Origin of the sequence: Bacillus sp. JNUCC-21 (genome assembly GCF_041222765.1) — a bacterium.
GTDB lineage: Bacteria > Bacillota > Bacilli > Bacillales > Bacillaceae > Bacillus > Bacillus velezensis.
On record NZ_CP166019.1, the window covers coordinates 515675 to 572938 of the forward strand.

Here is a 57264-nt window from a genome sequence, read left to right on the forward strand (position 1 = left end):
CACGGAAGGGTCTGTTTTGGAGAAGTTAGGAATCCGCGGATCTAACCGGAAAAAGCGATCTCCCAGCAGATTCGCGCTGACCATAGATTCATAGTAGCCATTTCCGCCGGAGATCATCTGAAGAAATGGCAGTAATGGTTCATTAGGCGACCTGTCCAAAAGGACTCCCCAATTTGGAGGAAGGTTCTTCAGATTTTCGGGACGTATGTTATCCGCACTCACCATTCCCCATCCCCTCGTATCTCTTCTTAACCGAGTCGGGGCTTCACCTGTACCGATGGATAGTGCCGCAATTTGATCCAGTGGCACGTTGGCTTTACCAACCGCAAACGCGATACTGGCCGTACTGGGGTTCGTTGCCACTACATATCCGTCCACGTAGTTTTGATAGGCGCGCTGCGTCGCGGGAGCACCGCTGCTCCGCAGTATGACATCACTCACTTTCTCATTTAAATAGGGAGAGCCGGGAAAGTTGTGAAATAATACGGGCGTCCAACGATCCAGTGCCGGGGAGTATAATTTGAATGAAGGGACAACAATTCGTTTTCTTAGATCTTTAAGGCGAAGGCCTGGCGGGAAAAAGTTTCGTACCGCTTTAATAAAACCGGAATATGGTAATTGTTGATTGAAAACAGGTCCGCCCGGCCGGGACGTGCTGAATGCGGGCAGGATTTCATCCTTAAAATACTGAAGTGTTTCCCTCGGAGATCTTCCGCTTGCTAATGCAAGGGCAGTAAATGAACCGATTGAATTTCCCGCAAATACGTGGGTTCGACTTATTAATTCTGGATTTTCTTCAGCCAGTCTGTTCAATAGCTGTAAACTTAAAGCACCTAAGGTTCCGCCCCCGTCAAAGGTCATGATCCGATATTTTGCCAAAGCTGATTTCTCCTTTCTGATGAAAACTATCATTCAGTATATGTTCAGCCAGAGTCTATTGTATGGATGAATGAATATCTCTTTATCTTAAAATTGTTCGATTTATCAATCTAGCGAGTTGTTTCTCACCATTTTTAACACCGCGTCTGTCAATGATGTGGATGGGACTATTTATTTAGAGGCGAAAGGAATATATCTTTAATTTTTTGAGGCAGCTCATGAAGGTATTCCTGGAAAGAAGGAGAATAGGTTATAAAAATAAAAGGGGGAAAAATATTTGAATACGATTGACCTTATCGTTTTACATTTTGAAGAGGTGAGACGGCGAAGCATCAAGTTATGGACAGCTATACCTGAGGAAAAAATGGACTGGCGCCCGGATTCCGAAGCCATGTCGTGTAAAGAAATGATAAGACACATATTAGAAGCAGAATTTCTTTATCATCAAATTTTAATGAAAAATATGAGTGAGTTTTCAGAGGAAACTATTAATCCTTATGAATCAAAAATGTTTACCACTGTAAGCGAAGAATTAGAATTTGCAAAACCGTATCGGGCCGAGTTTTTGACATTCATCAAATCGTTAAACGAAACAGATTTAACAAATATAAAGATTGACAGGTCTGATGTTGGATATATTCGCGAACTAGGAGACATGTTATTAAGAATCGCTTACCATGAGTCCGTACATACCGGTCAGCTTTTAGACTATCTCAGAACTGCTGAGGTTGACAGGCCTTTAATTTGGGACTAGTTAAATGATTGAGTTTTACACGGGAAGGGGAAAGAATGGAATATAAACCGATTAATTTTCAAGAGAAATTAGCTGCGTTCCAAGATCAATGGTTTCCAAAAGTAATCGCTGAAATGAATGATTATCAATTTAAACTTGTTAAGGTACAAGGGGATTTTGTTTGGCATAAGCATGACGAAACAGATGAAGTCTTCATTGTCATTAAGGGTAATTTAATCATTGAATTTCGTGATGGAGAAGTAACATTAAATGAAGGTGAAATGTTTGTCATTCCGAAAAATGTTGAACATAAACCTTATGCAGAATCAGAGTGTAACATTTTGCTTGTAGAACCTAAAGGTGTTGTGAATACCGGGCAGGAAATAACTGATCAAACAGCTGAAAATGATGTCTGGGTCTAGCCTGTAACAAAAAAATGATCAAAAATCCGAAAGATCGAAGACGATTAGAGAAAATGATCAGGAAAACCAATTAAGAATGATTTAAGGTAAATTATTGAAAAATTTTGTTAATATTATAATACATTGTTTTGAAATGTAATCATTTTATAAGGAGTTTTCTAATTGCGTTGGAGTAAATGGTTCAATATTTTTTGTATAGCAGCATTGGGGTCAATATATGGCTATAAATTGTTTACTAACCAAGAAGTCAGTACGACTCGTTTAATCATAGCTGCTGCAATTATTTTGTTGAACATTGTCGGACTTTTTAGCAAAGAACCAGTAAAACAAACACAGCAAGCAAACTAAAAGTCAAAAACACAAAAAGTTGGTACAGAAGGATGTTGCAGCGCGCAGCATCCTTTTTTCGTAGTCTCCCTTTTTACGCTGCTTATCATAAACATTTAAGTTTCATCAAGCATCCAGAATCTGTTGTATCGATAAATGAAAATTGCCCTAAAATGTGCCGGTTCATCATAATACCAGTCCAAGCTGCAGTTATTTCTATACATAGTATGTAGAGATTAAAAAATGAGAGAAGGAGTGGCGTAATGTATTATAACGAAGGTGAAGATCAACAGTACGTTCAGAAGAAAAAGCCATACAACGAAGCCTGTGACCTTGGCCATGATTTTGATATGGCGGACGACGCAGCAAGAGCGGAAGCAGCAAGAGAAGCAGAAGCGAGAGCCAGAGCGGAAGAAGCAATAGCAAGGGCGGAAGAAGCAAGAGCCAGAGCAGCAGAAGCAGCAAAAGCAGCAGCAGAAGCAAAGGTAGAAGCGGCAAAATTAGCAGCCAAAGCGAAATGTAAAAAACGTCATAAGAAAGAGAAAAAACATGATTGCAAACGTAAGCACAAGAAGAAAAAATAAGATCTTTTCATCATGTAAAAGATAAGATTCAATGTGTATTGATTTTAACCGTACAGGGGTGCAAAAACGATAAAGAATAAGATTCTTTGTCGGGGGATCAAGCAGAAAGATTGCTCAGCCGGTGTCTCAGCAGAACCACGCATGGCAGGGCAAACATAATTTTCTATGGACTTCCATAGTTAAGTCGGGATATAACGCCAATAAATGTAAGTGCCTATCATGATAAAAAAGGCAGGAGAGACAAGCGTTTCGGCAGCTTGCCGCTCTTGTCTTTTTTTTGTTTTTATATCATCTTCGCGTATATGTATCTATTTTTAAGTTTGCAGAACATCTGTCTAAGAATTTGTCCAATTCCTACATATACTGGTATCGGAATCAAATGCTTATTGGGAGTGAAATAGATGGGATCAGCACAGTTAACAGGACGCGTCATCTTCAAAGGGGACCCTGGCTATACACAGGCGGTTAAGAATTGGAACCCTTATGTTGATGTCTGTCCGCTTGTCTTTGTTTTTGCCCAAAATTCATACGATGTAAGTAATGCTATTAAATGGGCTCGTGAGAAGAATGTGCCTATGCGTGTCAGAAGCGGCCGCCATGCTCTGGATAAAAATCTTTCCACGGTAAGTGATGGGATTGTTATTGATGTGAGTGACATGAATAAAGTTTTCTTAGATGAAAAAAACGCGGTAGCAACTGTTCAAACCGGTATTCACGTCGGCCCGCTTGTAAAAGGTTTAGCTCGGGAAGGTTTTATGGCCCCGTTCGGAGACAGTCCAACCGTCGGAATCGGAGGAATCACAATGGGAGGCGGATTTGGAGTGCTTTCCCGATCGATCGGCCTGATAAGCGATAACCTTCTCGCACTGAAAATGGTAGATGCCAAAGGCAGGATTATTCAAGCAAATCAATCCCGCAATGAAGATTTACTGTGGGCTTCCAGAGGCGGCGGGGGAGGCAATTTCGGATATAACACCCAATATACATTCAAAGTTCACCGTGCCCCTAAAACCGCAACCGTCTTTAATATCATTTGGCCGTGGGAACAGTTAGAAACGGTATTTAAAGCGTGGCAAAAATGGGCGCCGTTTACAGACGAACGATTAGGATGCTATCTTGAGATTTACAGCAAAGTAAATGGCTTGTGCCATGTGGAAGGATTGTTCCTCGGTTCAAAACCAGAGCTGGTTCAATTATTAAAACCTTTATTAAATGCCGGAACACCGGCACAAACAGTAATCAAAACACTATACTACCCGGATTGTATAGATTTCTTAGATCCTGACGAACCGATTCCCGGCCGATCGGATCAGAGTGTTAAATTCTCTTCGGCGTGGGCGCTCAATCTTTGGCCGGAAGAACCTATTGCAGTAATGAGACAATTTTTAGAAAAAGCGACCGGGACAGAAACCAATTTCTTTTTTATCAATTGGGGCGGCGCGATAAGCAGAGTTCCAAGCAGTGAAACAGCCTTCTATTGGCGCCGACCATTGTTTTATACGGAATGGACGGCCAGTTGGAAAAATAAATCACAAGAAGCTTCGAATCTTGCATCAGTTGAAAGAGTGCGTCAGCTGATGAAACCATATGTAACAGGTTCATATGTGAATGTTCCGGATCAAAATATCGAGAACTTCGGAAAAGCATATTATGGCTCAAACTTTGCAAGGCTTCAAAGAATAAAGGCGAAATACGATCCCGAAAATGTATTCCGTTTTCCGCAAAGCATCCCGCCATCGTATAAATAGTTTGATCGTTTTTGGAAACAAATAAAAAACACACCAGAACATTCAGGTGTGTTTTTATTGTTGCTAAATGTGGTTATTCAATTGCATCCCAGTGCGGATTCCAAACGATTTCCCATAAGTGTCCATCGGGGTCTTGGAAGTGACCGGAGTATCCGCCCCAAAAAGTATCATGAGCGGGATCAGTTATCGTTGCTCCTGCCTGTTTTGCCTGTTCCATGACTTTATCGGCTTCAGCTTTACTGCCAACATTATGTCCTAATGTAAATTCTGCAGGGCTTGGCGCAGTTAACGTAACGTTTGTTTCATGTGCGATGTCTTTGCGGTTCCAAATGGCAAGTTTCAGTCCTGTTTGTAAGTCAAAAAAGGCAACTGCACCATGTTCAAATTCTGTACCGGCTATTCCCTCTGTAGGCAGACCCAAGCCATCTCGATAGAAGTGAAGCGATTTTTCTAAATTGTCTGCGCCTAAAGTAATTACTGTAATCCGCGGCTTCATAGCAATCATTGATCAAGAGCAATATAAAGTATTGGACATTTTCATTGAAAAGATTTTGACATTTCAGTAAAGAACCTATATATTCATATATGAGCACATAATCATATACGGTTATTTTTGTGTCCATGTTAGAATGCTTCATAACAGAAAAGAAATAATAAATGCAGTGTATGAGATAAGGAGGAGATTTTTATGGGTCACAATCACAATCACGCTGGCGGATCCAATAAGAAGGTTTTATTGATCTCTTTTATCATGATTACAAGTTATATGATAATAGAAGCGATAGGCGGATTTTTAACCAATAGTTTAGCGCTTTTGTCAGATGCAGGCCATATGCTGAGTGACTCGATCTCATTAATGGTTGCTCTGATTGCTTTTAAATTGGCCGAAAAAAAGGCAAGTCATCATAAGACATTCGGCTACAAACGATTTGAGATTCTCGCAGCTGTGATAAACGGTGTTGCATTAATATTGATTTCCCTTTATATCATTTATGAAGCAATCAAACGTTTCTCTCATCCGCCGGAGGTAGCAACAACCGGCATGCTGACGATTAGTATCATCGGGTTAGCTGTAAATATATTGGTCGCTTGGATTATGCTGAACGGCGGAGATACAAAGAATAACCTGAACATAAGAGGGGCTTACTTACATGTGATAAGTGACATGCTCGGATCTGTAGGTGCCATACTGGCTGCGATCCTTATCATCTTCTTCGGGTGGAGCTGGGCAGATCCAGCGGCCAGTGTCATTGTGGCTATTCTTGTTCTGAGAAGCGGTTACCATGTGACGAAAGACTCCATTCACGTATTAATGGAAGGAACTCCGGAAAATATCGATGTCACTGACATCATTCATACAATTGAAGAGACAGAAGGAATTCAAAGCATTCATGATTTGCACATATGGTCTATCACAAGCGGATTGAATGCTCTTTCCTGCCACGCTGTTGTTAACGATCAACTGACCATTTCAGAAAGCGAAAGTATTTTACGCAAAATTGAACATGAACTTGGAGATAAAGGCATTACACATGTAACCATTCAAATGGAAACAGCAGCGCATAATCACGACAATACGATTCTTTGTCAGGCCCAAACTGAGATTCCGCGTGACCATCATCATCATTAAAGAAGGAAATAGGGGTTCACTTTGTCTTCTGACAATTAAGCTAAAACCGCGGGGGGATTCATATGTACGACACGATAGTAATCGGAGCCGGTCAGGCAGGAATCTCAGTAGGATATTATCTAAAGAAGTCGAAACAAAAGTTTATCATTTTGGATAAAAGTCATGAAGTAGGAGAAAGCTGGAAAAACCGGTATGACTCATTGGTTTTATTTACTTCTCGAATGTACAGCTCTTTGCCTGGAATGCAGCTTGAAGGAGACAAGCATGGACTCCCTTCAAAAAATGAAATTGCTGCTTATCTGAAAAAATATGTTGAAAGATTTGAAATCCCGATCCAATTACGGACAGAAGTAATAAGTGTCCAAAAATTAAAGAACTATTTCTTAATAAAAACAAACCGGGAAGAATATCAAACGAAGAATCTTGTGATGGCCGCAGGTCCTTTTCATACCCCTAACATTCCATCAATATCAAGGGATGTAGCCGATCATATTCATCAATTACATTCTTCACAATATAAACATTCAAAACAACTGGCGCCTGGGAATGTACTGGTAGTCGGCGGCGGGAATAGCGGGGCTCAGATAGCTGTTGAATTATCCAAAGAAAGAGTTACATATTTGGCTTGCAGTAATAAACCGGTTTATTTCCCTTTATGGATTGGAAAAAGAAGCATCTTTTGGTGGTTTGATAAATTAGGAGTTTTACATGCAAGTCATACATCAATATTAGGCAAGTTCATTCAGAAGAAAGGCGACCCCATATTTGGGTATGAATTAAAACATGCAATAAGACAGAAGAAGATCATCTTAAAACAAAGAGTCATAGCCGGAAAGCAAAATGAAATCATTTTTAAAGATTCATCTTCATTAGAAGTAAACAATATCATTTGGGCAACTGGTTTTAAGAATCCGCTTTGTTGGATGAAAATAGAAGGTGTTTTGGATAAGGAAGGCCGAATTATACATCACCGGGGTGTTTCAGCTGTGGAAGGATTGTATTTTATTGGTTTGCCTTGGCAGCATAGGCGAGGTTCAGCGCTGCTTCAAGGTGTAGGAAATGATGCTGAATACATTGTAAAACAAATGAACGGCGGATAGACAGAGGAGAGCAGTAACTTACGTGTTTACTGCTCTTTTTTGTGTTGAATAAGTCCGGTTATGTGACTGTGTAAAGCCGAAAAAATCTTTTGGCTTAATTAATAAGAAGATCCCTGACTCATTGATTGTGCAACATTCTGACGTACCTCCCGAGCTAACTGCGCGGCACGTAAGGAAGCCTGCCAAATAGCCGGACTCACTGCAGATTGACTGATGGATAATGCCTGTTGTGTGGCTGGAACCATTGGTCTTAGGAGATTTTCCGCCTCGTCTACAGATGACTCGTATTGGTGACCGGCTGCTCTTCTCAGGTCTGCTATCGCTGCGGGGAAGTTTGACCATAGACGAAGTATTGAATTCATGCAGCCAACCATAAGAGGAAAATGAGGAGCCCGGCCTTGTCCGGAGGCGAGAAGCTCTGCTGCGCCTAAAGCGGAATAAACGTGATAGCTCAACGGAGTAAGATATTTCGCGTGTACAATATGAAGTTCTCGTAATCCCCAAGTGTCTGGAAGAAATCTGAATTCTGAACTCATACCGCATCCCAGAGCGAGTGCTCTGCTGACAGCCTGCAAGTGTTTCACTACCGCAGCCATTGATTGTTGAAAGGAGGATGAGTGTATTGGAATTTGTTGAATCGCAGATAAATGGCTTCGCATTTTAAGATTTGCCTGACTTAAATCAGGCTGCTGTCTGTAATCATATACATAATACGGATAATAATAATACATGTCTAAACTCCCTTTATGAATGACTTTTAGGAGCAGGATATGCACCCAGATTGTTTTTGATAAGGGCATGTGCCTAAATTATCCATCAGTGCAACGATTTTAGTCCGCGCATATTCAGTTGGTATTTTTTATGCAAACGGATTTTGTGGCCAAAACGTTTCTGCTAACTTAAGTCTTTTAGGCTGAACAAGGGAATTTCTTTGTACGGCACACTCTCATTACCAAAAGCATAGGATAATATCACAAAAATTTAAAATTGCGGGGATGAAAAATGTATTATATACCTTTTTCGCATCAATATTATTATTGTGTGAATGTACCGATGTATAGCGATGGAAGATCTGTTTATTGGACTTTTCCAAATAACTATGATCCTTCATACGAAGATAGAAACCTTCTCTTGAAAGATTATGGACCAAAACCATTCGTTGTGAATATCAATAAAGCCGCAAAACAAAACAATACATTCCGTACGGCTCTATGGACGGGAAAACATTTTCAAATTACTTTAATGAGTATCGGCATTGGAGAAGATATCGGTTTGGAAATCCACCCCCACGTAGATCAATTCTTACGGATTGAGCAAGGCCGGGGGATCGTTAAAATGGGTAAGAGCAAGGAACATTTAACATTCCAAAGAAATGTCTATGATGACTTTGCCATTGTTGTCCCTGCCGGCACTTGGCACAATGTTGTGAATACGGGTAATACGCCGTTAAAACTGTATTCAATTTATGCTCCTCCTAACCATCCGTTTGGTACAGTTCATGTGACAAAGGCCGATGCAGCGGCTGCGGAAGATTAGTATAGGATTCCAGAGGACTTTACTGCTGCAAAGACTATAGAAAAAATCGTATTTGGACAGCATCATTAAATAAAGCGATTGAATGGCTGAAACACAAAATATTAACGTTTCAGCTTGTCATAGTGCAGTTGATGCGATGCTTTATTCCACAACTTTTCAACAGCAAATGTGGTTTTTTGTCTGTACATTTTAATTGATTGGCAGTCAGTGAAAATAGGCAATCCGCAGGAAATTTGTAATAAATTTATCCTTGCTCCTCCTAATAAGCGGCTTTAACTGCCAAGTTTCTGTTTCTCTTCAAACCATTTGCGAAGCTGATGAATATGAGCTTGATGATATCTATTATGGTCTGCCATATGCATATTCCCCATTGAATGGTTGCTTGTTTTTCTGCTTCATAATCTACTGTATGATTCAGCTGATCGTCAGTTAACTCATAACAAACAGACTTAAACATGCTGAATACTTCTTCATAATCAGTGAGAATTTGTTCTAATGAAACACCGGAAATGAAAGGGAGCTTATTGTTCTGATCTAACATTGGTCCATACTTCTCTTCAAGCTGCTTTGGTATCGGTTCACCCTTTATTCTGAATATCCAGTTGAGATCAACATATGCTAAGTGTCTTATTAGCTGAGCTGTACTATTGTATGTTTGATTTGGTCCTTTATAATCAATCTCCTGCTGTGACATGTCTGACACAATGGATATTAAGCGGCTGTAATTTTCATTAACGGCAGAATACAGCATCACCTCATTAGCACAATTTTTATATTCAGTTTGTCTTATTACTCATATTTGTCAAGCCATCCAGGGAATGAATCGCTAGAGGATGAAGCAATGAAGCAGGCTCTCTTTGCCTGCTTTTTTTGTGTGTCGGCCTATACATCTGACATGTTTGTTTATCTGAAACTGTACCTTTTTAAATGTCAGACAGTGTTATATGATACTCTGCAGATATTCAAGAATATGTACTTGGAGGACATTCTCATGCGAAATTTTAATGTTGCTATCCCTACGCCTTTTCATGAAGATGAAAGTTTATATTTAGAAGGATTTGATGCTATTGTCGAACATTTGAAAAACAGCGGTATCCATTCGTTACTCATATGCGGCACGACTGGTGAACAGCATTCACTCAGCATAGATGAGCGTCTTCAGATCATTGAGTATGTTCATCAGCGAAAATTTGAAGATGTTGAACTGATGTTCGGTGTTTCAGCCGTAAGAACCAGTGATGCCGTCAAACTGATGAAACACATCGAGAAAACCAATATTGATTCTGTACTGATTGGTTTTCCTCCTTATATAAGACCGACACAGCAGCAAGCCGTTTATTACGTTGACGAACTTCTCAGTCATACCTCTAAAGAGGCTGTGCTTTATAATAACCCCGGCCGGACCGGTTTTAATCTGAGTGAGAAAGCGCTTAAAGACTTAATAAGCCGGCATTCCGGGATAAAGGGGCTGAAAGAAGGAGGAGACGTTCTGCGTCATAAACAAACAGAGTTCCCTGATCACTTTATTTTGTTTGCGGCAGGAGACGTTGAATTTCCGAAGATGCTGAGTAACGGGTGTAACGGCCTGTCAAGCATGGCTGGAAATGTCTATCCTGAAGAAATCAGAGAAAGCTTCAGCAGCTTATCAGAAAATAAACCGATTAATCTGGACCGAATAAACGATCTGATTGCTGAAGTGACAAATCATCATACTGTCATGAATATAAAAAATCACTATAAGAAGATTGGGATTCAAGCAGGCAGCTGCCGGTCACCCATTATATAAGAAATGTTCCGTCGCGGATAAGTGAAAAATGTGATCAGCGCGCTTTCTGTACTTGGATTAGGCTTAATAAGCAAGTTATATAATACTGTCATTAGCGGGGGCGTAAGCATTTGTTTAGCTTTACATAAGGGAAACCTTATGATATGGTGATTATTGCTAATATTGACAAGAAAGAGGTGAAAGCGATGATAACGATTTATGGAATTTTGTATGGTAAAAATGCAAAAATTGGAAACATCTTGGCGGACAAAGGGAGCAGTCTGTCCTTTTTTAAGCCAAATCACCATACAAAAACAGTTATCGGTGCTTTTTCTCTATGTCAAATAAACGATAATCCAATGACATAATGTCCTTGTTTATTTGTGCATGATGTTATTTAAGCGTAACACCGATAATTGTGTCGGTGTTTTTTTGTGCCTGATTTTAAAAAAAGGTTAGATGATCACTCCCTTCTATTTACTCAAACAAACAAGAGTATTATGGAAGGATGAGAAAACATGCAACAAAAAAACAAGTATATAAGAATTCAAGAGTTCCTGAAGCAAAATAAATTTCCTGATTTTAGAATGAATCAAATCAAAAATGCTGTATTCCAAGGGAGAATAAATCATTTCAATGAAATAACGGTTCTTCCTAAATCCTTGAGAAAATTGTTAATAGAGGAGTTCGGAGAGTCAATTTTAAATATTGCTCCTTTAAAAGTGCAGCATTCTGAGCAAGTTACAAAAGTCTTATTTGAAATTTCAGGAGACGAAAAAATAGAAACGGTTAATATGAAATATAAAGCCGGTTGGGAGTCATTTTGTATATCCTCGCAGTGCGGCTGTCATTTTGGCTGTAAATTTTGTGCAACAGGAGATATTGGTTTAAAACGCAATTTAACGTCAGATGAAATGACTGACCAAATTTTGTACTTTCACTTAAAAGGACATTCAATTGACAGTATTTCTTTTATGGGAATGGGAGAAGCATTAGCGAATGTACAAGTTTTTGATGCTTTACATGTGCTTACAAATCCGAAGTTGTTTGCTTTAAGCCCTCGCAGGTTATCTATTTCGACCATAGGTATTATTCCGGGCATTAAAAAAATCACTCAGGATTATCCGCAGGTCAACCTGACGTTTTCATTACATTCTCCTTTTAATGAACAGCGAAGCAAGTTAATGCCGATTAATGAACGCTACCCGTTATTGGAGGTAATGGACACATTAGATGAGCATATACGTGTGACCTCAAGAAAAGTTTATATTGCTTATATTATGCTGCCGGGAGTCAATGATTCTATTGATCATGCGAATGAAGTAGTAAATCTTTTAAGAAGCAGATATAAGAGAGGGAACTTGTTCCATGTAAACATCATTAGATATAACCCGACTGTTAGTTCACCTATGAGATTTGAAAAAGTAAATGAGAAACAAGTTGTAAATTTCTATAAAAAATTAAAGTCAGCAGGAATTAACGTGACCGTCAGAAGTCAATTTGGCATTGATATAGATGCTGCTTGCGGACAATTATATGGAAATTATCAAAAAAATAAGAACCAATAAATCAGGTGCAGAACTCGGTTTGACTTCATATTATTTCATTTGATAACATAAAATGGTTATTGTGATTAAAAAAAAGATACCCGTTTTTATAAAAAAAGGAGTCATAACGTTGCTGAAAAGGTTTTTTCTTGTTTTTCTTACGCTGATAATGTCTATATTTGCTGTATTCGCGGCTGCTGAAGAGTCTCCCGGCGATCGTGTCATTTCTTTTGACGAGCCTATGATTTTATTGATCTCACTCGGAATCATCTTATGTTTGTTCATTCCGCCATTCGTCATGTCCTTTTTTGGCAGCTTGGTTGTGAGAATCATATCCGGAGTCTATCAATGTTTTATCGTCCTCACGTTTGCGGGGCTCATTCCGATTGGATTTCTGATTCCCAATGGCTTTTTGACAATTCTTGCTGCCGTACTGGGGACTTTGGTCAGTTCAGCGAGTGTTGCCGTGACCTTATTCGTTGGCAGGACAGAGAACACAAGTAAACTTTCATAAGCGGTTTTGACAACAATAACCCGCGTCCCAAAACACCAAGTGTCACAGACCCTTGGTGTTTTTTAATTCCGGCAGAAAAGAAGGTATAATGGGCGGAGAAGAGGTGTCAGCCAATGAAAATAACCAGAGAGACATTAGAAAAACAGCAAATTTGGATATATGGTGTGACTCTTGTAATCGGCGGAATAGCGGGGATCGCCGGGAAAGATTCAGGACTTCGCTGGGGATGGACGATATCACCGCTTATCGCTGTTCTCATGTATGCCATGTTTGCCCAAATCCCGTTCTTGAAGTTGAGGGAAGCCATGTCAAACCTCAAGTTTATGGCGGCTTTATTGATCGGTAATTTCTTAGCTGTACCTGTCGTTGTATGGGTGTTAACCGCCATTTTTCCTCAATCTCCTCCTATATTATTAGGGGTTTGTTTGGTATTGCTTACACCTTGTATTGATTACGTCATCGTCTTTACTCAGCTCGGCAAAGGAAATGAGAGATTAATACTGGCTTCCACGCCGGTTTTGTTCGCCGTTCAGATGGTATTGCTTCCGTTATACTTGTGGCTGTTTATCGGGAAAGAAGTGATAGGGGCTGTTCATGCGGGGCCGTTTCTGGAAGCATTCTTATGTTTAATAGCGGGACCGCTGCTGGCGGCAGTGATGACACAATTGTGGGCTGATAAGAAGCCGGCTGGAGAAAAGATGTTAGAGTGGACGGCCTGGCTGCCTGTTCCTTTGATGGCTCTGGTCTTACTGGCGGTCGTCGCCACACAAATCGGCAAGGTCATCAGTGATGCTGGCATCATTATACGTGTGATTCCGATCTATCTGTTATTCCTGCTCATTATGCCGTTTGTCTCCCGGTTTATCGCATACGCGTTCCGTCTGGATACAGGTGAAGGAAGAGCATTGATCTTCAGCACGGGCACAAGAAATTCTCTCGCAGTCCTTCCGTTAGCGCTGGCTTTGCCGGATGCTTGGGCTTCATTAGCCGCCGCTGTTATCGTCACACAGACGATTGTTGAATTGATAGGCGAATTGGTTTATATAAAAGCGGTGCCCGGATGGCTGCTGAAATAAAAAATAATTTGAACTGAAAAAAACATACCAACAAATGGGACTGACCCCATAAGATGAGACAAATAAAAACACCTTCAAGTTTGAATACGGATGATTGTTATCCGAAATTAGACTTGGAGGTGTTTTTTCTATGGGGACAAGAGTGAGTTATCCGGTTGAAGCGAAACAGAAGGCTGTAGAAATGAGATTGGCAGGCGTACCTATGAAAGAGATTATGCAGGAGTTGAATATTAAGAATAAGACACAGGTTCAGACATGGGTTAGATGGTATAAGGCTGGTGATACACATCGATTCGAACAGCCTGTTGGAAAGCAATACACTTACGGAAAAGGTCCGGAGTATTCTTCCGATTTAGAGAAACTGCAGGCAGAGATTCGTTACCTGAGACAACAGAATGAAGTTTTAAAAAAGTACAACGAATTGGAAAGGAAGTTGATAGCGAAACGTCAGTCGAACTTGTAGAAATATTGCACAGCACAATGACCGTACAGGATATCTGTATTCATTTAGGTATCTCTCGAGCGTCTTATTATCGTTGGAAGAAGAATCTGATGAAGGATCATCCCAAGCGCCATTTGGAAAAACAAATCGGCACGTTGTGCCGAGAGCACAAGTATCGATATGGATATCGAAAAATCACAGCCATACTAAAAAAGAGAATGTGTATTAACCATAAAACGGTTCAACGTATTATGCAGAAAAATCAATGGCAGTGTCGGGTTAAGGTGAAAAAGCGCAAGAAGGATGGGCAGCCATATGCCGTGGTCGATAATATATTGGATCGGAACTTTCAGTCTGATCGTCCTCTTGAAAAACTAGTAACAGACATCACATATTTGCCTTATGGACAGAAACAATTGTACCTTTCCAGTATATTAGATTTATACAATGGAGAAGTGATTGCTTTTACTATTGGGGATAAGCAGGACACAGCCTTTGTCTTACACACACTTGATCAGCTGCCCGCACTGCCAGAGAACTGTGTGTTACATAGTGACCAAGGTTCTGTGTATACATCTTACGAGTATCAAAAAGCTGTTAAAACAAAAGGCATTACCATGAGCATGTCCCGCAAAGGGACGCCCGCTGATAATGCCTCCATCGAATCGTTTCATTCCTCGCTAAAGTCTGAAACGTTCTATCTTAACAGCATTGATCGAACTACGACTGCCATCGTAGAACGCACTGTCATAGAATACATTCATTATTATAACAATATTCGTATTCAAACCAAACTAAACAACCAATCACCGATAAACTATCGGCAATTGGCTGTTTAAAAGGTGTTTTGACCCCTGTCTCAAAAACGGGGGGCAGTCCCAAATATTGGTATGTTTTTTTATGTCGATTATAAAGTTGAAATATCAATGACGAAACGGTAGCGGACATCGCTTTGGAGAACCCGTTCGTACGCTTCATCAACTTGATTGGCCGGTATCACTTCAATTTTAGGAGCAATGCCGTGCTCGGCGGCGAAATCAAGCATCTCCTGAGTCTGCGGAATACCGCCGACGAGTGAACCCGCAATGCTGCGGCGGCCCGTGATTAAGGAGAACACACTGTATGAGTCCGGCTTAGCGGGCGCTCCCACATTTACCAATGTACCGTCAATGCGAAGCAGGGATAAGTAGGCATCTACGTCAAGGTTCGCGGATACTGTATTTAAAATAAGATCAAATCGTCCGGCCAGCTCAGTAAATGTATCCGGATCGCTTGTTGCAAAGTAATGATCGGCTCCAAATTCAAGCGCTTCGTCTTTTTTGTTCATTGAGCGGCTGAGGACGGTGACCTCTGCGCCTAAAGCGTGCGCGAATTGAACGGCTAAATGTCCGAGCCCGCCCATTCCGACAATCGCCACTTTTTTGCCGGGGCCGGCATTCCAGTGTTTCAGCGGAGAGTAGGTGGTAATGCCCGCGCACAATAGCGGGCTGGCAGCATCCAAATCCAGCTGATCCGGAATCCGGACAACGAATCTGTCAGTGACAACTATTTTCTGGCTGTAGCCGCCGTACGTAGGGTTTCCGTCGTAGTCCAGGTTATTATAAGTCTGAACAACGCCTTTTGTGCAATATTGTTCGTCTCCGTTCAGACAGTATTCACATTCCCCGCAGGAGTCTACAAAACAGCCGACACCCACACGGTCGCCGACGGCAAATGTGGTGACTTCTTCACCCACGGCTTCCACAACTCCGGCAATTTCGTGTCCGGGAACCATCGGAAAGATTCCGCCGCCCCATTCATCGAATGCACTGTGGATGTCTGAGTGACAAATCCCGCTGTACTTAATATCAATCAGGATATCGTGCGGCCGTAATGCTCTTCTCTCAATCGTTGTCCGCTCAAATTTAGCTTTTGCATGCGGAGCGCTTAATACACGAGTCGGATGATTATTGCACATGGTTATCTTCCTTTCCAAGATAAAGTGATGAATCCTCTGTTCGATTTTACTTTAAATGTTAAAGCGGACTTTAAGTCAAGGAGTTTGGTTTATTTTTTTATGAAATGATATTCTATAATGGCACGCTTATGAAAGGTATGAAGGACGGGTGGTAAAAATATGAAGATTGCGCAGGCTGCAAAGCAGGTTGAGTTATCAGCCGCAACGCTTAGGTATTATGAAAGTATAGGACTGATTCCTCCGGTAAAACGCGATGAAAGCGGCATTCGCGATTATGATGAAGATGATGTGAATTGGATTCAATTTATAAAATGCATGAGAAGTGCCGGGCTGTCGATTGAGGCGCTGATTGAATATACCGCTTTATTTATTGAAGGAGCCGATCATACGATCGAACCCCGAAAAAACATCCTGATAAATGAAAGGAAAAGGCTGACGGAGAAACAGAGGGAAATTGATGAAACCATAAAACGATTAAACAGGAAGATTGAGGATTATGAAGATATCCTTGAAAATGAAGCGAAACTTAAAAACAGATTGAAAGCTGAATGTATTTCTGAATGAAGAGAAGTTGTCCCGGACGCGGGGCCGCATGAAATGTACCAAGGGAAACGAGCCTTGGTTTTTTTATTTTCTAAAGAGTGGAAACAAAACAGCTTTTTCTATCTTATCAATCATTACTTATCCTTTTTTCAGCTTGACTTTTTTACTGCAGACTTTTAAAGTGTGAAATGTTGCTTAGACTGTGATTAGCGACTTTAATGCTGAAAAGAGGTGGTTTACCCAGATGAACAATAAAAAGAACCCTTGGGCGTTATTGCCTTTAGTCTTATTCGTAGGGCTTTTTGTCGGCTCTGGTCTGGTGACCGGAGATTTTTATAAATTGCCGATCTTGATTGCCGCGATCATTGCGTCAGCTTTTGCGCTGTTATTTAACCGGAAGAAATCGCTCAATCAAAAAATAGAATGGTTCGCTTCCGGTGCGGGACATCCTGATATTATCATTATGGTTATGATTTTTATATTGGCAGGTGCCTTTGCTTCGGCGGCTGAAGCGATGGGAGCGGTGCATTCAACTGTCAATCTTGCTTTGAGCGTTATTCCGCAGCAGTTTTTGCTGCCGGGACTGTTTATCATTGCTTGTTTTATTTCTATATCGATGGGAACATCAATGGGCACGATTGCGGCGGTTGCGCCGATCAGCGCGGGTCTGAGCGGAGAGCTTGGCATCTCCGGGGCGATTACGATGGCGGCTGTGGTCGGCGGAGCTATGTTCGGAGATAATCTTTCTTTTATTTCTGATACGACCATCGCGTCAGTCCGGACGCAAAAAACACAAATGATGGATAAATTCAAAACGAACTTTCTGATTGTTTTGCCTGCTGCCATTGTGACTGTTATTATCTTATTTTTTATTCCGGCAGGCCACGCCGGCCATACGGGTGCTGAATCTTACAACTGGATTAAGGTGCTTCCTTATGTCGCCGTGTTGGTTTTTGCGTTAATCGGTATTAATGTGATGGCTGTCATATTCGGCGGATTGGTTTTGACGGGAATCATCGGATTAGCGGGCGGCAGCCTGACGCTTGACTCTTATTTTAAGGCGATTACGGATGGAATTGCCGGAATGAGCGATCTGATCATCCTGTCCATGCTGATCGGCGGGATGGTCGGCGTGATGAAACAAAACGGCGGGATCGACTTTTTACTGGAGTTCATCACGAAACGAATCCGTTCGAAAAAAGGCGCCGAAGCCGGCATTGCCGGACTGGTCAGCGTGACGAATCTGGCTGCGGCCAATAATACGATCTCGATTATCGCAGCCGGGCCGATTGCAAAGAATATCGCTGATAAATTCAACATCGACAACAGAAAATCGGCAAGTATTCTGGATATCTTTTCGTGCATGATTCAAGGATTGATTCCTTACGGCGCACAGCTGTTATCAGCCGGGAAATTCGGGAATATTTCACCAGTCAGCATCCTGCCATACTCTTTCTATCCCGTTTTAATCGGAATCTGCGGCATCGCCGCCATCATATTTGGACTGCCGAAATTCACAAGAAATACGAAATAAAAAAAGGCGCCGTTCGGCGCCTTTTTTCTTTCATGACAGCCAAGCATTTCTCAAAAGCTGTACGCCCTGTGTGATCTGATCCGTATCGAGATGGGCGAACCCCAGCTTTATGATCGGCGGTTCGGGTTTTTCGGCAACGAAATAAACGGCGGTAGGATATACCTTCACTCCGTACTGAAAAGCGCGTTCGATTAATGTTTCTTCTGTATAGTTCAGGTGAACTCTCACCAATATATACAATCCCGACTGCTCGCCGATGATCGTCACATGATCGCCGAACTGCTGCTTTACATGTGAAATCAAGTGCTGCATTTTTCGCCTGTAAACAATGCGCATGCGCTTAATATGGCGGGTCCATTCACCGGCCTTCATCAATTCAGCCATGGTCAGCTGGTTAAGCGAAGAAGCGGTGCTTTCGAAATGAATAAACCGTTCTTTATACCGGTGCAAAAGGCGCTGCGGCAAAACCATATAGCTTATGCGGATGCCCGGAAGAAAGGATTTTGAGAAATTCCCTAAATAAATCACCCGGTCTGATTGAATGGAAGCAAGAGCGGGAAACGGCTGCTGTGTATAACGGAATTCACTGTCATAATCATCCTCAAGAATATAACCCTCTCTATGATTCACCCAATTGATCAGAGTTTGGCGCTGCTGAATGGACATGCTTACGCCGTAAGGGCTGTGATGGGATGGGGTCACATAGATTAATTTTTCTTTCATTGCATGTAATTGAGAAAAATCAGCTCCGTTTTCATAGACAGGCATCGTTTTCAGAGATAGCCCGTGAAATTGAAAAGCCGCTCTGGCACCGTCAAATCCCGGGTCTTCAACGATCATTCCCGAAAAATCCTCTTTCAGAATCCGGCTGAGATATATCAGCATCTGCTGCGTGCTGCTGCCGATGATAATGGAATCCGCATCTGTTTTCACTCCGCGGGATTCCAAGAGATAAGCGGCAATTTGTTCACGCAGGTCTCTCTCGCCGAACGGTTCACCGTACAGGAAGCTTTTCTCTGATGTCAAAACTTGATTGTATAATTTTCTCCATGTTTTCAGAGGAAAATGCTTTTGATCGACGGCTCCGGCGCGAAAATCAATCAGGACGGGCTGAGTTGATTCGGTTTTCTCAGCGTAAACAACATCGTTTTCTTTTTGAAATATAGAAGGTTCTACTTCATTTACAAAATAACCTTTGCGTGTTTCTCCGCGAATGTATCCCTCCGCTAAAAGAAGATCATAAGCCATCAGCGTTGTATTGCGGCTTACCCGCAGGGAATCTGCCAGCTCCCGAATCGAAGGCAGCCGCTCATCTGCCTGAATATTTCCCTGCTCAATCAATGTTTTAAATTGCTCGTAAATTTGTTTGTATTTCGGGGTATCGCTTTCGAAAGCGAAAATCATATTTTTCATCAGATGTTCTCCTCTGACATGTGTATTTATTCCTAACTGTACCTTTTTAAATGTCAGGTGATATCTTATTATAGCGGAAAGCGCTTTATCAATCCATGTTCGAGAGGAGAGTTTTGTATGTATATTCCGGCTCCATTTCAGCTGAGTGAAGCTCAAGCGTGCGATGTCATCAAAGAGTATGGTTTCGCAGCATTGTTTTCAACGGCGGAAGGCATGCCGTATGCAACCCACCTGCCATTGATGATGAGTAAGAATAACGAATGCTTATACGGTCATTTTGCATTGCCGAACCCCCAATGGAAAGAGATTGATGGCCAAAACGTGTTAGCCGTTTTTCAAGGGCCTCATTGTTATATCTCGCCTAAATGGTATGAGACGAATCAGGCTGTTCCCACATGGAATTATGTGGCGGTTCATGTTTACGGAGAGACGGAGCTTTTGGATGAGGAAGAAACCGTGCAGTCGATGAGTGATCTCGTATTGAAATACGAAATCCCCGACAGCCCGTACAAATTAGAGGATGTCGATGCGAAATTGCTGGCAGGCATGAACAAAGGGGTAAAAGGCTTTAAAATCAAAATCAGCAAAATAGAGGGGAAAGCAAAGCTGAGTCAAAATCATTCAGCTGCAAGACAAGGGCTGGTCGTACAACAGCTCAAACAGATTCCTCATACAAACGAACAGCTCATTTCCGGCTTGATGGAAGAAAACATCAAACAGATCACTGCGAACAACTGACAAGCATGTTAAAAACATACCGGCAGCATGCGGTATGTTTTTTCAGGTTATGAAGCTTTTCTCAGGATGAATAACGACTCAAACAGCACATAAATCAACGGCGCCATTAAAATGAAGAAAGAATGAAAAATAGCATACGGTATGAGTAAGTAAACGATAAGTTTCAATAGAATGGTAGACGGTTTATTGAATGTCCAGCGGTTCTTCAAGATATCAGTCATACAAGCTAAAACAAGGCCGACCGTCAAATATCCGGCTGCTATGTAAAGATAAATAAAAAGGTAAAACGGGTAAGAAGACAACGGCGGTGTGTCCTCTTGTGTCATTTTTAAACCCACATAAAAGACCAATAAAAAGCAAACGGACGAAACGAGAGTTAACAAAAGGTGTTTATATAAATACTTCTTCATGTGTTCACCTGCCTATGGCGCAATTATTTCTTAACATATTATGACATGGTTTTACCGCTGCTGAAAGAATCGGCAGCTGAAAAAGACGGCAAATCCCGCCGTCTTTTTTTATATCTTAAGATTTCTTAAGAACTTTCACCGCTTTTTCTTCAGGTTTTGAATGTAGAGTGTGTTTTATAAATTCAAAACAAATGGAGAGATTAAAGTTGAAACGTCTGTTATTTTTATTTCAATATATTATGAATCCCAGATCTGTCGGCGCCGTTCTGCCCAGCTCGCGTTTTCTTGCGGAGAAGATGATGGGGAAAATTGATTTTCATAAAGCTGAATACATTGTTGAATACGGGCCGGGTACGGGAGTATTTACAAAAAAGCTGCTTGAAAAACGGCAGCCTGGGACGATGATCTTATTGATAGAACAAAATGAGGAATTTTATGCTTTGCTGCAAGAAAAATATAAAGAGGAACAGAACCTATTTATTGTACATGGATCGGCTGAACATATTGAGAGTCATATGAAGGAGCATGGAATCCCTTATGCCGACTATGTCGTCTCAGGACTTCCTTTTGCAAGCCTTCCGAAAAAAGTGTCTGCTGATATTTTGACGAATACGGCTAAAATCTTAAAAGATAACGGAGAATTCATTACGTTCCAATATACTCAATATAAGAAGGCATTGATTGAGCAATTCTTTCCGAAAACAGAAGTAAGGAGAGAATTCAGGAATATTCCGCCGGCTTATGTTTTCAGCTGTTCATTGCCGCAAAAAACGAGGGAGGATTCATATGGGGACAAGCATTCTTATCGTGGATGATGACAAAGATATCCGAAACCTGATCTCTGTCTATTTAGAAAATGAAGGAATAGACACACAGAAGGCGGAAGATGCTGCTGAAGCATTGAAATTATTGGAGCAAAAGGAGTTTGACCTGATTATTTTGGATATTATGATGCCCAATATGGATGGGATTGAGGCATGCATGAAGATCAGAGAAGAACGCAATCTGCCCATCATCATGCTTTCCGCCAAATCGGAGGATATGGATAAAATTCAAGGACTGGCCTCCGGCGCAGATGATTATTTAACGAAACCGTTTAACCCATTGGAATTGATCGCCAGAGTGAAATCGCAGCTGAGAAGGTATAAAAAATACAATACAGATACGATCAGCACGGCGAACGTCATTGAAATCGGTGATTTGACCGTTAATACGGATACAAGGCAGGTGTGGGTGCGGGGGAAAGAAGTCAGGCTCACTCCGAAAGAGTTTGATATTCTGGAGCTGCTTTCGAGAAACAAAGGAATTGTCATGAGTGTTGAAAAAATATATGAGGCGGTATGGAAGGAAGACTTTTTTAAGTCGGACAATACCGTAATGGTTCACATCACAAAGATCAGAGACAAGATAGAAGAGGATTCTAAACATCCGATTTATATCAAAACGGTATGGGGAACGGGATATAAAATATGAGGAAGTTTGGAAATAAGCTGATTGTCAGGCTTCTGATCGCGATCGCAATTAGTTATCTTGTTGCATTTGGTGTGTTGATTCTTGTTATTTTATCTATCTCATATCTGTACAAAATAAATTATTTAACAGATGTGAGCCAAGGAAACGCTAATTTTAGGATACTGATTCAATTTACTGCAGCTATTTTGACCTTTATTGCGGTTTTTTTGTTATTGGTGCGGAAAAAAATATTATATTTGAAACACATTACGGAGAGTGTTCACCATATTGCCAATGGAAATTTAGGCTTGACCATCAGGACTGAAAGCAGGGATGAATTGACACAGCTTGCACAACATATCAATTATATGTCCGAAGAATTAGAGAATAAATTTGAACATGAAAGACAATTAGAACGAGTGAAAAGTGAGCTGATCTCAAGTGTATCTCACGATTTAAGGACCCCGTTAACATCAATTATCGGATATTTGGATCTGCTTAAAAAAGAACAATACAACAGTAAAGCTCAATTTCAGGAGTACCTTGAAACGATTTATTCCAAATCGCAAAGGCTGAAATATTTAATAGATGAACTGTTTGAATATACACATTTATCGAGCCCGGACGTTACTTTGAACCGCAGCAAAACAGACTTGTCAGCCCTATTGGAACAAATCACGGGAGAGTACATTCCCATGTTTGAAAAGGAACGATTAACTGTCCGAAAATCAATTACGGAAGAGCATGTTCCCGTCTGTATTGATATAGAAAAGATGGTTCGCGTTTATGATAATCTTTTTATGAATGCGCTGAAGTACAGCATGAAACCATCTGAATTGTTCATAAACCTTGAAATAAAAGATGAAAAAGCAATTTTGCAAGTGTCAAACAAGGCCGAACATCTCCCTGCTGACGATATCAATCAATTGTTTGAACGGTTTTTCAGAGGGGATAAGGCCAGGACGGGTCATCAAGGCACCGGGCTCGGACTTGCCATTTCAAAGAGAATTGTTGAGCTTCACAGCGGCCGTATTCATGCGGATTACAGCGGCGGATGGCTTCGTTTTTCTGTTGAACACCCGATTGACTAGAGCTTGCGGGACAAACGTTCCGTAAGCTTTTTTCTTAGAATAACTTAAGAATCCTTAAGAATTTTACCGGCTGTTTCTTCATTTTTTTTGCTTATGATGTGATGGAAAGCGAGGAGAGCGGAGAAATTGAAAAATAAAATGATTTTATTATGTATATGGTTTTTAGGCGTTTATTGTTTGAAGGAACTGGACGTGCTGTCATTTGATATGAATGATGTAACGGACTTTATATCAGGGCATGCGGAATACGCGATGCTGCTGTTTTTGGCTTTGTGGGTCGTCAGGCTTCTCTTTTTTATTCCCGGCATGACGCTGATGTTTTTGGGCGGAATCTGCTTTGATCCGATGTTCAGCATTTTATTATCAATGGCCGGCCTGTTTATAAGCGAAACATTGGTTTATCTTTTTTCAAGGAAATTCGCCAGCGAAAAAACGACTCAATTACTGGAAGATAAATATCCTGACTTGAAAGTGTTATTGGAGGCGTACAATTATAAGTTTTTGGCAGTGGGGATGATTTGTCCGGCAGCTCCTACTGATGTGATTTGTTTTTTATCCGCTGCGGTCGGGTTAAGGTATTCTGCATACATGTTAACTGTATTGATTTCAAATATTCCTATGGTGCTATTGTCCAGCTTTGTCGTTATCAATTTCAGTGAGTCAATGACAGGTATTGTGTTAGTAATCGTTTCGTTTCTATTGATTACGATCTTAACGGTGAGAATATGGAATCGTATGAAGCAAAATTACTCATGAAACAGGGGTTTTTTGTTCTGAAGGATGTAAAGAAGAATACATCAAAAAAAGCTGTCAGCTTGGTCCTGACGGCTTATTTTTGGTGAATGGCTTATTTCTCCGTGGTGAAATAAAGCAATGCGATGACCGGAAAAGCGATTCCAATCCATAATGTGATACTCCACCCGCCTGAGGCGTATGCCCATCCTCCGATTGATGATCCTATAGCACCGCCCAGAAAGAAGATGGCCATAAATAATCCGTTTAATCGGCTGCGAAATTCAGGTGCCAACGAAAAAATGGCACGCTGACTGAGTACGAGATTGGCAGATACACCCATATCCAACAGGATAGCTGCGGCCACCAGAACTGCTATGCCGACGTGGGAGCTGCTTTGAATCATGAGCGGGAGTAATAAAGAAACGATGACAGCACCGAGAGCGATTCCGGTGGCAAGCCGGGTCAGGCCGCGATCAGCCAGACGGCCGCCTATCGGTGCAGCCGCTGCACCTGCAATGCCCGCTAATGCATACAGCGCGATTGCCTTTTGAGAAAAATGAAAAGCAGGACCGGACAATAATAAAGGTACAGTCGTCCAGAACAAGCTGAAAGCTCCAAATACAAACGCATGATAAATGGCACGACGGCGTAAGACCGGAGTCGTGCGCAGCAGCTTCCACATTGAACCGAGTAAGACGGTGTAGCTTGTGGTTGCTGTTGGTTTTCTGGCAGGAAGCACTTTTGATAAGACGATTGCCAGGACAACACTTAACGCGGCGGATAAAGCAAATATGGCATTCCACCCCCATATATCAGCGACCAGACTGGATATCGGACGGGAAAGCATAATACCGAGCAGCAGGCCGCTCATCACATTGCCGACAACCCGGCCGCGTGCGGCGTCCGGTGCAAGGTATGATGCGAACGGAACTAGCACTTGGGCTGCAATTGATCCCAGTCCGATGAAAAACGCAGCGGCTAAAAACAGTGTTCCATGCTTCGCAAATGCTGTCAGTGTCAAAGCGGCTGCGCTTAGAAGGAGCGATACAACGACAAGTTTTTTGTTTTCGATAATGTCTCCCAAAGGGACGAGAAACAGTAAGCCGGCAACGTATCCGATTTGAGTCAGTGTGACAATCAATCCTGCGCTGCTTGGAGAAAGCCCGATTGCCGCACTAATGAATCCTGCCAAGGGCTGTGCATAATAAAGATTAGCGACAATGATACCGCATGCCGTTGCGAGAAGAAGGGTTAAACCAGGTGAAATTCCCTGATCTGCTGTTTGTTTGTTTTCTTTAGCCATATGAATGAACTCCTTTTTAAGTGGTTTTTATGATGCTTTGATAAATGATTTGCTGATTCATCTCCTTACGCAGAGGCTTTGGGAGTCTGCATTTCATCAAGACTTCCCTCAAGTTATTTTATAAACTAAACGTTTAGTTTTATTATAAGCAAATAATATACTAAACGTTCAGTTTTGTAAATAGGTTTCTGTTTTCTTTTTTTATACAGGTTAAGTATACTGAACGTATCGTTTATAATTCGGGAAGGAATGATTCATGTGCAGAGTAAACGAGGACGGCCGCGCGATGAAGGAACACATAAGGCGATTCTTTCTGCAGCCTATGATCTATTGTTGGAAAATGGCTTTGACGCGGTGACAGTCGATAAAATTGCTGAGCGTGCCAAAGTAAGTAAGGCAACGATTTATAAATGGTGGTCAAACAAGGCTGCCGTTATCATGGACAGCTTTCTTTCGACCGCTACGGACAGACTGCCTGTGCCAGATACAGGATCAACAGTGCAAGATATATTGACCCACGCCACGAATTTAGCAAGATTTTTGACGAGCCGGGAAGGAACCGTTATTAAGGAATTAATCGGTGCGGGGCAGCTGGATGCAAAATTGGCGGAAGAATATCGCACTCGATTTTTCCAGCCCCGCCGCCTCCAAGCGAAAGGCCTTCTGGAAAAGGGAATTCAAAAAGGTGAATTAAGAGAGAATCTTGATATTGACGTAAGCATCGATCTCATTTACGGACCGATTTTCTATCGTCTGCTTATTACAGGTGATGAGGTGAATGATTCCTATGTGCATGATCTGGTGATGAGTGCGTTTAAGGGAGTTCAGCCTGCCTGAAAAATAGCCGGATCATGTGAAAGAGATACAGACTTCTGCTGCCTACGGGCGGAATATAATGAAAAGGCCGAACAAGTTCATTGTTCGGCCTTTTCTGATTGATTCGCGAACTGCCGGGCGGCCGCCACGCAAGCGATAACGCCGGCATTCACCGCCGCAAGTTCCCATCCTGCTTTTTCATGGAGAATCATGGCGGCCAGTAACAGTCCGAAGAAAGGCTGCAGAAGCTGCAGCTGTCCGACCGCGGCGATGCCTCCCTGGGCGAGTCCGCGATACCAGAATACGAAGCCGATCAGCATGCTGAATATTGAGACATATGCAAGACTGAGCAGTGCGGGCGCGCCGATGTTTGACCATGAGTCCGGCATGAAGCAGAAAGACAGGATGAACATAAGGGGAAGCGATAAAACGAGTGCCCAAGAGATCACCTGCCAGTTGCCAAGCCGCCGGGAGAGGCGGGCGCCTTCGGCATAACCGAGACCGCACACGATAATCGAAGCGATCATGTACGTATCACCGAGCGGAGAGGATTCTCCTCCTTGCAGCAGAGCATATCCGGCTACGAGGATGCTGCCGGCAGCCGAGAAAATCCAAAAGACCGGCCTGGGCCGTTCGCCTCCTCGCAGTACGCCGAAGACCGCCGTCGCAAGCGGGAGAAGCCCGATGTAGACAATGGCATGAGCGGATGTGACATGCTGAAGCGCTAAGGCTGTAAGCAGCGGGAAACCGATCACGACGCCGAGCGCTACTGTTATTAGTGAAATGATGTCGCTTTTGGCAGGGCGTTTCTCCTGAAAAATGAGGAGCAGAGCGCCTGCCAATATACCGGCTATCGCGGCGCGGCATACGGTGAGAAATACCGGGTCAAAGTCCGCTACAGCCAAGCGGGTCGCCGGAAGCGAGCCGCTGAAAATGAGCACGCCGATAAATCCGTTAATCCAGCCGTTTGCGGCTTTATTCATTCCAATCACTCCAATATATATTTCTAAACCCATTTTCAAAGTTTATAATGACTATAAACTGAAATTGGCCTTATACAAATGGCCAGTTTTTATAAAAAGAAGAATGCCAGTTTGGAGGGAGCAAAAATGGATATCACGCCATTTTTAAATAGAGATCTGGATATTCCGCTTTATCAGCAGCTTTATCGGCATTTTAAGGAAAATATGCATCAGGGCCGTCTTCCTAAAGGACTGAAGCTTCCTTCAAAAAGGCTTTTGTCAAGTCAGCTTTCCATCAGTCAGACGACTGTGGAGCGGGCCTATGAACAGCTTGCCGCCGAAGGCTATATTGTCAGTAAGCCGAGAAGCGGATGGTTTGCCGATTATGACTCGGACGCCGTCTATGTGAAAAAGCCGGGCGCTTCGCCTGTTCAAACAAAGGCGAAGGAAGACCGCCAATGGATTGATTTTCACTACGGCACTGTGGATGCCGCTCATTTTCCGTTTTCGGCATGGCGCAAAAGTATGGTTGCAAGCTTAGATCAATACGGGCATGAGCTGTATCGGCCCGGGGATGATTTGGGCGAGCTTGAATTGAGAACGCTCATTTCGGAGTACTTATATCAGTCGCGCGGCGTGAATTGCCGTCCTGAACAAGTGATAGTCGGCGCCGGGAACCCTGCTCTTTTGCAAATGCTGTGCAAAATATTTGAATCAAATCTATCCATCGGATATGAAGATCCGGGTTATCCGAGAGCGAGGGAGATTTTTAAAGCCAATCACATGAAGATCATTCCGATACCCGTCGATGATGAAGGAGTCTGTATCCGGAAGCTGAATGAAGAGCGGCCGCGTCTTGTATATGTCACGCCTTCTCATCAATTTACGTTAGGAACGATTATGCCGGTAAACAGAAGGATTCAGCTGCTGAAATGGGCGAAGGAACATCAATCGTTCATTATAGAAGATGATTATGACGGTGAATTCCGATACACCGGCCAGCCGATCCCATCATTGCAGGGGCTTGATCAGCATCACCGTGTCATTTATATGGGAACGTTTTCCCAATCTCTGCTTCCTTCGCTGCGCATCAGCTATATGATTCTTCCTTTGCCGCTTATTGAAAAAGGCAGGGAAATCGCTTCTTTATATAAACAGACCGTCTCCTGCCACAGTCAGCTGACGCTGGCTCAATTTATCAAAAGCGGAGAGTGGCAGAAACATATTAACAGAATGAGAAAGCTGTACCGGAAAAAAAGAGCGGTATTATTAGAGGCCGTGCGGCGCGAGCTGGGACAATACGTCAGGATTCGCGGAGAAAATTCCGGGCTGCGGATTTTACTTGACGTTCATCTGCCTTTCAGTGAAAAAGAGCTGATTGAAAAGGCGGAGGAACAAGGCGTCAAAATCTATCCCGTGTCTCTTACCTATCAAAAACAGGTCCCTGAAAAAACAGTTTCCCTCGGTTTCGCGGGGGTTTCTGAAACCGATATACAAGAAGGCATAAAAAAACTGAGAGCCGCCTGGGCGCTGTAAAAGGCAGCTCACAGTTTGAAATACTGAAGCTTGAGTCAGGGGTGATGTCTCAGCAGCAAAACGATTTATAGGACGGGCAGGCGGAGCGCCGTATCAATATTTTGTAAATTAAACCGGACTTGTTCATCTGTGTTCCACGGATGATACCAGCCTTTTTCCATCATATAGCGTGAGATTTGCTCGTGCATGTCAAGGGCTTCTTCTAAGTGCCGGGTGAGGATCGCTTTCACTTCAGGCGTTCCGGCTTCCGTCGCCGCCATCGCATAGTTTCTGACACCGCTTTTTGCCGAATTCAATAAATCCATTGCGACAATTTGGTCTGTCAGTGCATTCATTCCCGTCAAGTATTCAATAATCGGATTCATTCGTCATTCATCTCCTCATTCATGCTGTGCATCAGATAAAATTGAGGCAAATTCCTGCAATTGCCTTGTTGATGTATCCGCATCCTGCTGCATGATTTCTTTCAGCTGCGGATCGGATACGAGCGCTTTCATGGTTTTGGATTTCGTCAGACAAAGTGACTTAAAAGAAGCCATCTCCTGAATTTCGAGTAATTCATGTAAGGCGCTGGCCATTTCTGTAGCCTCCGTTCTTTAAGGTTTGAGTACAACTTTAATACAATCATCTGTTTTCGTGTCAAACATCTCATAGCCGTGCTTCGCTTCGCTGAGCGGAATGACATGGCTTACAACATCGCCCGGATCAATTTTGCCGGTAGACACCAGTTCAAACATATACGGCATATAGTGGATGACGGGAGCTTGTCCTGATCGGATATTGACGTTTCGCTGCATGATATCGCCAAGGGGAAACCCGTTGTATCTGCCGCCGTACACGCCCGTAATCTGGATCGTTCCGCCTTTTCGCACCGCTTGGGACGCGATGACCAATGCGCTCATCGCCCCGCCCTGAAGTTTTAATCCGCTGGCGAGGAACTCAAGGTCTGTCATTTTCCCGTCCATGCCGACGGCGTCAATGACAACGTCGGCGCCGCCTTTGGTGATTTCCTTCAGGTAGCTGCCCGTATTTTCGTGGTCTTCGAAGTTCACGATTTCCACTTTATTTGTCCGTTTCGCATGCTGGAGACGGTAGTTGACATAGTCTACGGCTATTACGCGTTTCGCTCCCTTTAACCAGCAGAATTTTTGAGCGAAAAGGCCCACGGGCCCGCAGCCGAGAACGATAACTGTATCGCCTTCTTTTACGCCGGCATTGTCAACGCTCCAAAAGCCGGTTGTCATCGCATCGGAAATAACACTCAGTTTCTCATCCGGTTCTTCGCATGTTTCGGGAACTTTAAAATGAGTAAAGTTCGCAAATGGAACGCGCAAATACTCCGCCTGGCCTCCCGGATAGCCGCCGGCATTTCCTGAATAGCCGAAATAAGCGCCTATATCGCCGTTCTCATTTGATTGATCACATTGGCTTTCCAGGTGATTTTTACAATAAACGCATTCTCCGCAGGCGATATTAAAAGGAATAATGACGCGGTCGCCTTTTTTGACTTTCGTCACGCCGGGACCGGTTTCTTCCACGATGCCCATCGGTTCATGCCCGATGATGTAGTCTTCCTGCAAGTTCGGGATGAGTCCGTGGATTAAATGTAAATCTGATCCGCAAATTGCCGTACTTGTGACTTTTATAATCATGTCATCGTGGTTTTCAATCTTCGGATCAGGCACGTCTTTCACAACGACGTTTTTCACTCCTTGATACGTTACGGCCTTCATGCTGTAATACCTCCAGTGTTAGTGTTCATCAGGTGTGCGGTCAAACATCCCTTTTCTGTTCGTTTCAACGGGAAACAGATTCATATTTCCGACCATGAGGGTATTTTTCGCAGAGAGCTGATCCAATTTATACTGTTCGCTCAGATCATGCGGGTGAAACCACTTTTTGCTGACCATCAAGTCTGTTATCTCCTGATGCATCGCGATTCCCTGCATGAGCTGTTTGCGAAGCAAAGCTCTTACATCAGGTGAAGCGGTTTCTGTTAAAGCAACGGCGGTATTTCTGACGCCTTCTTTGGCGCGTATGAGAAAATCCATTGCGAATGTCATATCCGCAAGTTCAGGGACATGTAATGAATTGATCGGATCTAAATGGTCATGATTCAATGATGCTTACCTTCCTTTCAATTGATGATCGAAGTCGGCCGGTTTTGAGGAACGGGAGCCTGAAACGTTGCCCGTTCATAAACCGCCTGCAGATCAGCCAGGTCTTGAGAGGCTTGCTGAACGTCTTTTTCCATTAACGTTTTCAGATCCTGATCAAACACAAGCCCTTGCATGAGCTTGGATTTCGCTACACAAAGCGTCTTGAAGTTAATGATTTCATGTAAGTCAAGCGACTCGTGAGCCGCTAATTCACGCTTTTCCATAATTATCTTTAAACCTCCTCTTCTCAATTACGTAATTAATTTCCCCTGAGAAAAGAGCTATAGTCTTACAAATTTTGTTTATCAGAAAAAGCGGAGAAAAAGCCTGACGGTTCAAAAAAGAGGAAGCACAATCGCTTCCTCTTGTTCACATGGAATGGCTGTTGGTGTCATGAACGTTTTTCTGATGCGCGGGCGGTTTTGCCGCGCGGGAGACGAGACCGCTGAGCACGATGCCGATCAGTACGATCATCAGCGCTCTGACAAGGCCGAATTCTTCACCGAGCAGTCCGAGAACGGGAGGGCCGACTAAGAAGGCGCAGTAGCCGACGAAGGAGATTGCTCCGACCCGCTTAACTGCTCCTTTTGGGTCATCGCCGGCTGCGGAAAGGCCGACCGGGAAGCCGAGGGAGGCGCCGATTCCCCAAAGAAAGACGCCGATTACGGCTGCTGTGAGGTTTCCGCTGAAAATCACAAGGGAAAGTCCGATGACACTGACGGCGGTGCAGAGACGAAGAACGGGCACGCGTCCGTACCGGTCCAAAAATGCCCCGCCAAAGATGCGGGCGATCAGCATAGCGGTGAGGAAAACGCCGTAAACCGCCGTGCCTTGCGCGTGCGTCACGTGAAAACCATCCGTCATGGTGAGCGGAAGCCAGTCATTGGCCGACCCTTCTGCGAAAGCCATTCCGAGCACGATGAGCCCGATCAGCAGCGTGCGCGGCTCTGTCCAGACGTTTACCGGCTTTTCGCTTGAGACTTCCTGCCGCCTTGAGACGGCATCTTCTTTCCCGGTGTCCTCCGGCAGAAACCGGAAGAAAGTAAAAATCAGGATAAACTCAATTCCGGCAATGAGCAGCAGGTGAACGAGCACGGGAACCTTGAATAAAATAGCGAGAGAGGAGAGTCCCGCGCCTAGCAATGTGCCGGCGCTGAATGATGCGTGCAATGCGGGCATCATGGTTTTCCCTGCGGCGCGTTCAAGGGCGGAACCATCTACATTAAGGGCCACTTCCGCAAGTCCGTAGCCGAGCCCGAAGATGATCAGTCCGGCAAATACGATGCTTTTGAAAGCGGCAAAAACACCTGCGCTGATGACGAATATCCCGATAATGACAATCAGAACGCTGATCAAAGCAACGAATCTGGTGCCTTTCCGCGAGATGATCCGGCTGGCGCTTAACAGGCCGATCAATGAGCCGCATGCAAGCCCGAAAATAATCAACCCCATCATTGACGTCGAGGCTTTCAGCGTTTCTCTGACTTCAGGCGTGCGGGAAATCCAGGATGAGAAAGCAAGTCCGGGCAGCGAAAAAATAATAAAAAGGGAAAGTTTCCATTTTTGAATGCCCTGTTTACTCATGAAATCAGTTCCCTCTCTGCCAAATGAAGCGGAAAACGCAGAGATTTTAAGGTGATGGCAATCAATCCTTTTTGATAATAGGGCTGGATGTCATCTATGAGAATCAGCTCGGGCATGTGTTCTTTCGGGACAAAAGCGGAGCATGCTTCATAAACCTGTTCCATATCCAATCCTTTTGATAATTCTCCGATAAACGCAATGGCCTTCGGATTGATGATTGAAATCATGGCGCTTGTCATCTTAACAGCCAGTTCCGGAAAAGAATCCGGTGAATAGAGCTTTTCAAGCTGCTGCTTGCGTGTCGATTCAAATGGAATATAAGAAATTTCTCCGGCGAATTGTGTATTGCCTTTGACTAAGCGCCCGTCTATAACAAAGCGCGCTCCCGGAGGATTGTCTTTGACAAATGCGGCCATGGCGATGGTTTTCGGGACGGTATATTGCTGATCGCGATAAAATCCGTACAAAGCGTAATGCATCTCGTTTTCTACATTGACTTTGACAGAATGTCTGGCTTCAAGTCTTTCCTGCATCGGGATATCACACAGCTCTTCAGTGTCACAAATGCCGATGACGCCGTGGCTGACCACACCCTGAACCCCTATGCCGATCGCCTTTATATTGGGAAACCGCCTTATCCATTCGTCAGTAAGCCGTTCGATGAGGTCATAATTGATGACATCATAAAAGCGGCTGTCTTTTTCAACATAGTCACCGTGCCAATCTGCCAGCGCGACGTCAATCGAATGGACGCCGCCTTCTGTTTTAACGGATATGCCGAGTACCAAATGACTGTCCGCATTTAACGTAAACTGCCTTGCTTTTCTTCCGCCTGTTGAGGCGCTCGGTTCCATTTCCATGACTTCGCCGCGTTCTTTTAATTCATGTAAAATGTTTCCGCACGTGGCGGCGCTGAGCCCTGTTTGTTGAGAGAGAAAGGAAATGGTGGCCGCATCCGTTTTCAGCAGCGCTTCAATGATGGTTTCTTCATTCGTTTTTTTTACAATGGATGTATTATTAATGGTATTCGCCATGATTCCGCACTCCTTTATTAATCACTTTTTAAAAGATTTATTAAAAGTAGTTTAAAATATACTTCCCGAATCAGTCAAGACGGTTTAAAATTGTTTTCAAACGGAGAATAAATAGAATATCCTTGCGGAGAATGGAGGCTCGACACATGAGTTCTGATAACAAAATCTATTATGAACGCGGAACGGAAGAGCTGAGGAAGAAAAACATCCGGGCGCATAGGCTTGTCCGGGAATTAAACGACGCCGATTCGGAAGCGTTTGAAACAAAAGAAGCGATCATCAGAGAACTGTTCGGGACGGCGGGAGAGAAACCGAGCATTGAGCATAACTTTCATTGTGATATCGGAACCAATATTCATGTCGGCGATCATTTTTATGCCGGCTATAATTGCACCATTTTAGACATGGCTGACGTGCGGATAGGCGATAACTGTATGATAGGGCCGAATGTCGGGATCTATACAGCCGGGCATTCTCTGCAGCCGGAAGGAAGAAATAAAAGCGGTTACGGCATTCCGATTACGATCGGCAGCAATGTATGGATCGGAGGAAGCTGTGTCATTTTAGCAGGCGTCACCATCGGCGAAAACTCCGTCATTGCGGCCGGTACAGTCGTTACGAAAGACGTCCCGCCAAATTCCGTCATGGCCGGAAACCCGGGAAAGGTCATAAAAAAGATATGAACAAAAGCAGCTTGCGAACAATCCCGCAGGCTGTTTTTTCTTTCACCCGTCATGCAGGAAAGAAGGGGAAGGTGAGAAGCAGGCACTTATGGTATGATGACAAATAGAATAAAACCTCGTGAGGCCGGTCGGCTAAAAGGAAGTGGACAGAGATTGTTTGGTACAAAACATCAAGAAGACTATGTCTCCCGTGACAGACGTTCATTGCATATGCTTGCGCTTCGGGTGCCCGGTCTGGCGTTTATTTTAATGGTATATGCCGCATCAGTCTCTTTGCAGTACATTTATGAAAGCTGGACGGTTTTTTTGCTGCTGTTATTCACAATATTGATCGTCATTTTTACCGTGCTGCACTGGCATTCCCATCGCTGGGTGAAGAAAAAAACGTTTCTTTATTTCATCATACAGGGATTTATCATATATACATCGGCTAACTTGATGACTGGCGGCTATATTGCGGTTGTCGTCGGTCTCTATGCCTTTTTAATCGGGCAGATTATCGGAATGGCGGATAAGGGAAAAACGCTGCTCATACTCTATCTGTTCATTTTAATGTCCATAACAGCTTTGCACCAGGAGCATCCGCATCATCTGCTGCGTTTCATCGTTATCGCCGCTCCCATCATGATCGTGATTATCACGTATGCGGCCACATTTTTCGCGCAAGTTGATGAAAAAATAAAAACACAGATGACGCTTGAAAAATTAGAGCTCGCTCACCGGCAAGTGAAACAGCTGACGCTCCAGAACGAAAGGCAGCGGATGGCGAGAGACTTGCACGATACGCTTGCTCAAGGATTGGTCAGCTTGCATATGCAGCTTGAAGCGGTGCATGTTCATCTTTCAAAGGGTAACACTGACAGAGCGAAAGACATCATCAGCCAGTCAATGGACAGAGTGAAGGGCACATTGGCTGATGCGCGCTCGGCCATTGACAACCTTCGCAGCACATCAGAAAAGATCGGGTTCTTAAAAGAAAGCATCACTGAACAAATCAACCATTTTACAGAAGCCTCCGGGCTGTCTTGTTTTTTAGATTACAGCGTGCATCATGTGCTTGACGTTCATACGGCGGAGAATTGCCATTACATGATCGGAGAAGGCCTGACAAACGCCGCCAAGCATGCAGAAGCAAAGAATGTCTGGGTATCCGTTCAGGAAGAAGAGGGACAGATCCGCATAACCGTCAAAGATGACGGGAAAGGCTTTGATGCCGGAACAGAAATGAGAAAAAGCGGACATTACGGGCTGCTTGGGATACAAGAACGCGTCAATATGATGAACGGCACTTTCCGTATAACAAGCGCCAAATCAGCGGGAACTCAGATCGAGATCATCATACCAATTCAAGGAGAGGCGGAACATGTATAAAGTGTTAATAGCAGATGACCATCTTGTCGTCAGAGAAGGTCTGAAGCTTTTGATAGAAACAAATGACCATTACACCATAACGGGAGAGGCGGAAAACGGGAAAACCGCCGTCCGCCTCGCAGAGGAACTAAAGCCCGATGTCATTCTCATGGATCTGTACATGCCGGAAATGAGCGGGCTGGAAGCCATTAAACAGATAAAAGAGCATTCTGATGTGCCGATCATTATTTTGACGACCTATAATGAAGATCATCTGATGATAGAAGGCATTGAATCAGGCGCGAACGGTTATCTGCTGAAGGACACAAGCTCAGAAACCTTATTTCATACGATGGATGCGGCGGTCAGGGGAGAAGTGCTTCTGCAGCCGGACATCTTGCGGCGTTTCCGGGAAATGAAAATGGAACGGGCAAATGCCAATGAAACACAGCTGACGGACAAGGAAATCATAGTTCTAGAAGCCGTTGCGCAAGGACATAAAAGCAAAGCGATCGCCTTCGATTTAGGAATCTCAGAGCGGACGGTAAAAGCGAGATTAACATCGATTTATAACAAATTAGGCGCTGATTCGCGGACGGAAGCCGTCACCATTGCCATGCAAAAAGGCATTCTGAAACTGAATATATAATGAAAAACTGCCCAAACGTACATGCCCCTATGTACGTTTTTTTTATGTGAATGTGAACTACAATTAGGCAGAAAGTAATGATTGGAGAGGAGTATTCGATGTCTGGTTTTTTATATAAATTAGGGGGATGGTCTGCCCGCAATCGATTAAAAATGATCAGTGCGTGGCTCGTGATACTGATCGCTTCGGTTGTGATCGCCATCTCGTTAAAACCTGCTTTTTCTGAGGATATGTCAATTCCCGACACACCTTCTGAAAAGGCGATGGATATCATTCAAAAAGAATTTTCAAAGGGTCCCGATAAAGGAAGCATACGGGTTATTTTCGGAGCTGAAGACGGGAAGAAATTGACGTCAAAACCGGAAAAACAAGCGGGTGAAGAGACATTAAAGAAGATCAAAACCGATCATTCAGTCGCTTCAATTGCAAGTCCTTTTGAGACAGGAACCATTTCTAAAGACGGATCAGTGGCATATGCCGATATTACGTACAAAAAAGCGGCGGATGACATTACGGATGCGTCTGTTTCACATATTAAACACAGTCTGTCCGCCGCCGGAGACAAGGGCCTGCAGACGGAGCTCAGCGGCGATGTGCCGGGGGCCGGTGTTGAAATCGGCGGTGTATCTGAAATTGTCGGCGTTGTGCTGGCATTCGTCGTACTGGCCATTACGTTTGGTTCATTAGTCATCGCGGGGCTGCCGATTGTCACCGCTCTGATCGGGTTAGGTGTAAGCGTCGCGCTGACGTTAATTGGGACACAGTTCTTTACGATAGCCTCGGTCAGTCTCTCATTATCCGGAATGATCGGACTGGCCGTCGGGATTGATTATGCGCTGTTCATCTTTACGAAGCATCGTCAGTTTTTGGGCGAAGGTGTACAAAAAAATGAATCGATCGCGAAAGCCGCGGGAACGGCAGGCAGCGCCGTCGTTTTTGCGGGACTGACCGTGATCGTCGCGCTTTGCGGATTGACCGTTGTCGGCATTCCGTTCATGTCTGCCATGGGATTGACTGCGGCACTCAGTGTGCTGATGGCTGTATTGGCATCAGTAACGCTGGTGCCTGCGGTGTTGTCAATCGCGGGAAAACGGATGATTCCGAAATCAAACAAGAAGAAAGAAAAGAAAAGCGCCGGCACGAATGCCTGGGGGCGCTTCGTTACAAAGAAGCCTATTCTGTTAAGCATTTTCAGCATCATTCTTTTAGCCGTCATCAGTCTGCCGGCCATGCATTTAGAGCTGGGGCTGCCTGATGCGGGAATGAAAGCGAAAGACAGCCCGGATCGCCGCGCCTATGATCTGTTGTCTAAAGGATTCGGAGAAGGCTTTAACGGCAAGCTGACAATTGTTGCCGATGCAAAAGGGGTCAAGGGGAACAAAAGTGAAGCTTTTCAAGACGCCGTGAAAGAAATGAAGGACTTGCACAATGTGGCGAGCGTCACACCTGCCATGCCGAACGAAAAACGGGACTATGCCATCATTACGGCAGTGCCTGAAACCGGGCCGAATGATAAGGCAACGAAAGAGTTAGTGCAGGATATACGGAAACGATCAGACAAAAACGGCATCCGCCTGCTCGTCACCGGGTCAACCGCGGTGAACATTGATATTTCAGACCGGTTAAACGATGCCATTCCGGAATTCGCCATTCTCATTGTCGGGTTTGCGTTTGTATTGCTGACCGTTGTTTTCCGCTCGCTTCTCGTGCCGCTTGCCGCTGTCGTCGGCTTTTTGCTGACGATGACTGCTACACTCGGCTTATCGGTATTCGTCCTGCAGGATGGAAATTTCACCGGCTTGCTCAGCATTCCGGAAAAAGGCCCGATTCTCGCCTTCCTGCCTATTTTAGCGATCGGTATTCTTTTCGGGCTGGCGATGGATTATCAAGTATTCCTTGTCAGCAGAATGAGAGAAGAATATGTCAAAACAAAAAATCCGGTACAAGCCATTCATGCCGGATTGAAACATAGCGGACCTGTCGTAACAGCGGCGGGACTGATCATGATTTTCGTCTTTGCGGGATTCATCTTTGCGGGAGAAGCTACGATCAAATCCATGGGCTTGGCAATGACCTTCGGTGTACTTTTTGATGCGTTCATTGTAAGAATGACCATTATTCCGAGTGTCATGAAGCTGATGGGACATGCGGCCTGGTACTTGCCGAAGTGGCTGGATAAGATCATTCCAAACGTGGATATCGAAGGCCATAAGCTGACACAAGGCAAAACACCGGAGAAACCGGAAGAATAAAATGAAAAAGCAGATCGTTATGATCTGCTTTTTTTATGTGCTGACCGCATCCATGAAAAGAGAAAAAAGCTTTTTCATGTCTTCATGTTTTTTTGTCAGCATTTCGGGATGCCATTGCACGCCGACGACAAATAATTCACCCGTCCGTTCAATTGCTTCAATGGCCCCGTCTTTCGCATAAGCCGAGGCTTTAAACGAAGGCGCCGTCTCTTTTATGATCTGGTGATGGAATGAATTCACCCGCGCTGAATCGCCAAACAAGGTATGGAGACGTGTCCCTTTTTCAAAAGAAACATGATGGGTTTTTAACGGCGGATCTTTTTCTTGATCATGCTTAATGTCAGCAAACGAAGCGTGTGTCAGATCTTGATATAAAGTTCCCCCGTAAGTGACGTTTAACATATGCATCCCCCGGCAGATTGCAAGAATCGGCTTTTCTAAAGCAACCGCCGTGAGAATCAGCTCCTTCTCGTAGGCGTCCCGATCAGGAAAGGTCTTTCTTAAAGCCTGTAAAGGTTCTTCGCCGTAAAACAGCGGGTCTATATCCTGGCCGCCGGACAGAATGATCCCGTCAACATGAGAGACCTGTTCCTTTAAAAGCGCCGTCTCTTGAATTACCGGCAATATAAACGGCACACCGCCGGCCTCAGAAACAGACTGAATATAATCATTATTGACATATGCCCGATTATAACCCGGGAAAGGGCCGGATTGATCAGCCATAATGTTTCCCGTAATTCCGATGCGTCTGGCCATTCTTCGCCCCCCTGAACCATGCTCATAATTAATCTGAACGTAGGTTGTACAAATCAGTTTGAAATTATTCTTCATGATACGTGAGCTTTCCAAAATAAAACCCGTGACAATCACGGGTTTTTACATTCATTTCAATTTCTTGATTTCTTTCGTCAGCTCTTTGAATTTTTGATCAAGCTCACGATATTGTTTATCAGCCGGCGTCATGAAGCTGAGTTTTCCGAGGACTTCCTGCCGTTCGGTTTCAAGCTTCAATCGCAGTTCTTCAGCATCGTCCCTGACGGAGGGAGATTCTTTCCATTGTTTTCGGACGCTGCCGTTTGAGATATCAAGCCGGATGTCCGTCGTCTTTTCGACAAAGTAACGATCATGAGATACGATGATGAGCGTTCCGTCGTATCGGGCCAAAGTGTCTTCAAGCTGCTCGCGTGACGGCAGATCAAGGTGGTTTGTCGGCTCATCCAGAATCAGCACATCTTTCTCCTCCAGAATAAACGCCATCAGTTTGCATTTGACCCGCTCTCCCATGCTCATCTTGCCGATGGGTTCCGTCCATTGCGCCGCGGTAAATCCTAAATGCTTCATGAGGGATTGAACATTTCCCCTTGCTTCGAACGTTTCTTTGTAAAAAAGCTGTTCGGGGGTTTTATCAAGCGGAAGGTCGAATACTTCCTGGGTTAAAAATCCGACGTTTGCAGACGGAGAAATCCATATGCTGCCCTGCGCTTTTTCCTGCCCGAGGATGACCTTCAATAATGTTGTTTTTCCGCTGCCGTTCGGGCCTGTAATCGCAATCTTTTCACCGTGCATCACAGTGAAATTCACATTTTTGAAAAGCGTTCGGCCGTCATATGACTTTGCGGCATCCCTTACTTCTAAAAAACGCTTTCCCGCTTTTTTGCGGTGCTCAATGGAAAAACGGACTTCATACTCCGCTTCAACCGGTTCTGCTTTCGCTTTTTCAAGCTCTTTCTCAAGGCGCTTCTGCTTTGATTTAATCTGGGCGTCCGTGCGTTTTGCTTTTACGCGATGGTATTCTTTAAACCCTTCTATTTTCGTTGATTGGGCGTGGGCTTTTTTTGACCAGGCGCTCAGCTCGTTCATTTGAGCTTCAATCCTTTTGACCATATGCTGCTGATTCTCATATTCGCGCTGCTGTGTCAGTCTTCTCTGTTTGCGGACCTCCATATAGCTTGAATAATTCCCTTTATGTTCAATGAGTTTCTTTCCTTCGATGGCCCAGATTTTTGTCGCGGCTGCATCTATAAAAGCACGATCATGCGAAACAAAAATAATGGTGCCTTTGTAATTCTTGATCTGATTTAGCAGTATTTCCAAACTGTGCTGATCGAGGTGGTTCGTCGGCTCATCTAATAACAAAAGGCTGCTTGAGGAGGAGAAACCTTTGGCAAGACGGGCTTTCAATTTTTCTCCGCCGCTTAATTGCGAAAAGGCGCGTGCGGGTACGTTCCACTTTTCTAACAAGGCGGCCTCCGCAGGCTCCGGATGGCCGGAATCATAAGCTTCCGTTTCTTGTTCCACCATATATATGTTCACATCTTGCATCATCTGGATCTGTCCTTGTGACGGCGCTTTTTGATTGCAGATCAATTGCAGCAATAACGATTTGCCGGCGCCGTTTTTACCGATAACGCCGATGATGTCACCTTGCTGAACGCTCGCGCTGATCTGTTCAAAAAGGGGAACGCTGTTGATTTCATAACTGATGCCGCTTATTTTTAACATTTCTTTCATATGTCAATCCCTCGCTTTAAAGGGAGGACCAAAAAAATCCTCCCAATTGATTTGGAAGGATTAGCCGTACCTGTGCATGATCAAATAAGCTATTTTTACATAGCTTTCGTATCGTATAGAAAATGGGCAGACTAATCCTATTTTTTCTGATTTGAAATATTTGATTTCAAACGGTCAAAATAAGATTAGTTAATCATTGTCCACCCATCATCCCTTCGTATTTGTTACGAACAGTGTAGCACACACTTATCTGTAAAAGCAAAGGGTATAAGCCTTTTTATTCCAGATTGGAGACTTCCCACTCTTCTTCTAAAACGGCATAATAATATTCGTCCCACCATTCATTATCATGGGGGATGCATTTTTTAAAAAAGCCTTCCCGTCTCATCCCGATCTTTTCCATCACCCGGTGCGAAGCCATGTTTTCCGGCTGACATGTCGCAATGATCCGGTGTAATTTCATCTTGTTAAACCCGAATGCCAGCACGGCGCGCGCCGCCTCTGAAGCATATCCTTTGCCCTGGTATTCCGGGTGAAACACCCAGCCGATTTCATACGTATGATCGCCAAAATACTGAAAAAAAGCAATGTGGCCAATGACCGTTTTTTCATCCTTCAATAAAACGGGAAACTTCCCGGCATGTTCACCGCTGTTTTCAGTAACGAATTTCCTGGCATCATCTTCGGTAAAGACACCCTCTGGTATATATTTCATGACATTCGGATTTGAGGTGTACGCATAGACATCCTGCCAATCTTCCGGTTCAAATGTCCGAATTACGAGCCTGTCAGTTTTGATATTCATTTTTTATGTTCCTCCATCAAAAAAGGTTTCATTTACTACTTCGATTGAAAGATGTAAAAACCTTTGAGCGGGGAAGAGCCGAATAAAAAAAGCCTGCAGCTATACACTGCAGGCGGTTATTTTTCATTTCCGGCGGCGGGCAGGTTTGTAAACCCGAATTGCCCTCCGACAGCTTCTTTTACTTCATGAATAACGATAAATGATTTCGGATCAATTTTTTGAACATGTTTTTTGATTTTCAGCAATTCGTTCTTTTTAATGACAACATAGATAATGCGCTTGTCTTTGCTGCCGTAATACCCGTATCCGTAAAAAATCGTCGCCGCGTTGCCGTACTCGGAGGTGATGGCTTTGGCGATTTCTTCGTATTGGTCAGACATAATGGTGAGAGCTTTTTTATTATGGAAACCCTCAATGACAATATCGACGATTTTGGCGCACAGATATACGAATATAAACGTATACAGCATATGATTGATGCCGATCGCTAAAACGGATGCAAAAATGATGACACAATCCATATAAAACATGCTTTTCGAGATGTTAAAGCCCTTTGTGTAATTTAATAAATACGCCAAAAGCGTGGTCCCGCCGGTAGATCCGTCAGCGATAAAGATCAATGCCAGCCCCGCTCCCATCAGCAGAGCGCCGAATACAATCCCGAGCACCATATCGTGCACGCCGAACGGAATAAAGCTGACGATGCTGAGAAAAACAGAAGTCATTCCCGTACCGAGTATCGTGTATAAAATCGTTTTTTTCGTTAAAAATTTATAAGCCAGCCCGATAAAAATCAAATTTACAACCAGAGTCGTAATACTTGCAGGTATATGGAAAAGATAATATAACACGAGAGCGATTCCCACGGTGCTGCCGTCCCCTAAATGATTCGGGATGACGAAAAATTCCACGGACGCCGCAATAAGAAAGGCTCCGGCCATAATCATCAGTATATCCTTGCAAATGTTCTTCATGTGCAAACCTCCTCCGCAGTCAAAAATATATAAAAAACAAAAACGCCTCAAAAATTATCCAGCAGAACTAAATAATTTTTAAGACGAATCATTCACAATCTCGTTTGTTCATTCAGTAAAGAATGATCAGCTTCAATATCGAAGATTATATAGACACCTTCACATCTTGTCAATGCCGTGAAAATTGATTTTTCTGCAGTGTATATGAGGTTTAAATCAATTTAAAACGAGGAATTATATCAGAAGAGTTTTCATTTCTGCTCTATTAATAAGAGAAATGTAATGAGAGACAACGAAGAAGGGATGATGACATTGGAACGAATTTTTATCAGTCCGGCCAAATACGTGCAGGGAAAAAACGCCATTAAAACGATCGGCGGACATCTGGAGGGCGTTGGTGAAAAAGCCGTCGTCATCGCGGACAAAACCGTATGGGATATCGCGGGCCACAAGGTGACGGCTGAATTAAAGAAAAGCAATATCTCTTCTGAAGAGGCGGTTTTCAACGGCGAAGCCTCCCAGGAAGAAATGAAAAGAATTGCCGGCATCGCAGAAAAAGCAGGCGCGACTATTGTCATCGGAGTCGGCGGCGGTAAAACGCTTGATACGGCCAAAGCCGTATCAGATGAAATAAACGGCTATACCGTTATCGTGCCGACGGCCGCTTCAACGGATGCTCCGACAAGCGGGCTGTCTGTCGTGTATTCTGAACAAGGCGCGTTCGAAAACTATCGTTTCTATCATAAGAATCCTGACCTGGTTCTGGTCGATACGAAAATCGTCGCGGAAGCTCCGCCGCGCTTTTTAGCATCAGGGATTGCCGATGCAATGGCGACGTGGATAGAGGCGCGCAGTGTCATCGCCAATGGCGGTAAAACGATGGCAGGCGGAATTCCGACAATCGCCGGAGAGGCTATCGCGGAAAAATGTGAAGCGGTATTATTCAAATACGGCCATCTCGCTTATGAGTCTGTGAAAGCGAAAGCCGTTACGCCCGCATTGGAAGCGGTGGTTGAAGCCAATACACTTCTGAGCGGACTGGGATTTGAAAGCGGCGGCTTAGCTGCGGCGCATGCCATTCATAACGGATTTACCGCGCTTGAAGGTGAAATCCATCACTTGACCCACGGTGAAAAAGTGGCATTCGGCACGCTCGTTCAATTGGCGCTGGAAAAACGTTCGCTTGAGGAAATTGAGCGGTATATCGCGTTTTATATCAGCTTGGGGCTGCCTGTCACACTTGAAGACATCAAATTGAAAGACGCATCTAAAGAGGACATTATGAAAGTGGCAGAAGCCGCGACGATTGAAGAAGAAACGATTCATGCCGCTTTTGACGTGGCGGCTGACGACGTGGCGGATGCCATTATAGCGGCTGATCAATACGCAAAAGCATTTAAAGAAAAACACGCGTAAAAGCTTTTACCGCGTGACCCGGACCCAAGGGCTGTTACAGCCCTTGGTTTTTTTATGCCCTGTGAAAACTTTTAAAAATAAAGAAAAAATTATGATACAATATACAAATGTTTTGAGAGATTGACAAAGGAAAGGTGGGAACGATATGCTGCATAATCCGACCGGTAAGGAGCGGCTTGCGCTGGCTTTTCTTCTCGGAATGCTGGCGATACTGGGGCCGCTCAATATAGATATGTATCTGCCGAGTTTCCCTGAAATCGCTGAAGATTTAAGCGCCCGCGCATCGCTTGTCCAGCTCAGTTTAACCGCATGTCTGATCGGACTGACAATCGGACAGGTTGTTGTCGGCCCGTTAAGTGACGCGAAGGGAAGAAGAAAACCGTTATTACTATGTATTTTTTTATTTGCGTTGTTTTCTCTGTTTTGCGCACTTGCACCGAACATTACTACATTAGTGATTGCCCGTTTTCTTCAAGGATTCACCGCTTCGGCAGGACTCGTTTTATCCCGTGCAATCGTCAGAGATGTGTTTACGGGAAGAGAGCTTTCTAAATTTTTCTCGCTTCTGATGGTCATTACCGCCGTCGCGCCGATGGTGGCGCCGATGACGGGAGGCGCGATTTTACTGCTTCCGTTTGCATCATGGCATACGATTTTTCTCTTTTTAACCTTTATCGGGTTTTTGCTTGTTCTTATCATTGCGCTCAAGCTGACAGAAACCCTGCCGCCGGAAAAGCGGACTCCGAGCTCCATCGGAAATTCCGTGCGGACAATGGGAAGCCTGCTGAAGGATCGGTCATTTATCGGCTATGCGCTGACGGTCGGTTTTATTCACGGCGGGAGCTTTGCGTATGTCTCCGGAACGCCTTTCGTGTATCAGGATATTTACGGAGTATCGCCTCAGGTATTCAGTGTTTTATTCGGCATAAACGGTCTGGCGATCATTACCGGAAGCTTTATCATCGGGCGTTTCGGCGGAATCATTCACGAAAAAAGCCTGTTGAGAATCGGCGTGATTACAGCGATGACGGCGACTGCCGTTCTGCTCGTCATGACGATCATTCACGGACCGCTGGCGGCACTGGTGATTTCAATTTTTATTTATATGATTACGATCGGCATGACGCTGACAAGCACCTTTACATTGGCGATGGAAAAGCAGGGACACCGCGCGGGAAGCGCAAGCGCACTGCTCGGCATGCTTCCGCTTCTTCTCGGTTCCATCGTGTCGCCGCTTGTGGGGATGAATGAAGCGACGGCCGTCCCGATGGGGGCAATTATGTTCACGACATCCGTTATCGGTTCCATCGCTTTTTTCGCCTTAACAACAAAACCGGAGAAAGCAAAAAAGGAGTGAAATGATTCACTCCTTTTTTTGATGCCCGCTATTCATATTTCTTCAGCACGATCGCCGAATTATGCCCGCCAAAGCCGAATGAGTTGGAAAGGCCGATCGTTAACGATTGATGGCGGGGTCCTTCTGACACATAGTCCAAATCACATGCCGAATCAGGGTGCTGCAGATTGATCGTCGGCGGAATGATGCCGTGTCGCAGGCTTTCTGTCAGAGCGATGGCTTCAACGCCGCCTGCCGCGCCAAGCATGTGGCCGAGCATTGATTTGTTGGCCGTAACCGGAATGTCATACGCAAGCTCCCCGAATAATGTCTTGATGGCCAACGTTTCAGAAAGATCTCCGGCTTTTGTGCTTGTCGCATGGGCGCTTACGACATCAATGTCTTCCGCTGAAACGTTCGCCTTTTTCAAAGCGTTTTTCATCGCCAGGTATGCGCCCGTTCCTTCCGGATGGGAGGCCACCATATGATAGGCATCCGAACTTGCGCCGTAGCCGAGCACCTCACAAAGGATCGGGGCGTTTCTGCCGATTGCGCTATCCAATGATTCCAATACTAAGATGCCCGCGCCTTCACTCATGACAAATCCATCGCGATCCGCGTCAAACGGCCGGCTTGCCGCGGCGGGGTCTTCGTTTCTCGCTGACAGCGCGTGGGCATTGCCGAAGCTGGCTAATGACAAATTCGTAATCGCCGCTTCCGCTCCCCCGGCAAACATGATATCTGCGTCATCATTCCGAATGGCGTTGAATGCTTCCCCGATCGACGTATTGCCGATGGAACACGCGGTGACGGGAGAAAGTGAGGGGCCGAGCGCGCCTAATCTGATGCTGATTTGAGCGGCGGCCGCATTTGAGATCATCATGGGGACAAGGCTCGGGCTCACTTTTCGCGCTCCCCGTTCATTTAAAGTATGAACATTATCAATCAAAGTCGTGATGCCGCCGATTCCCGAGCCGACGTACACGCCGAGGCGTTCACGGTCAATCTGATCGAGCTGAATCCCGGAGCTTTCAAGCGCCTGTTCTGCTGCCGCTAAAGCAAACTGGCTGAAACGGTCAAGCCGTCTCGCTTCTTTTCTGCCCCATCTTTCTTCTGCGTCAAAATCACGGACGGTACCGGCTATTTTTGTCTTTGAGCCGGAGACATCAAACGAATCGATGAAAGAGATTCCCGATTTTCCTTCCGTCAGGTGTTTCCAAAATGTATGCACATCATTGCCGAGAGGTGAAATCACTCCCATTCCGGTGATCACAACTCTTTTCATGGTCATTCCTCCTTCGGTATGTATTTATTGTAACTCGCAATTATCCTATTACAAGTTGTTGATTATCCTAGTATAATGAATACCAGGGTAAGAGAGGAGAGATTCGGTATGATACCAGAAGGAAGATTGCAGGCGCTCTCAGAGTTTTTAAAAACGCAGCGGGCCAAAATTTCTCCGCAGATGGCCGGGCTGCCGATGGGCACACGGAGAAGAACGCCCGGACTCCGAAGAGAAGAGGTCGCGCAATTAGCCGGCGTAAGCACCACGTGGTATACGTGGCTGGAGCAGGGCAGAGACATTAAAGTGTCCGCAGCCGTATTGGACGCCGTTTCCGATGCGCTGCAGCTCAACAAAGATGAGAGAAATTATTTATACGCGCTTGCCATTGAGGAGGGCGTGAAGCAGCCGTTTGCTGCGGAGGAAGAAGCGGTTATCAGCCCGTCCCTTTCAAAAATCCTGCAGGAGCTCCGTTATTGTCCCACCATTATCTCGGACAGGCGGTGTCATATCGTAGGGTGGAACCAGGCTGCGGCGCACGTGTTTTTAGATTTTGAACAAATTCCTCCTGAAAAGCGGAATCTCATAGAGCTATTGTTTTCCAGAAAAGAATTAAGAAGTTTAGCCGTGAACTGGGAGCACTTTGTGAAAGGATTCATCGCCATTTTCAGAACGTATTACGGCCAGTATGTAGCTGATACGTGGTATTCTCAGTTTATAGAAGAAATGGAGAAAACGTATTCGGAATTTCATACGCTGTGGAATGAGAGCGAAGTCAGCTCGGCACCCGAAGTATTAATTGAGTTCCGCCACGCGAAGGCGGGAAAAATGGTCTTTAACCTGACTTCATTTCAGGTTCAGGGCAACAGTGATCTGCGTTGCAGTGTGTATACGCCGGTAGATCATACCGAAACGGAAGCAAAGCTGAAAAAGCTCTTCGAAAACAGATGAAGAACAGAAAAAAACGGGAGGCGGCCGCCTCCCGTTTCAGTTTAAAATAAAAGCATGAGACCGGCGATGGCCGGTGTTAAAAAGATGGCTGATTTCAGAATGACTTTCGGCACGAGGTTGGTGAATTTCGCTCCGACATATGCGCCGCACATCGTTCCGATCAGCACTTTGACCAACAGCATATAATCGACAAATCCTTCCGTCACATAACCGAGTCCTCCGCCGACCGCAAGCGGGATAATGACAAGCATGGTGGTGCCGACCGACTGGCGGATGGATAAGCGCAAAAGAATCATTAAGCCGATTTGGATGAAAGGGGCAGAGCCGATCCCGAACGTTCCGGACAAGATTCCTGCGATGACACCGAGTACAACGGCTTTCACCCATATGTTCAGATTGCTTTGCTGTCCGGAATCTTCTTGTGTTTCTTTTACAATAAATAACCGGACTAAAATAAGCAGAGCAGATAAAAACAGCATGCCCGCCGTCAAGTAATGCAGCAAATCTGCGGGGATAAGGGAAGTAAGCCTTGCCCCGAAAAACGAACCGAATGCCGCAAAAACGCCGACGATGAGACCGATTTTCATCTGAATATTGCCTTCACGGTAGTGGCTGAATGCCCCCGATAAACTTGTGAAAGCCATTCCGGCAAGGGAGGTGCCTAAAGCCGTATGAATCGGTACGTGAAACAGTATAGTTAAAAGTGCAATAACAAAACCGGCTCCCCCGGCGCCGATAAACCCGAGAATAATCCCGAGAAGAAACATAACGAGTATAATAAGCACAATCTTCTCCTCCATTTAGATGCCTGAACACCATGTTCCGCTCCGCTGTATCAGGTTTTAATAATCGACCGTAGTCCGTCGACCGTCGTCTAATATCTTTATGTTACCTCAAATTTAAGGTATTGGCAAGAAGACGAATTGCTTTTATACAGAGGGTTTACAGCTCTTTCACCATCACTTTTTCCCCGTTTGAGTCCAGCTCTCCATTGAATAAGAAGCCGAATTTTTGATAAAGCCGCAATGCGTGGACGTTATCTTCAAACAGGCTTAAATAAATCCGTCTGCAATCATATATTCGAACGAGATGGCGGATAAGGGCATCAAGCAACAGCTTGCCCAATCCCCGTCCCTGATAGCGTTCATCAATAAAAAAACGGTCAAGCCACACTCTGCCGTTTTCATTTTCCTCATCATATTCCGGAAACCATCCGTACATGGCAAAGCCGACCAATTCCCCGTTAACATAAAGACCGGCCGGCTGATAATGCCGGCAATCCTCAGCATCTTGTAAGCACTCTTCCGCGGTTTCAATAAATGAAGTCTGGCTTTCACTTACATGAAGCGCCAGTATATCGGCACGGTTTTCTTCCGTGACTGTTCTGATTTCAATCGTCATACTTGATACTCCTCTTCCGCTTTTTTTGAGACGGTAAAGCTTTCATTGCGTAAGCCATTTGTGAATCAGCCTTCTCTCGGATACAATGATCATCATAAAGGATATGGTTACCGTATAGTCAAGGAGGCATTATGAGCGAAGACGTCAGAAAATACTTCACAACGGGTGAATTTGCAAAACTGTGCCACGTAAAAAAACAAACCCTGTTCCATTATGACGAGATCGGCCTGCTTTCTCCGGAAATCAAAAAAGCGAACGGATACAGATACTATTCCTATCATCAATTCGAACTGTTCCAGGTCATCGGTCTGTTTAAGGAGGTCGGCGTGCCCTTGAAGCAGATCAAACCGCTCTTAACAGACAAAACCCCTGAGGGTATCATCACGCTTTTAAAAGAGAAATCTTCAGAAATCGAAAGCAAAATCAAAAAGCTGGAGCACCTGCAAAGGATGATTCGGACAAAGGTGAAGCTGACCGAACAAGCCTTGGAGACAGACTTTTCCTCCGTCTCATTGCAGCGATTAGATGAAGAGACACTTATGATAGGACGGCCCGTACTCCATTTGCCAGAACGGCAATATACTGCCGCCATTTCCGAATTGATCCGCTATATGCGGGTACATGAACTCGATCAGGGGCATCCGGTCGGCGGACTGTTTGCGCGGGAGCAGATTCTGAAAAAAGAATTCTACAACTACACCCATTTTTATATGAAGACAGATGAAGGCATAGAGAATAGAGACCTCCATATCAAGCCGAAAGGGCTTTATGCCGTCGGGTACCAAATAGGGGATGAAGCGGAAGCGGCTTACCGCAGCATCATGCAGTTTATTGAAGAGTATGGGCTGGAAATGGGCGATTATGCATATGAAGAATATATGCTTGATGAGGTTGTGGCGGACGGGTTTGACAATCAGATCACAAGAATCCAGCTGCAAGTCCGCAATCGATAAAGCCGATGCCGCCGTTCATTTACGTCTTTTAACAAACCTTGTATAATGAGAAAAATCAGTTTGCAATTGAGGTGAAAAACGATATGTTTCTAGCGCCCTTATTTGAACATGATGTACCGGCAGCACTTCTCCGCCCTTAATGGAGGAAAGTGACTGCGCTTCTCTCCGTTAGGGCACATGACGTGACCTAATATGATAACGGAGGGTGCATCAAATTGAAAAATACATTGTTCGGTTCGATTTATTTGGCATTGGCCGCCAGTATCTGGGGCGGTATGTATGTCGTTGTAAAAGTTGTGGTAGCGGTCATTCCGCCGCTTGAACTGGTATGGCTGAGATATGCGGTGGCGCTTCTTTCGCTTTTGATTCTCAGTTTATTTACACGCCAATCCTGGAAAGTTCATAAACGTGATTTATTACTGATCGCTGCGATCGGATTGATTGGCAACACGGTTTCGATCGTCACGCAGGAAATCGGCACGAAATTATCAACCGCGCAGATGGGTGCGATTATTACGGCATCCACTCCCGCATTTATGGTTGTATTTGCCCGGCTGATGTTGAAAGAACGGTTAACGCTGAAAAAAGGAATATCGACAGGGCTGGCGACGATCGGAGTATTGCTCATTGTGGGGAACGGAGATCTCAATATGTCGAGCCAGCTCGGCGGTCTCTCGCTTCTGGCTGCGGCGCTGACATGGGCTTTGATGTCCGTGCTGATGAAACGGGTTCCGGGCCATTACTCACCGCTTGTCGTCACAACGTATTCCATTTGCGTCGCATTTGTCATCCTGACCCCGTTTACAGCGGGCCCGCTTCGGGAGATTCCTTTGTCTCAGCTTGCCCGGCCTGAGATATGGGGCGGACTTTTATATCTGGGTGTGATCTCAACCGCCTGCGCGTTCATGCTTTGGAATCGCGGATTGCAATTACTGAATGCGGCAAGCGGCGGTCTGTTTTTCTTCTTTCAGCCGCTTTCCGGGACTTTGCTCGGCTGGCTGCTGCTGGGAGAGACGATCGGAGGAACCTTCTGGATCGGAGCGGCTCTTATTGTTTCAGGCGTCGTTCTCGTCATGAAAGAAAAATAGAAAATGAAAAAAAGCCATTCAGCAAATGAATGGCTTTTTTCTGTTTTTCCGGCAGGATTCGCCCCTCCATAAACAGAAAACAAGGAGCAGAAACGGATCATGGGCACCGGTACTCTCAAGGTGCAATACTCGGACCCTCAGGGTTTCGTCAATTAACATAACGGGCGGTGAAAAAATGGAGCCAAAATGGCTAGATTGGGCAAAACAGCTTCAATCCGCGGCGCAAGCGGGGCTGGCTTATTCCAAAGACATATATGATATTGAGAGATTTGAAGAAATAAGAAAAATAAGCGTGGATATCATGGCGCATCATAGCGGCATCGACAAAAGGGTCATCAAAGACGTATTCGCCGGTGACACGGGCTATCCCACTCCGAAAGTTGATATCAGAGCGGCAGTTTTTAAAGATCAGAGCATATTAATGGTAAGAGAGAAAAGCGACGGCAGATGGGCGCTGCCGGGCGGATGGGCTGATATCGGGATTTCTCCGGGCGAGACCGCTGTCAAAGAAGTAAAAGAGGAGTCAGGAATCGACGTAAAGCCCGTTAAACTGTTAGCTGTAATGGATAAGAAATGCCATTCCCATCCGCCGTCCGCCGCCCACGTTTACAAAGTGTTTATCAAATGCGAGATCATCGGCGGCCGGATCAGGGAGGGAACAGAAACAAGCGCCGCCGGCTTTTTTGCGGAAACGGAACTGCCGCCGCTATCTGAAACCCGCAATACAAAAAGTCAGATTGAAAAGATGTTTGCATATCTCAAACATCCGGACGAACCCGTTTATTTTGATTAAGGCAGCAATCAGAAAGAAAAGGGGGCCCGAGTATAATGGCGGATTCAATTAAACAGCAGGCGCAGCGGCAATTTGCCAAAAATGCCGCGAAATATGTGACTAGTCCAGGACACGCCGCAGGAGAGGATTTGGCGTATCTCGTTTCAGCTTCCGGTGCCGAAAAGCATATGGACGTGCTGGATATCGCGACGGGAGGCGGACATACGGCTAACGCTCTCGCTCCTCTCGTACGCTCTGTTATCGCCTATGACCTCACGGAAGAAATGTTAGCAGCCGCTGAAGCATTTATAACCGGAAACGGATGGACGAACGTGTCATTCGAAAAAGGCGATGCTGAAAAGATGCCGTTTTCCGATGCTGCTTTCGATATCGTCACATGCAGAATCGCGGCGCATCATTTTCCCGATGTCAGAGCCTTTGTTCATGAAGCGTTTCGGGTTGTCAAACCGGGCGGCAGACTGCTTCTCATTGACAATACCGCACCTGAAAAGGATGAATATGACCATTTTTATAATGACATTGAGAAGAGACGGGATCAGAGCCACTTTCGGGCGTGGAAAAAAACAGAATGGCTCTGTTTTCTGGAGACAGCCGGCTTCCGGATTGAATCCGCTGTCTGCTTTTTGAAACCATTTCAATTTACCGTCTGGTGTGAACGGGCAGGCCTGACTGAAGAGAAAGCCGCATTACTGGAAAAACAGATGCTGGATGCTCCTCGTGATATACAGCGGTTTTTTTCTGTAGAAAAGGATCAATCAGGCCGTATTGCGGGCTTCACAGGTGAATCGGCCTGTTTCTGCGCGATCCGTCCCGTCTGAGACGAAAAAAACCGCTGTGCAGTTTTCCTGCCCGCGGTTTTTTTCGTATTATCTGTTCTTGATTTGAGAAATAATAGCGGAAGTGACATCTTCCGTTGAATGTTTTCCGCCGACATCAGGAGTCAGAATGCCGCTGTTTGTGACCGTTTCAATAGATTGTAAGAGGAGATGGCCCAGTTCCTCTTCTCCGAATGAATCGAGCATTAATTTCGCCGTCCATATTTGGCCTATAGGATTGGCAATTCCTTTTCCGACAATATCCGGGGCGGAGCCGTGAACAGGCTCAAACATGGAAGGATATTTGCCGTTTACATTGATGTTGGCTGCGGGAGCGATTCCGATGCTTCCCATAATCGCCGCGCCGATATCTGTCAGCACATCTCCGAACAGATTCGAAGCGACAATGACATCGAAGCGTTCCGGCTGCGTGACAAAGAAGGCCGCCAGTGCATCGATGTGCTGGGAATCCGTCTCAATCCCGGCGTACTCACGGCTGACCTCTTTAAAGATGTCATCCCAGAACGGCATCGAGTGAACAATACCGTTTGATTTCGTCGCGCTTGTGACGTGTTTCCGCCGATTGAAACAAGTTTGTTTGAATGCTGAATGAGTGAGTAAACTCCTTAACCCTCCCTGCAATCCGGATGCCGTTGACTCACGCTAGAAACGCATCATCACACAGGCTCCCTGACATGCAGATCGATTTCCACTTCAGTTTTCCTTTTTCATTTTGCACATTTCTCCTGTAATAAAAAAAAAGCAGGCTATTGCCTGCTCATTATGTATTACTTAGTCTTATCTATATTTATATTTTACTCCAGATACCTTAGTAGATGCATTTGACCACTTATAAACGGTAACCGTGTAAGAAATCTCTAAACCCTTTTTCTTAGAATTAGCAGTTTTAAAAGGCTTAATCATATTATTAGCTCCTACTTGATACATTAAAACACTTAAACCAGTAGAAGGGTGTACCAACCCAATAATATAACCGAGAATAAGCCCTTTATTAGACCCCATGCTGTTATATCTAGAAACAACTTTTTTTACCTGATTTTTTGTGTAATAAACCTTTACCCTTTTTTTAAGAAGAACATCATTATCACACTGAGTCCCAAGATTTGTCCGTCGACAAGCTGCTTCAGAACTTGGAGCGAAAGCAGACAGCACAGTAGCGAGAATACACCCCGCTATAAATAATTTAGTAACCTTCTTTAACACTTTTTTCTCTCATCACCTTTACTCCGTTTCGCAATGCTATAAATCACTAATGCACCAACGAATATAGCAAACAAAACAGTTAATAATACATTACTTAAATCAAATACAGAATTAAGTAATAATACTATAATTATATATAATATCAAAAAAAAGTAAAATGTTTTTTTCATATTTTTACCTCTCTAACTTTATTGTGTAAAGACATATTGTGGATGTAACTTTTAATGTGAAGATGCCATTAGACCGTCATCAATCGTCCTGTCTTGTACGTATATTCACCACATTTAAAGGATTGGTTACCGTTTCCTTGCAGTCCCCTGCTGCGATTTGTCATACAATTTTCTCTCTCTATCTCTTAAAAAAATTGTGTCATTTCTTTGGCAAAACCCCAGCCGAACGCTGCCGGTTCCTAAACAGATCACTCTGTCCGTACCCCGTCGGGAAAAGACCGCGTTTTGTATGGCGATTTCGTCCTCACCCTGATTGATTCTGCCGCCGACAGAGCTGTACTCGCCCTCACTGTTTTCGCGGACGACTATCAGATCAAAATCCTTCGGGTTAACGAGGGGAGAAGTGATTCCCGGCAGGAGTTTTGCCGGCCGCACATTAATCACCTGTTCAAATTCCCGGCGTATCTTGATGAGCAGCCCCCCACAGCGAAACATGATCGGGGACGAGTTTTTGATTCCCCGCCGCTCCCAAAAACAAAGCATCAAAGTGCTGTAACCTTTCTCATCCATCATCCGGTATCATAGTCCCGTGCTCCAAATAATACTCGCAGCTCCGCGGAAAAGAAGTGAACTCAAAGGCAATGCCTCCATGTAATTCGGCGATCGCGTTCAACACCCGCTCCGCTTGCGGAACTGCTTCTTTCCCCACACCGTCCCCCGGTATGCTGGCAATCTTGTATGTTTTCATGTTTCCGTCACCTCCGAATGAATTGTTTTCGGTTTACGGAATACCCTCGACCAACTATACTTCCATATTACGGCACCTCCGATATGCTGACAAGCCCGGGAATGTTGCTTCCATAGATAAACTGTTATATGATCTTGGTAACAATAAGGCCTAAATTGTATGAAGAGGTAGGAAAGATGGATAATTTTAAATTAGATAAGCCAATCCCGTATTATCTGCAATTTTATTCCCAATTGAAAAAAATGATATTTGACGGGATTTTTAAACCGGGTGAACGGCTGAATGAGACTCAGCTGGCCAAGGATTTCGGAGTCAGCCGGTCGCCGGTCAGAGAAGCCATGCGGCTCCTTGAAAAGGACGGGCTTCTGACGGCAGACGATCGAAACGGCTTTGTCATTTATTCTTTGTCCGTTAAGGATGTTGAAGAGATTTATAAAATCAGAATGTCACTTGAATCACTGGCGGTCGAACTGGTTATTGATGAAGCGGCTGAGAGTGAAATTGACCTCATTGAAAAACAGCTGCGGGAGACGGAAGAAGCCATCAATAAAGGCGTCAAAGAGACTGAGATTATTTCCTTAAACGAGTCGTTTCATCGGCTCCTTGTGGATTTCAGCCGCAACAGCCGGCTGGCCATGCTGCTTGAGCATGTCAATGTGCTGATTCATTTTTGCAGAGTTCTTAATTTTAAAGGCGATGAACGTGCGGAGGTTATTCTGCATGAGCACCGGAAAGTCTTTGAAGAAATAAAAAAGGGCGACAAAACAAAAGCCGTGCAATATATGACGGAGCATCTCAAGCATGATGAAGAACATCTGAAAGGCGTGCTGAGAGCGGAAGAAACAGACGAATCATCACGATAGACAAGGCGAAATGCCTTGTCTTTTTTTTGCCGATGTCATCGAACCGTCATAAAGACCTGACGGATGTTCCTTGCATGATTTTTTTCGCGTCATTTATGATGGATATGGAAGAGACGCAAAAAAGGCAAAGGAGATTGAAAAATGGCGAAACATATTCTGATGATCAATTTTCCCGCAGAAGGACACGTAAACCCGACATTGGGTATGACAAAGGCCTTCAGCGAACGGGGCGATCACGTTCATTATATCTCAACGGAAAAATACAAAAGCAGACTGGAAGGAGTAGGGGCGAAAGTTCATCTTCACAGCGATCTGCTCAGAATGACACCTATTGATCCCGGCAGTCCGTCCGGCATACTTGCATTTTTAAAGGTTCATATCAAAACGTCACTGGAGATTTTACATATTGTGCAGCGGCTGGCAGAGGACATTCAATTCGACGCCGTCTATTATGATAAATTCGGTGCGGGAGAGCTGGTGCGGGATTATCTCAACATTCCCGGCATCTCTTCTTCAGCATCCTTCCTGTTCAATGAAGACCGTCTGAAAATACTGCCGCTCCACCCGGAATCGGGCGTGCCGTTTCAGCCGGACAGGGAATGTGAAGAGCTGTTGGCCGAGATGAAAGACAAATACGGTGTCGCCCCTGACAGCATGGTTCAATTTATGAACAACACAGGTGAATTGAACGTCGTCTATACAAGCAGATATTTTCAGCCCGAAAGTGAGACATTCGGAGATGAGTATTTATTTATCGGTCCGAGTTTTCCGAAGAGAAAAGGGCGCGTCGACTTCCCGATTGACTCACTAAAGAATGAAAAAGTCATTTATATCTCAATGGGAACGGTGCTCGGGGACACGGAAGCGTTTTTCAATCTGTGCATAGAAGCGTTCTCAGATTTTGAAGGAAAAGTAGTCATTGCCGCCGGGGAAAAAGCCGATCTGTCGAAAATCAAACAGGCGCCGGAAAACTTTATCATCGCCCCGTACGTGCCGCAGCTTGAAGTGCTGGAGCAGGCCGACGTGTTTGTCACGCATGGCGGAATGAACAGTGTAAATGAAGGCATTCATTATCAAGTGCCGCTGGTCGTCATCCCGCACGATAAAGACCAGCCGATGGTTGCGCGCCGCCTGACTGAATTGGATGCAGGCTATACCGTGCAAAAAGATGAAGTGAGCGCTGAAAAGGTAAAGCTTGCCGCGGAAGAAGTGCTGCATAACGGAAAATACAAACAAGGCATTCAAGCCATTAATGAAAGCTTTAAAGAATGTACGGACATGAAGGATGTTCTCGCCCGGATCGACCGGTTTATTGAACAAAAACATGCTCAATAATACATGGAAAAAGCCTGTTTCCTCTGTCAAGGGAAACAGGCTTTTTATAATGGCTTTTAGATGATGTGATGTTCTGCATTTGCAAGTTTCACAAG

61 protein-coding genes and 2 pseudogenes (2 of these 63 only partly in view) are annotated in these 57264 nt (G+C 44.5%); 36 read left to right on the forward strand and 27 right to left on the reverse strand.

Annotated features, from left to right (window positions below; genetic code table 11):
* Nucleotides 1-879 carry the 5' portion of a sporulation hydrolase CotR gene (cotR, locus tag JNUCC21_RS02710; protein WP_038457049.1) on the reverse strand. It extends 87 nt beyond the left edge of the window, so only the first 879 of its 966 coding nucleotides appear in the window; its start codon is at nt 877-879; its stop codon lies off the left edge, out of view.
* 277 nt (nt 880-1156) lie between these two features.
* Here cotR and JNUCC21_RS02715 point away from each other — a divergent pair, with 277 nt between their 5' ends.
* The 5 genes from JNUCC21_RS02715 (at nt 1157) to JNUCC21_RS02735 (ending at nt 4693) form a co-directional block, all read left to right on the forward strand.
* Nucleotides 1157-1633, forward strand: a complete 477-nt coding sequence (locus JNUCC21_RS02715; RefSeq protein ID WP_038457051.1) for a DinB family protein — start codon at nt 1157-1159, stop codon at nt 1631-1633.
* 35 nt (nt 1634-1668) lie between these two features.
* A complete protein-coding gene (locus JNUCC21_RS02720) occupies nt 1669-2034 on the forward strand; it encodes a cupin domain-containing protein (RefSeq protein WP_216062112.1) in 366 nt (121 codons plus the stop codon).
* Nucleotides 2035-2196: 162 nt separating this feature from the next.
* Complete coding sequence (locus tag JNUCC21_RS02725) at nt 2197-2382, forward strand: hypothetical protein (RefSeq protein WP_216062113.1); 186 nt, start codon at nt 2197-2199, stop codon at nt 2380-2382.
* Between the two features lie 242 nt (nt 2383-2624).
* On the forward strand, nt 2625-2945 hold the full coding sequence (locus JNUCC21_RS02730) for a hypothetical protein (RefSeq protein ID WP_032866846.1): 321 nt from the start codon (nt 2625-2627) through the stop codon (nt 2943-2945).
* Nucleotides 2946-3346: 401 nt separating this feature from the next.
* Complete coding sequence (locus JNUCC21_RS02735) at nt 3347-4693, forward strand: FAD-binding oxidoreductase (RefSeq protein WP_032873047.1); 1347 nt, start codon at nt 3347-3349, stop codon at nt 4691-4693.
* 73 nt (nt 4694-4766) lie between these two features.
* On the opposite strand, the gene JNUCC21_RS02740 is transcribed toward JNUCC21_RS02735, so the two are convergent.
* Nucleotides 4767-5189 carry a VOC family protein gene (locus JNUCC21_RS02740; protein WP_069006901.1) on the reverse strand — a complete coding sequence of 141 codons (423 nt, stop codon included), beginning with the start codon at nt 5187-5189 and terminating at the stop codon, nt 4767-4769.
* Nucleotides 5190-5381: 192 nt separating this feature from the next.
* Here JNUCC21_RS02740 and JNUCC21_RS02745 point away from each other — a divergent pair, with 192 nt between their 5' ends.
* Together JNUCC21_RS02745 and JNUCC21_RS02750 are read left to right on the forward strand one after the other, a co-directional pair.
* Nucleotides 5382-6323, forward strand: a complete 942-nt coding sequence (locus JNUCC21_RS02745; RefSeq protein ID WP_085341764.1) for a cation diffusion facilitator family transporter — start codon at nt 5382-5384, stop codon at nt 6321-6323.
* 62 nt (nt 6324-6385) lie between these two features.
* Complete coding sequence (locus tag JNUCC21_RS02750) at nt 6386-7423, forward strand: NAD(P)/FAD-dependent oxidoreductase (protein ID WP_007609659.1); 1038 nt, start codon at nt 6386-6388, stop codon at nt 7421-7423.
* A 98-nt stretch (nt 7424-7521) separates the two neighbouring features.
* Here the strand turns inward: JNUCC21_RS02750 and JNUCC21_RS02755 are convergent, their stop codons facing one another.
* Nucleotides 7522-8154 carry a hypothetical protein gene (locus JNUCC21_RS02755; protein ID WP_069006874.1) on the reverse strand — a complete coding sequence of 211 codons (633 nt, stop codon included), beginning with the start codon at nt 8152-8154 and terminating at the stop codon, nt 7522-7524.
* Between the two features lie 271 nt (nt 8155-8425).
* Between JNUCC21_RS02755 and JNUCC21_RS02760 the strand changes: the two genes are divergently transcribed.
* Nucleotides 8426-8959 (forward strand): cupin domain-containing protein, encoded by a 534-nt coding sequence (locus tag JNUCC21_RS02760; RefSeq protein WP_015239243.1) that lies wholly within the window; start codon nt 8426-8428, stop codon nt 8957-8959.
* 272 nt (nt 8960-9231) lie between these two features.
* Here JNUCC21_RS02760 and JNUCC21_RS02765 read toward each other — a convergent pair.
* Nucleotides 9232-9710: pseudogene (locus JNUCC21_RS02765) on the reverse strand (DinB family protein).
* A 240-nt stretch (nt 9711-9950) separates the two neighbouring features.
* Between JNUCC21_RS02765 and JNUCC21_RS02770 the strand changes: the two are divergent.
* The 6 genes from JNUCC21_RS02770 (at nt 9951) to JNUCC21_RS02795 (ending at nt 15142) form a co-directional block, all read left to right on the forward strand.
* Nucleotides 9951-10745, forward strand: a complete 795-nt coding sequence (locus JNUCC21_RS02770; protein ID WP_369878540.1) for a dihydrodipicolinate synthase family protein — start codon at nt 9951-9953, stop codon at nt 10743-10745.
* Between the two features lie 143 nt (nt 10746-10888).
* Nucleotides 10889-11092: a hypothetical protein gene (locus tag JNUCC21_RS02775; RefSeq protein ID WP_007409550.1), complete on the forward strand. Its 204-nt coding sequence runs from the start codon at nt 10889-10891 to the stop codon at nt 11090-11092.
* Nucleotides 11093-11242: 150 nt separating this feature from the next.
* A complete protein-coding gene (locus JNUCC21_RS02780) occupies nt 11243-12292 on the forward strand; it encodes a Cfr family 23S rRNA (adenine(2503)-C(8))-methyltransferase (RefSeq protein ID WP_061047199.1) in 1050 nt (349 codons plus the stop codon).
* 109 nt (nt 12293-12401) lie between these two features.
* Entirely contained in the window at nt 12402-12785 is a 384-nt protein-coding gene (locus JNUCC21_RS02785) for a hypothetical protein (protein ID WP_029326203.1), read from the forward strand.
* A gap of 113 nt (nt 12786-12898) precedes the next feature.
* A complete protein-coding gene (locus JNUCC21_RS02790) occupies nt 12899-13861 on the forward strand; it encodes an arsenic resistance protein (RefSeq protein WP_063096254.1) in 963 nt (320 codons plus the stop codon).
* Nucleotides 13862-13991: 130 nt separating this feature from the next.
* Nucleotides 13992-15142 (forward strand): IS3 family transposase gene (locus JNUCC21_RS02795; RefSeq protein WP_150123245.1). Its coding sequence is split into 2 segments (ribosomal slippage): nt 13992-14265 and nt 14265-15142, totalling 1152 coding nucleotides; the frame shifts between segments, so codons are not numbered across the junction.
* A 68-nt stretch (nt 15143-15210) separates the two neighbouring features.
* On the opposite strand, the gene JNUCC21_RS02800 is transcribed toward JNUCC21_RS02795, so the two are convergent.
* Entirely contained in the window at nt 15211-16260 is a 1050-nt protein-coding gene (locus JNUCC21_RS02800) for an NAD(P)-dependent alcohol dehydrogenase (RefSeq protein WP_007609682.1), read from the reverse strand.
* 159 nt (nt 16261-16419) lie between these two features.
* Between JNUCC21_RS02800 and JNUCC21_RS02805 the strand changes: the two genes are divergently transcribed.
* A complete protein-coding gene (locus tag JNUCC21_RS02805; RefSeq protein WP_007409338.1) occupies nt 16420-16824 on the forward strand; it encodes a MerR family transcriptional regulator in 405 nt (134 codons plus the stop codon).
* A gap of 223 nt (nt 16825-17047) precedes the next feature.
* On the forward strand, nt 17048-18337 hold the full coding sequence (locus JNUCC21_RS02810) for a Na+/H+ antiporter NhaC family protein (protein WP_015239249.1): 1290 nt from the start codon (nt 17048-17050) through the stop codon (nt 18335-18337).
* A gap of 30 nt (nt 18338-18367) precedes the next feature.
* On the opposite strand, the gene JNUCC21_RS02815 is transcribed toward JNUCC21_RS02810, so the two are convergent.
* The gene (locus JNUCC21_RS02815) at nt 18368-19750 is read right to left on the reverse strand and encodes a PLP-dependent aminotransferase family protein (protein WP_072588832.1); all 1383 of its coding nucleotides are present in this window, start codon (nt 19748-19750) and stop codon (nt 18368-18370) included.
* Nucleotides 19751-19867: 117 nt separating this feature from the next.
* Between JNUCC21_RS02815 and JNUCC21_RS02820 the strand changes: the two genes are divergently transcribed.
* Nucleotides 19868-20488, forward strand: a complete 621-nt coding sequence (locus JNUCC21_RS02820; protein ID WP_369878541.1) for an FMN-binding negative transcriptional regulator — start codon at nt 19868-19870, stop codon at nt 20486-20488.
* Between the two features lie 47 nt (nt 20489-20535).
* Here JNUCC21_RS02820 and JNUCC21_RS02825 read toward each other — a convergent pair whose 3' ends face one another.
* Entirely contained in the window at nt 20536-20898 is a 363-nt protein-coding gene (locus tag JNUCC21_RS02825; RefSeq protein ID WP_015416912.1) for a hypothetical protein, read from the reverse strand.
* A 206-nt stretch (nt 20899-21104) separates the two neighbouring features.
* Here JNUCC21_RS02825 and JNUCC21_RS02830 point away from each other — a divergent pair, with 206 nt between their 5' ends.
* From JNUCC21_RS02830 to JNUCC21_RS02845, 4 genes are all read left to right on the forward strand, one after another.
* On the forward strand, nt 21105-21713 hold the full coding sequence (locus tag JNUCC21_RS02830) for a class I SAM-dependent methyltransferase (protein WP_060563167.1): 609 nt from the start codon (nt 21105-21107) through the stop codon (nt 21711-21713).
* Nucleotides 21685-22371, forward strand: coding sequence for a response regulator transcription factor (locus JNUCC21_RS02835; protein WP_012116926.1), 687 nt, complete (start codon nt 21685-21687; stop codon nt 22369-22371). Before JNUCC21_RS02830 ends, JNUCC21_RS02835 begins: the two co-directional genes overlap by 29 nt.
* Nucleotides 22368-23441, forward strand: coding sequence for a cell wall metabolism sensor histidine kinase WalK (locus tag JNUCC21_RS02840; RefSeq protein WP_098081066.1), 1074 nt, complete (start codon nt 22368-22370; stop codon nt 23439-23441). Before JNUCC21_RS02835 ends, JNUCC21_RS02840 begins: the two co-directional genes overlap by 4 nt.
* Nucleotides 23442-23567: 126 nt before the next feature.
* Nucleotides 23568-24197 (forward strand): TVP38/TMEM64 family protein, encoded by a 630-nt coding sequence (locus JNUCC21_RS02845; RefSeq protein ID WP_369878542.1) that lies wholly within the window; start codon nt 23568-23570, stop codon nt 24195-24197.
* A 91-nt stretch (nt 24198-24288) separates the two neighbouring features.
* Here the strand turns inward: JNUCC21_RS02845 and JNUCC21_RS02850 are convergent, their stop codons facing one another.
* On the reverse strand, nt 24289-25479 hold the full coding sequence (locus JNUCC21_RS02850; RefSeq protein WP_369878543.1) for an MFS transporter: 1191 nt from the start codon (nt 25477-25479) through the stop codon (nt 24289-24291).
* A 258-nt stretch (nt 25480-25737) separates the two neighbouring features.
* On the opposite strand from JNUCC21_RS02850, the gene JNUCC21_RS02855 reads away from it, so the two are divergent.
* Nucleotides 25738-26316 (forward strand): TetR/AcrR family transcriptional regulator, encoded by a 579-nt coding sequence (locus JNUCC21_RS02855; RefSeq protein WP_021495037.1) that lies wholly within the window; start codon nt 25738-25740, stop codon nt 26314-26316.
* A gap of 77 nt (nt 26317-26393) precedes the next feature.
* On the opposite strand, the gene JNUCC21_RS02860 is transcribed toward JNUCC21_RS02855, so the two are convergent.
* On the reverse strand, nt 26394-27278 hold the full coding sequence (locus JNUCC21_RS02860) for a DMT family transporter (RefSeq protein WP_039062694.1): 885 nt from the start codon (nt 27276-27278) through the stop codon (nt 26394-26396).
* Between the two features lie 126 nt (nt 27279-27404).
* Between JNUCC21_RS02860 and JNUCC21_RS02865 the strand changes: the two genes are divergently transcribed.
* On the forward strand, nt 27405-28793 hold the full coding sequence (locus tag JNUCC21_RS02865; protein ID WP_369878544.1) for a PLP-dependent aminotransferase family protein: 1389 nt from the start codon (nt 27405-27407) through the stop codon (nt 28791-28793).
* Between the two features lie 65 nt (nt 28794-28858).
* On the opposite strand, the gene JNUCC21_RS02870 is transcribed toward JNUCC21_RS02865, so the two are convergent.
* From JNUCC21_RS02870 to JNUCC21_RS02900, 7 genes are all read right to left on the reverse strand, one after another.
* Nucleotides 28859-29158 carry a spore coat protein gene (locus JNUCC21_RS02870; protein WP_063096262.1) on the reverse strand — a complete coding sequence of 100 codons (300 nt, stop codon included), beginning with the start codon at nt 29156-29158 and terminating at the stop codon, nt 28859-28861.
* 15 nt (nt 29159-29173) lie between these two features.
* Nucleotides 29174-29371 carry a hypothetical protein gene (locus JNUCC21_RS02875; protein WP_007409327.1) on the reverse strand — a complete coding sequence of 66 codons (198 nt, stop codon included), beginning with the start codon at nt 29369-29371 and terminating at the stop codon, nt 29174-29176.
* Nucleotides 29372-29389: 18 nt separating this feature from the next.
* Complete coding sequence (locus JNUCC21_RS02880; RefSeq protein WP_069006886.1) at nt 29390-30526, reverse strand: zinc-dependent alcohol dehydrogenase; 1137 nt, start codon at nt 30524-30526, stop codon at nt 29390-29392.
* A gap of 18 nt (nt 30527-30544) precedes the next feature.
* Nucleotides 30545-30913, reverse strand: coding sequence for a spore coat protein (locus tag JNUCC21_RS02885; RefSeq protein WP_003156070.1), 369 nt, complete (start codon nt 30911-30913; stop codon nt 30545-30547).
* A gap of 17 nt (nt 30914-30930) precedes the next feature.
* The gene (locus JNUCC21_RS02890) at nt 30931-31176 is read right to left on the reverse strand and encodes a hypothetical protein (RefSeq protein WP_007409324.1); all 246 of its coding nucleotides are present in this window, start codon (nt 31174-31176) and stop codon (nt 30931-30933) included.
* Between the two features lie 145 nt (nt 31177-31321).
* Nucleotides 31322-32536: an MFS transporter gene (locus tag JNUCC21_RS02895; protein ID WP_369878545.1), complete on the reverse strand. Its 1215-nt coding sequence runs from the start codon at nt 32534-32536 to the stop codon at nt 31322-31324.
* On the reverse strand, nt 32533-33570 hold the full coding sequence (locus tag JNUCC21_RS02900; protein ID WP_369878546.1) for an ROK family protein: 1038 nt from the start codon (nt 33568-33570) through the stop codon (nt 32533-32535). Before JNUCC21_RS02900 ends, JNUCC21_RS02895 begins: the two co-directional genes overlap by 4 nt.
* 146 nt (nt 33571-33716) lie before the next feature.
* Between JNUCC21_RS02900 and JNUCC21_RS02905 the strand changes: the two genes are divergently transcribed.
* From JNUCC21_RS02905 to JNUCC21_RS02920, 4 genes are all read left to right on the forward strand, one after another.
* Complete coding sequence (locus JNUCC21_RS02905) at nt 33717-34253, forward strand: sugar O-acetyltransferase (protein WP_060563176.1); 537 nt, start codon at nt 33717-33719, stop codon at nt 34251-34253.
* Nucleotides 34254-34463: 210 nt separating this feature from the next.
* Nucleotides 34464-35624 (forward strand): sensor histidine kinase, encoded by a 1161-nt coding sequence (locus tag JNUCC21_RS02910; RefSeq protein WP_192453010.1) that lies wholly within the window; start codon nt 34464-34466, stop codon nt 35622-35624.
* Nucleotides 35617-36252, forward strand: a complete 636-nt coding sequence (locus JNUCC21_RS02915; protein WP_012116939.1) for a response regulator transcription factor — start codon at nt 35617-35619, stop codon at nt 36250-36252. Before JNUCC21_RS02910 ends, JNUCC21_RS02915 begins: the two co-directional genes overlap by 8 nt.
* A gap of 98 nt (nt 36253-36350) precedes the next feature.
* Nucleotides 36351-38504 (forward strand): MMPL family transporter, encoded by a 2154-nt coding sequence (locus tag JNUCC21_RS02920; RefSeq protein WP_369878547.1) that lies wholly within the window; start codon nt 36351-36353, stop codon nt 38502-38504.
* A 33-nt stretch (nt 38505-38537) separates the two neighbouring features.
* Here JNUCC21_RS02920 and JNUCC21_RS02925 read toward each other — a convergent pair whose 3' ends face one another.
* From JNUCC21_RS02925 to JNUCC21_RS02940, 4 genes are all read right to left on the reverse strand, one after another.
* Nucleotides 38538-39260, reverse strand: a complete 723-nt coding sequence (locus tag JNUCC21_RS02925; protein ID WP_369878548.1) for a gamma-glutamyl-gamma-aminobutyrate hydrolase family protein — start codon at nt 39258-39260, stop codon at nt 38538-38540.
* Between the two features lie 126 nt (nt 39261-39386).
* Complete coding sequence (gene abc-f, locus JNUCC21_RS02930) at nt 39387-41015, reverse strand: ribosomal protection-like ABC-F family protein (RefSeq protein ID WP_369878549.1); 1629 nt, start codon at nt 41013-41015, stop codon at nt 39387-39389.
* A gap of 277 nt (nt 41016-41292) precedes the next feature.
* Nucleotides 41293-41820: a GNAT family N-acetyltransferase gene (locus tag JNUCC21_RS02935; RefSeq protein WP_072588841.1), complete on the reverse strand. Its 528-nt coding sequence runs from the start codon at nt 41818-41820 to the stop codon at nt 41293-41295.
* A 116-nt stretch (nt 41821-41936) separates the two neighbouring features.
* Nucleotides 41937-42794 (reverse strand): YitT family protein, encoded by an 858-nt coding sequence (locus JNUCC21_RS02940; RefSeq protein WP_032866769.1) that lies wholly within the window; start codon nt 42792-42794, stop codon nt 41937-41939.
* A 282-nt stretch (nt 42795-43076) separates the two neighbouring features.
* On the opposite strand from JNUCC21_RS02940, the gene JNUCC21_RS02945 reads away from it, so the two are divergent.
* Nucleotides 43077-44210 carry a glycerol dehydrogenase gene (locus tag JNUCC21_RS02945; protein WP_369878550.1) on the forward strand — a complete coding sequence of 378 codons (1134 nt, stop codon included), beginning with the start codon at nt 43077-43079 and terminating at the stop codon, nt 44208-44210.
* A gap of 145 nt (nt 44211-44355) precedes the next feature.
* Entirely contained in the window at nt 44356-45567 is a 1212-nt protein-coding gene (locus JNUCC21_RS02950; RefSeq protein ID WP_136396161.1) for a Bcr/CflA family efflux MFS transporter, read from the forward strand.
* Nucleotides 45568-45595: 28 nt separating this feature from the next.
* Here the strand turns inward: JNUCC21_RS02950 and fabF are convergent, their stop codons facing one another.
* Nucleotides 45596-46831, reverse strand: a complete 1236-nt coding sequence (fabF, locus tag JNUCC21_RS02955) for a beta-ketoacyl-ACP synthase II (protein ID WP_085341777.1) — start codon at nt 46829-46831, stop codon at nt 45596-45598.
* Between the two features lie 108 nt (nt 46832-46939).
* Between fabF and JNUCC21_RS02960 the strand changes: the two genes are divergently transcribed.
* Nucleotides 46940-47779, forward strand: coding sequence for a helix-turn-helix transcriptional regulator (locus tag JNUCC21_RS02960; RefSeq protein WP_007409314.1), 840 nt, complete (start codon nt 46940-46942; stop codon nt 47777-47779).
* Nucleotides 47780-47820: 41 nt separating this feature from the next.
* Here the strand turns inward: JNUCC21_RS02960 and JNUCC21_RS02965 are convergent, their stop codons facing one another.
* Nucleotides 47821-48564 carry a sulfite exporter TauE/SafE family protein gene (locus tag JNUCC21_RS02965; protein WP_015416927.1) on the reverse strand — a complete coding sequence of 248 codons (744 nt, stop codon included), beginning with the start codon at nt 48562-48564 and terminating at the stop codon, nt 47821-47823.
* A 157-nt stretch (nt 48565-48721) separates the two neighbouring features.
* On the reverse strand, nt 48722-49180 hold the full coding sequence (locus JNUCC21_RS02970) for a GNAT family N-acetyltransferase (protein WP_017419174.1): 459 nt from the start codon (nt 49178-49180) through the stop codon (nt 48722-48724).
* Nucleotides 49181-49311: 131 nt separating this feature from the next.
* Here JNUCC21_RS02970 and JNUCC21_RS02975 point away from each other — a divergent pair, with 131 nt between their 5' ends.
* The 4 genes from JNUCC21_RS02975 to JNUCC21_RS02990 all read left to right on the forward strand — a co-directional run bounded on the left by JNUCC21_RS02975 (nt 49312) and on the right by JNUCC21_RS02990 (nt 52832).
* Complete coding sequence (locus JNUCC21_RS02975; RefSeq protein ID WP_060561999.1) at nt 49312-50133, forward strand: MerR family transcriptional regulator; 822 nt, start codon at nt 49312-49314, stop codon at nt 50131-50133.
* Nucleotides 50134-50348: 215 nt separating this feature from the next.
* On the forward strand, nt 50349-51221 hold the full coding sequence (locus JNUCC21_RS02980; RefSeq protein WP_015239274.1) for a DMT family transporter: 873 nt from the start codon (nt 50349-50351) through the stop codon (nt 51219-51221).
* A gap of 175 nt (nt 51222-51396) precedes the next feature.
* Nucleotides 51397-52014, forward strand: a complete 618-nt coding sequence (locus tag JNUCC21_RS02985; protein ID WP_369878551.1) for an NUDIX hydrolase — start codon at nt 51397-51399, stop codon at nt 52012-52014.
* Between the two features lie 35 nt (nt 52015-52049).
* Nucleotides 52050-52832 carry a class I SAM-dependent methyltransferase gene (locus tag JNUCC21_RS02990; protein ID WP_069006895.1) on the forward strand — a complete coding sequence of 261 codons (783 nt, stop codon included), beginning with the start codon at nt 52050-52052 and terminating at the stop codon, nt 52830-52832.
* A 48-nt stretch (nt 52833-52880) separates the two neighbouring features.
* On the opposite strand, the gene JNUCC21_RS02995 is transcribed toward JNUCC21_RS02990, so the two are convergent.
* The 3 genes and pseudogenes from JNUCC21_RS02995 to JNUCC21_RS03005 form a co-directional block, all read right to left on the reverse strand.
* Nucleotides 52881-53471: an isocitrate/isopropylmalate family dehydrogenase gene (locus tag JNUCC21_RS02995; RefSeq protein ID WP_272914178.1), complete on the reverse strand. Its 591-nt coding sequence runs from the start codon at nt 53469-53471 to the stop codon at nt 52881-52883.
* Between the two features lie 156 nt (nt 53472-53627).
* Nucleotides 53628-54053, reverse strand: a complete 426-nt coding sequence (locus JNUCC21_RS03000) for a hypothetical protein (protein ID WP_020955408.1) — start codon at nt 54051-54053, stop codon at nt 53628-53630.
* A gap of 416 nt (nt 54054-54469) precedes the next feature.
* Nucleotides 54470-54971: pseudogene (locus JNUCC21_RS03005) on the reverse strand (isocitrate/isopropylmalate family dehydrogenase); the annotation flags it as partial.
* Between the two features lie 176 nt (nt 54972-55147).
* Here JNUCC21_RS03005 and JNUCC21_RS03010 point away from each other — a divergent pair.
* Both JNUCC21_RS03010 and JNUCC21_RS03015 read left to right on the forward strand, forming a co-directional pair.
* Complete coding sequence (locus tag JNUCC21_RS03010) at nt 55148-55834, forward strand: GntR family transcriptional regulator (protein WP_020955411.1); 687 nt, start codon at nt 55148-55150, stop codon at nt 55832-55834.
* A gap of 141 nt (nt 55835-55975) precedes the next feature.
* Complete coding sequence (locus JNUCC21_RS03015; protein ID WP_025284340.1) at nt 55976-57169, forward strand: macrolide family glycosyltransferase; 1194 nt, start codon at nt 55976-55978, stop codon at nt 57167-57169.
* 56 nt (nt 57170-57225) lie between these two features.
* Here the strand turns inward: JNUCC21_RS03015 and JNUCC21_RS03020 are convergent, their stop codons facing one another.
* A protein-coding gene (locus JNUCC21_RS03020; protein ID WP_007409304.1) for a hypothetical protein crosses the window boundary here: on the reverse strand, nt 57226-57264 show its 3' portion. It continues 216 nt past the right edge of the window; the window shows 39 of its 255 coding nt (coding positions 217-255); its start codon lies off the right edge, out of view; the stop codon is at nt 57226-57228.

Coding starts and splice junctions, on each gene's coding strand:
- JNUCC21_RS02880 (WP_069006886.1), bottom strand. CDS start 30,526: ATGAAGGCCGTAACGTATCAAGGAGTGAAAAACGTCGTTGTGAAAGAC.
- JNUCC21_RS02945 (WP_369878550.1), top strand. CDS start 43,077: ATGAGAGACAACGAAGAAGGGATGATGACATTGGAACGAATTTTTATC.
- JNUCC21_RS02960 (WP_007409314.1), top strand. CDS start 46,940: ATGATACCAGAAGGAAGATTGCAGGCGCTCTCAGAGTTTTTAAAAACG.
- JNUCC21_RS02780 (WP_061047199.1), top strand. CDS start 11,243: ATGCAACAAAAAAACAAGTATATAAGAATTCAAGAGTTCCTGAAGCAA.
- JNUCC21_RS02810 (WP_015239249.1), top strand. CDS start 17,048: ATGAACAATAAAAAGAACCCTTGGGCGTTATTGCCTTTAGTCTTATTC.
- JNUCC21_RS02740 (WP_069006901.1), bottom strand. CDS start 5,189: ATGAAGCCGCGGATTACAGTAATTACTTTAGGCGCAGACAATTTAGAA.
- JNUCC21_RS02835 (WP_012116926.1), top strand. CDS start 21,685: ATGGGGACAAGCATTCTTATCGTGGATGATGACAAAGATATCCGAAAC.
- JNUCC21_RS02745 (WP_085341764.1), top strand. CDS start 5,382: ATGGGTCACAATCACAATCACGCTGGCGGATCCAATAAGAAGGTTTTA.
- JNUCC21_RS02915 (WP_012116939.1), top strand. CDS start 35,617: ATGTATAAAGTGTTAATAGCAGATGACCATCTTGTCGTCAGAGAAGGT.
- JNUCC21_RS02905 (WP_060563176.1), top strand. CDS start 33,717: ATGAGTTCTGATAACAAAATCTATTATGAACGCGGAACGGAAGAGCTG.
- JNUCC21_RS02860 (WP_039062694.1), bottom strand. CDS start 27,278: ATGAATAAAGCCGCAAACGGCTGGATTAACGGATTTATCGGCGTGCTC.
- JNUCC21_RS02800 (WP_007609682.1), bottom strand. CDS start 16,260: ATGTGCAATAATCATCCGACTCGTGTATTAAGCGCTCCGCATGCAAAA.
- JNUCC21_RS02875 (WP_007409327.1), bottom strand. CDS start 29,371: ATGGCCAGCGCCTTACATGAATTACTCGAAATTCAGGAGATGGCTTCT.
- fabF (WP_085341777.1), bottom strand. CDS start 46,831: ATGAAAAGAGTTGTGATCACCGGAATGGGAGTGATTTCACCTCTCGGC.
- JNUCC21_RS02755 (WP_069006874.1), bottom strand. CDS start 8,154: ATGTATTATTATTATCCGTATTATGTATATGATTACAGACAGCAGCCT.
- JNUCC21_RS02790 (WP_063096254.1), top strand. CDS start 12,899: ATGAAAATAACCAGAGAGACATTAGAAAAACAGCAAATTTGGATATAT.
- JNUCC21_RS02950 (WP_136396161.1), top strand. CDS start 44,356: ATGCTGCATAATCCGACCGGTAAGGAGCGGCTTGCGCTGGCTTTTCTT.
- JNUCC21_RS02925 (WP_369878548.1), bottom strand. CDS start 39,260: ATGGCCAGACGCATCGGAATTACGGGAAACATTATGGCTGATCAATCC.
- JNUCC21_RS02895 (WP_369878545.1), bottom strand. CDS start 32,536: ATGAGTAAACAGGGCATTCAAAAATGGAAACTTTCCCTTTTTATTATT.
- JNUCC21_RS02850 (WP_369878543.1), bottom strand. CDS start 25,479: ATGGCTAAAGAAAACAAACAAACAGCAGATCAGGGAATTTCACCTGGT.
- JNUCC21_RS02775 (WP_007409550.1), top strand. CDS start 10,889: ATGGTGATTATTGCTAATATTGACAAGAAAGAGGTGAAAGCGATGATA.
- JNUCC21_RS02990 (WP_069006895.1), top strand. CDS start 52,050: ATGGCGGATTCAATTAAACAGCAGGCGCAGCGGCAATTTGCCAAAAAT.
- JNUCC21_RS02935 (WP_072588841.1), bottom strand. CDS start 41,820: ATGAATATCAAAACTGACAGGCTCGTAATTCGGACATTTGAACCGGAA.
- JNUCC21_RS03010 (WP_020955411.1), top strand. CDS start 55,148: ATGGATAATTTTAAATTAGATAAGCCAATCCCGTATTATCTGCAATTT.
- JNUCC21_RS02825 (WP_015416912.1), bottom strand. CDS start 20,898: ATGAAGAAGTATTTATATAAACACCTTTTGTTAACTCTCGTTTCGTCC.
- JNUCC21_RS02820 (WP_369878541.1), top strand. CDS start 19,868: ATGTATATTCCGGCTCCATTTCAGCTGAGTGAAGCTCAAGCGTGCGAT.
- JNUCC21_RS02720 (WP_216062112.1), top strand. CDS start 1,669: ATGGAATATAAACCGATTAATTTTCAAGAGAAATTAGCTGCGTTCCAA.
- JNUCC21_RS02735 (WP_032873047.1), top strand. CDS start 3,347: ATGGGATCAGCACAGTTAACAGGACGCGTCATCTTCAAAGGGGACCCT.
- JNUCC21_RS02970 (WP_017419174.1), bottom strand. CDS start 49,180: ATGACGATTGAAATCAGAACAGTCACGGAAGAAAACCGTGCCGATATA.
- abc-f (WP_369878549.1), bottom strand. CDS start 41,015: ATGAAAGAAATGTTAAAAATAAGCGGCATCAGTTATGAAATCAACAGC.
- JNUCC21_RS02975 (WP_060561999.1), top strand. CDS start 49,312: ATGAGCGAAGACGTCAGAAAATACTTCACAACGGGTGAATTTGCAAAA.
- JNUCC21_RS02865 (WP_369878544.1), top strand. CDS start 27,405: ATGGATATCACGCCATTTTTAAATAGAGATCTGGATATTCCGCTTTAT.
- JNUCC21_RS02730 (WP_032866846.1), top strand. CDS start 2,625: ATGTATTATAACGAAGGTGAAGATCAACAGTACGTTCAGAAGAAAAAG.
- JNUCC21_RS02940 (WP_032866769.1), bottom strand. CDS start 42,794: ATGAAGAACATTTGCAAGGATATACTGATGATTATGGCCGGAGCCTTT.
- JNUCC21_RS02840 (WP_098081066.1), top strand. CDS start 22,368: ATGAGGAAGTTTGGAAATAAGCTGATTGTCAGGCTTCTGATCGCGATC.
- JNUCC21_RS02870 (WP_063096262.1), bottom strand. CDS start 29,158: ATGAATCCGATTATTGAATACTTGACGGGAATGAATGCACTGACAGAC.
- JNUCC21_RS02910 (WP_192453010.1), top strand. CDS start 34,464: ATGCTTGCGCTTCGGGTGCCCGGTCTGGCGTTTATTTTAATGGTATAT.
- JNUCC21_RS02985 (WP_369878551.1), top strand. CDS start 51,397: ATGGAGCCAAAATGGCTAGATTGGGCAAAACAGCTTCAATCCGCGGCG.
- JNUCC21_RS02770 (WP_369878540.1), top strand. CDS start 9,951: ATGCGAAATTTTAATGTTGCTATCCCTACGCCTTTTCATGAAGATGAA.
- JNUCC21_RS02805 (WP_007409338.1), top strand. CDS start 16,420: ATGAAGATTGCGCAGGCTGCAAAGCAGGTTGAGTTATCAGCCGCAACG.
- JNUCC21_RS02760 (WP_015239243.1), top strand. CDS start 8,426: ATGTATTATATACCTTTTTCGCATCAATATTATTATTGTGTGAATGTA.
- JNUCC21_RS02890 (WP_007409324.1), bottom strand. CDS start 31,176: ATGGAAAAGCGTGAATTAGCGGCTCACGAGTCGCTTGACTTACATGAA.
- JNUCC21_RS02815 (WP_072588832.1), bottom strand. CDS start 19,750: ATGAAAAATATGATTTTCGCTTTCGAAAGCGATACCCCGAAATACAAA.
- JNUCC21_RS02750 (WP_007609659.1), top strand. CDS start 6,386: ATGTACGACACGATAGTAATCGGAGCCGGTCAGGCAGGAATCTCAGTA.
- JNUCC21_RS02920 (WP_369878547.1), top strand. CDS start 36,351: ATGTCTGGTTTTTTATATAAATTAGGGGGATGGTCTGCCCGCAATCGA.
- JNUCC21_RS02900 (WP_369878546.1), bottom strand. CDS start 33,570: ATGGCGAATACCATTAATAATACATCCATTGTAAAAAAAACGAATGAA.
- JNUCC21_RS03015 (WP_025284340.1), top strand. CDS start 55,976: ATGGCGAAACATATTCTGATGATCAATTTTCCCGCAGAAGGACACGTA.